Annotated in this window: 50 protein-coding genes (2 of these 50 running past the window's edge); 23 read left to right on the top strand and 27 right to left on the bottom strand. The window is 72.1% G+C overall.

Annotation, left to right across the window (positions count from 1 at the left end):
- Window positions 1-548, bottom strand: the 5' portion of a protein-coding gene (locus ACZ4D5_RS25885) for an ArsR/SmtB family transcription factor (RefSeq protein ID WP_467774771.1). The gene continues 163 nt to the left of window position 1, outside the view; only the first 548 of its 711 coding nucleotides appear in the window; it begins with the start codon at window positions 546-548; the stop codon falls past the left edge of the window.
- A gap of 81 nt (window positions 549-629) precedes the next feature.
- The gene (locus ACZ4D5_RS25880; protein ID WP_467774770.1) at window positions 630-1,277 is read right to left on the bottom strand and encodes a TetR/AcrR family transcriptional regulator; all 648 of its coding nucleotides are present in this window, start codon (window positions 1,275-1,277) and stop codon (window positions 630-632) included.
- A gap of 72 nt (window positions 1,278-1,349) precedes the next feature.
- On the opposite strand from ACZ4D5_RS25880, the gene ACZ4D5_RS25875 reads away from it, so the two are divergent.
- From ACZ4D5_RS25875 to ACZ4D5_RS25865, 3 genes are all read left to right on the top strand, one after another.
- Window positions 1,350-2,501, top strand: a complete 1,152-nt coding sequence (locus ACZ4D5_RS25875) for an acyl-CoA dehydrogenase family protein (RefSeq protein WP_467774769.1) — start codon at window positions 1,350-1,352, stop codon at window positions 2,499-2,501.
- Between the two features lie 60 nt (window positions 2,502-2,561).
- Window positions 2,562-2,849 carry a YiaA/YiaB family inner membrane protein gene (locus ACZ4D5_RS25870; protein ID WP_467774768.1) on the top strand — a complete coding sequence of 96 codons (288 nt, stop codon included), beginning with the start codon at window positions 2,562-2,564 and terminating at the stop codon, window positions 2,847-2,849.
- An 89-nt stretch (window positions 2,850-2,938) separates the two neighbouring features.
- Window positions 2,939-3,562: a TetR/AcrR family transcriptional regulator gene (locus ACZ4D5_RS25865; RefSeq protein ID WP_467774767.1), complete on the top strand. Its 624-nt coding sequence runs from the start codon at window positions 2,939-2,941 to the stop codon at window positions 3,560-3,562.
- On the opposite strand, the gene ACZ4D5_RS25860 is transcribed toward ACZ4D5_RS25865, so the two are convergent.
- Complete coding sequence (locus tag ACZ4D5_RS25860) at window positions 3,553-4,017, bottom strand: MaoC family dehydratase (protein WP_467774766.1); 465 nt, start codon at window positions 4,015-4,017, stop codon at window positions 3,553-3,555. The genes ACZ4D5_RS25865 and ACZ4D5_RS25860 overlap by 10 nt on opposite strands.
- A gap of 138 nt (window positions 4,018-4,155) precedes the next feature.
- Here ACZ4D5_RS25860 and soxR point away from each other — a divergent pair, with 138 nt between their 5' ends.
- Both soxR and ACZ4D5_RS25850 read left to right on the top strand, forming a co-directional pair.
- A complete protein-coding gene (gene soxR / locus ACZ4D5_RS25855; RefSeq protein ID WP_467774765.1) occupies window positions 4,156-4,629 on the top strand; it encodes a redox-sensitive transcriptional activator SoxR in 474 nt (157 codons plus the stop codon).
- Between the two features lie 192 nt (window positions 4,630-4,821).
- Window positions 4,822-5,340: a hypothetical protein gene (locus tag ACZ4D5_RS25850; RefSeq protein WP_467774764.1), complete on the top strand. Its 519-nt coding sequence runs from the start codon at window positions 4,822-4,824 to the stop codon at window positions 5,338-5,340.
- Window positions 5,341-5,352: 12 nt separating this feature from the next.
- Here the strand turns inward: ACZ4D5_RS25850 and ACZ4D5_RS25845 are convergent, their stop codons facing one another.
- Complete coding sequence (locus ACZ4D5_RS25845; RefSeq protein WP_467774763.1) at window positions 5,353-5,961, bottom strand: hypothetical protein; 609 nt, start codon at window positions 5,959-5,961, stop codon at window positions 5,353-5,355.
- A 306-nt stretch (window positions 5,962-6,267) separates the two neighbouring features.
- On the opposite strand from ACZ4D5_RS25845, the gene ACZ4D5_RS25840 reads away from it, so the two are divergent.
- A complete protein-coding gene (locus ACZ4D5_RS25840) occupies window positions 6,268-9,099 on the top strand; it encodes a penicillin acylase family protein (RefSeq protein WP_467774762.1) in 2,832 nt (943 codons plus the stop codon).
- 36 nt (window positions 9,100-9,135) lie between these two features.
- Here ACZ4D5_RS25840 and ACZ4D5_RS25835 read toward each other — a convergent pair whose 3' ends face one another.
- Both ACZ4D5_RS25835 and ACZ4D5_RS25830 read right to left on the bottom strand, forming a co-directional pair.
- Window positions 9,136-10,401, bottom strand: a complete 1,266-nt coding sequence (locus ACZ4D5_RS25835; protein ID WP_467774761.1) for a serine-threonine protein kinase — start codon at window positions 10,399-10,401, stop codon at window positions 9,136-9,138.
- A 113-nt stretch (window positions 10,402-10,514) separates the two neighbouring features.
- Complete coding sequence (locus tag ACZ4D5_RS25830) at window positions 10,515-11,102, bottom strand: hypothetical protein (RefSeq protein ID WP_467774760.1); 588 nt, start codon at window positions 11,100-11,102, stop codon at window positions 10,515-10,517.
- Between the two features lie 193 nt (window positions 11,103-11,295).
- Between ACZ4D5_RS25830 and ACZ4D5_RS25825 the strand changes: the two genes are divergently transcribed.
- Complete coding sequence (locus tag ACZ4D5_RS25825) at window positions 11,296-12,363, top strand: LysR family transcriptional regulator (protein WP_467774759.1); 1,068 nt, start codon at window positions 11,296-11,298, stop codon at window positions 12,361-12,363.
- 100 nt (window positions 12,364-12,463) lie between these two features.
- On the opposite strand, the gene ACZ4D5_RS25820 is transcribed toward ACZ4D5_RS25825, so the two are convergent.
- Both ACZ4D5_RS25820 and ACZ4D5_RS25815 read right to left on the bottom strand, forming a co-directional pair.
- Window positions 12,464-13,717, bottom strand: coding sequence for an MFS transporter (locus ACZ4D5_RS25820; protein WP_467774758.1), 1,254 nt, complete (start codon window positions 13,715-13,717; stop codon window positions 12,464-12,466).
- A gap of 137 nt (window positions 13,718-13,854) precedes the next feature.
- Window positions 13,855-15,183 carry an erythromycin esterase family protein gene (locus ACZ4D5_RS25815; protein WP_467774757.1) on the bottom strand — a complete coding sequence of 443 codons (1,329 nt, stop codon included), beginning with the start codon at window positions 15,181-15,183 and terminating at the stop codon, window positions 13,855-13,857.
- 136 nt (window positions 15,184-15,319) lie between these two features.
- On the opposite strand from ACZ4D5_RS25815, the gene ACZ4D5_RS25810 reads away from it, so the two are divergent.
- The gene (locus ACZ4D5_RS25810) at window positions 15,320-16,018 is read left to right on the top strand and encodes an alpha/beta fold hydrolase (protein WP_467774756.1); all 699 of its coding nucleotides are present in this window, start codon (window positions 15,320-15,322) and stop codon (window positions 16,016-16,018) included.
- Between the two features lie 87 nt (window positions 16,019-16,105).
- Here the strand turns inward: ACZ4D5_RS25810 and ACZ4D5_RS25805 are convergent, their stop codons facing one another.
- The 4 genes from ACZ4D5_RS25805 to ACZ4D5_RS25790 all read right to left on the bottom strand — a co-directional run bounded on the left by ACZ4D5_RS25805 (window position 16,106) and on the right by ACZ4D5_RS25790 (window position 23,933).
- On the bottom strand, window positions 16,106-17,092 hold the full coding sequence (locus ACZ4D5_RS25805; RefSeq protein ID WP_467774755.1) for a DUF11 domain-containing protein: 987 nt from the start codon (window positions 17,090-17,092) through the stop codon (window positions 16,106-16,108).
- A 176-nt stretch (window positions 17,093-17,268) separates the two neighbouring features.
- Window positions 17,269-19,848 carry a GEVED domain-containing protein gene (locus ACZ4D5_RS25800; RefSeq protein WP_467774754.1) on the bottom strand — a complete coding sequence of 860 codons (2,580 nt, stop codon included), beginning with the start codon at window positions 19,846-19,848 and terminating at the stop codon, window positions 17,269-17,271.
- 100 nt (window positions 19,849-19,948) lie between these two features.
- Entirely contained in the window at window positions 19,949-22,300 is a 2,352-nt protein-coding gene (locus ACZ4D5_RS25795; protein ID WP_467774753.1) for a DUF11 domain-containing protein, read from the bottom strand.
- A 391-nt stretch (window positions 22,301-22,691) separates the two neighbouring features.
- Complete coding sequence (locus ACZ4D5_RS25790; protein ID WP_467774752.1) at window positions 22,692-23,933, bottom strand: exo-beta-N-acetylmuramidase NamZ family protein; 1,242 nt, start codon at window positions 23,931-23,933, stop codon at window positions 22,692-22,694.
- Window positions 23,934-24,076: 143 nt separating this feature from the next.
- Here ACZ4D5_RS25790 and ACZ4D5_RS25785 point away from each other — a divergent pair, with 143 nt between their 5' ends.
- The 3 genes from ACZ4D5_RS25785 to ACZ4D5_RS25775 are packed head-to-tail and all read left to right on the top strand — an operon-like array spanning window position 24,077 to window position 27,150.
- Window positions 24,077-24,844 carry an SDR family oxidoreductase gene (locus ACZ4D5_RS25785; protein WP_467774897.1) on the top strand — a complete coding sequence of 256 codons (768 nt, stop codon included), beginning with the start codon at window positions 24,077-24,079 and terminating at the stop codon, window positions 24,842-24,844.
- Window positions 24,841-26,535, top strand: a complete 1,695-nt coding sequence (locus ACZ4D5_RS25780; protein WP_467774751.1) for a class I adenylate-forming enzyme family protein — start codon at window positions 24,841-24,843, stop codon at window positions 26,533-26,535. The genes ACZ4D5_RS25785 and ACZ4D5_RS25780 overlap by 4 nt, the downstream gene beginning before the upstream one ends.
- A gap of 21 nt (window positions 26,536-26,556) precedes the next feature.
- Window positions 26,557-27,150, top strand: coding sequence for a TetR/AcrR family transcriptional regulator (locus tag ACZ4D5_RS25775; protein ID WP_467774750.1), 594 nt, complete (start codon window positions 26,557-26,559; stop codon window positions 27,148-27,150).
- Here the strand turns inward: ACZ4D5_RS25775 and ACZ4D5_RS25770 are convergent.
- Window positions 27,089-28,009 (bottom strand): LysR family transcriptional regulator, encoded by a 921-nt coding sequence (locus tag ACZ4D5_RS25770; protein ID WP_467774749.1) that lies wholly within the window; start codon window positions 28,007-28,009, stop codon window positions 27,089-27,091. The two genes, ACZ4D5_RS25775 and ACZ4D5_RS25770, sit on opposite strands and share 62 nt — an antisense overlap.
- A 75-nt stretch (window positions 28,010-28,084) precedes the next feature.
- On the opposite strand from ACZ4D5_RS25770, the gene ACZ4D5_RS25765 reads away from it, so the two are divergent.
- On the top strand, window positions 28,085-28,231 hold the full coding sequence (locus ACZ4D5_RS25765; protein ID WP_467774748.1) for a hypothetical protein: 147 nt from the start codon (window positions 28,085-28,087) through the stop codon (window positions 28,229-28,231).
- Here ACZ4D5_RS25765 and ACZ4D5_RS25760 read toward each other — a convergent pair.
- The 3 genes from ACZ4D5_RS25760 to ACZ4D5_RS25750 form a co-directional block, all read right to left on the bottom strand.
- Window positions 28,228-29,454 carry an acyl-CoA dehydrogenase family protein gene (locus tag ACZ4D5_RS25760; protein ID WP_467774747.1) on the bottom strand — a complete coding sequence of 409 codons (1,227 nt, stop codon included), beginning with the start codon at window positions 29,452-29,454 and terminating at the stop codon, window positions 28,228-28,230. The genes ACZ4D5_RS25765 and ACZ4D5_RS25760 overlap by 4 nt on opposite strands.
- Window positions 29,455-29,463: 9 nt before the next feature.
- Window positions 29,464-30,492 carry a phosphotransferase family protein gene (locus ACZ4D5_RS25755; protein WP_467774746.1) on the bottom strand — a complete coding sequence of 343 codons (1,029 nt, stop codon included), beginning with the start codon at window positions 30,490-30,492 and terminating at the stop codon, window positions 29,464-29,466.
- Window positions 30,493-30,649: 157 nt separating this feature from the next.
- The gene (locus ACZ4D5_RS25750) at window positions 30,650-30,946 is read right to left on the bottom strand and encodes a hypothetical protein (protein ID WP_467774745.1); all 297 of its coding nucleotides are present in this window, start codon (window positions 30,944-30,946) and stop codon (window positions 30,650-30,652) included.
- Window positions 30,947-31,068: 122 nt separating this feature from the next.
- Between ACZ4D5_RS25750 and ACZ4D5_RS25745 the strand changes: the two genes are divergently transcribed.
- Window positions 31,069-32,004, top strand: a complete 936-nt coding sequence (locus tag ACZ4D5_RS25745) for an NADP-dependent oxidoreductase (RefSeq protein ID WP_467774896.1) — start codon at window positions 31,069-31,071, stop codon at window positions 32,002-32,004.
- Window positions 32,005-32,012: 8 nt separating this feature from the next.
- On the opposite strand, the gene ACZ4D5_RS25740 is transcribed toward ACZ4D5_RS25745, so the two are convergent.
- The 5 genes from ACZ4D5_RS25740 to ACZ4D5_RS25720 are packed head-to-tail and all read right to left on the bottom strand — an operon-like array spanning window position 32,013 to window position 34,750.
- On the bottom strand, window positions 32,013-32,348 hold the full coding sequence (locus ACZ4D5_RS25740) for a DUF202 domain-containing protein (RefSeq protein WP_467774744.1): 336 nt from the start codon (window positions 32,346-32,348) through the stop codon (window positions 32,013-32,015).
- Window positions 32,345-32,737: a YidH family protein gene (locus tag ACZ4D5_RS25735; RefSeq protein WP_467774743.1), complete on the bottom strand. Its 393-nt coding sequence runs from the start codon at window positions 32,735-32,737 to the stop codon at window positions 32,345-32,347. Before ACZ4D5_RS25735 ends, ACZ4D5_RS25740 begins: the two co-directional genes overlap by 4 nt.
- Before the next feature lie 52 nt (window positions 32,738-32,789).
- Window positions 32,790-33,317 carry an NUDIX hydrolase gene (locus ACZ4D5_RS25730; protein ID WP_467774742.1) on the bottom strand — a complete coding sequence of 176 codons (528 nt, stop codon included), beginning with the start codon at window positions 33,315-33,317 and terminating at the stop codon, window positions 32,790-32,792.
- A 15-nt stretch (window positions 33,318-33,332) separates the two neighbouring features.
- Window positions 33,333-34,103 (bottom strand): glucose 1-dehydrogenase, encoded by a 771-nt coding sequence (locus ACZ4D5_RS25725; protein ID WP_467774741.1) that lies wholly within the window; start codon window positions 34,101-34,103, stop codon window positions 33,333-33,335.
- Window positions 34,100-34,750 (bottom strand): TetR/AcrR family transcriptional regulator, encoded by a 651-nt coding sequence (locus tag ACZ4D5_RS25720; RefSeq protein ID WP_467774740.1) that lies wholly within the window; start codon window positions 34,748-34,750, stop codon window positions 34,100-34,102. Before ACZ4D5_RS25720 ends, ACZ4D5_RS25725 begins: the two co-directional genes overlap by 4 nt.
- A gap of 169 nt (window positions 34,751-34,919) precedes the next feature.
- Between ACZ4D5_RS25720 and ACZ4D5_RS25715 the strand changes: the two genes are divergently transcribed.
- The 3 genes from ACZ4D5_RS25715 (at window position 34,920) to ACZ4D5_RS25705 (ending at window position 39,387) form a co-directional block, all read left to right on the top strand.
- On the top strand, window positions 34,920-36,575 hold the full coding sequence (locus ACZ4D5_RS25715; RefSeq protein ID WP_467774739.1) for an FAD-binding dehydrogenase: 1,656 nt from the start codon (window positions 34,920-34,922) through the stop codon (window positions 36,573-36,575).
- A 170-nt stretch (window positions 36,576-36,745) separates the two neighbouring features.
- On the top strand, window positions 36,746-37,708 hold the full coding sequence (locus ACZ4D5_RS25710) for a hypothetical protein (RefSeq protein WP_467774738.1): 963 nt from the start codon (window positions 36,746-36,748) through the stop codon (window positions 37,706-37,708).
- A 44-nt stretch (window positions 37,709-37,752) separates the two neighbouring features.
- Window positions 37,753-39,387: an APC family permease gene (locus ACZ4D5_RS25705; RefSeq protein ID WP_467774737.1), complete on the top strand. Its 1,635-nt coding sequence runs from the start codon at window positions 37,753-37,755 to the stop codon at window positions 39,385-39,387.
- On the opposite strand, the gene ACZ4D5_RS25700 is transcribed toward ACZ4D5_RS25705, so the two are convergent.
- Window positions 39,380-40,777 (bottom strand): GntT/GntP/DsdX family permease, encoded by a 1,398-nt coding sequence (locus ACZ4D5_RS25700; RefSeq protein ID WP_467774736.1) that lies wholly within the window; start codon window positions 40,775-40,777, stop codon window positions 39,380-39,382. The two genes, ACZ4D5_RS25705 and ACZ4D5_RS25700, sit on opposite strands and share 8 nt — an antisense overlap.
- A gap of 97 nt (window positions 40,778-40,874) precedes the next feature.
- Window positions 40,875-41,387, bottom strand: coding sequence for a gluconokinase (locus tag ACZ4D5_RS25695; protein ID WP_467774735.1), 513 nt, complete (start codon window positions 41,385-41,387; stop codon window positions 40,875-40,877).
- Window positions 41,388-41,567: 180 nt separating this feature from the next.
- Between ACZ4D5_RS25695 and ACZ4D5_RS25690 the strand changes: the two genes are divergently transcribed.
- Together ACZ4D5_RS25690 and ACZ4D5_RS25685 are read left to right on the top strand one after the other, a co-directional pair.
- The gene (locus ACZ4D5_RS25690) at window positions 41,568-42,269 is read left to right on the top strand and encodes a FadR/GntR family transcriptional regulator (RefSeq protein WP_467774734.1); all 702 of its coding nucleotides are present in this window, start codon (window positions 41,568-41,570) and stop codon (window positions 42,267-42,269) included.
- Between the two features lie 38 nt (window positions 42,270-42,307).
- A complete protein-coding gene (locus ACZ4D5_RS25685; RefSeq protein ID WP_467774733.1) occupies window positions 42,308-42,718 on the top strand; it encodes a YchJ family protein in 411 nt (136 codons plus the stop codon).
- An 87-nt stretch (window positions 42,719-42,805) separates the two neighbouring features.
- Here the strand turns inward: ACZ4D5_RS25685 and ACZ4D5_RS25680 are convergent, their stop codons facing one another.
- A complete protein-coding gene (locus ACZ4D5_RS25680) occupies window positions 42,806-44,083 on the bottom strand; it encodes a lipase family protein (protein ID WP_467774732.1) in 1,278 nt (425 codons plus the stop codon).
- Between the two features lie 401 nt (window positions 44,084-44,484).
- Between ACZ4D5_RS25680 and ACZ4D5_RS25675 the strand changes: the two genes are divergently transcribed.
- Window positions 44,485-47,370 (top strand): peroxidase family protein, encoded by a 2,886-nt coding sequence (locus tag ACZ4D5_RS25675; RefSeq protein ID WP_467774731.1) that lies wholly within the window; start codon window positions 44,485-44,487, stop codon window positions 47,368-47,370.
- Window positions 47,357-48,808: a hypothetical protein gene (locus tag ACZ4D5_RS25670; protein WP_467774730.1), complete on the top strand. Its 1,452-nt coding sequence runs from the start codon at window positions 47,357-47,359 to the stop codon at window positions 48,806-48,808. Before ACZ4D5_RS25675 ends, ACZ4D5_RS25670 begins: the two co-directional genes overlap by 14 nt.
- Before the next feature lie 174 nt (window positions 48,809-48,982).
- Here ACZ4D5_RS25670 and ACZ4D5_RS25665 read toward each other — a convergent pair whose 3' ends face one another.
- Both ACZ4D5_RS25665 and ACZ4D5_RS25660 read right to left on the bottom strand, forming a co-directional pair.
- Entirely contained in the window at window positions 48,983-50,551 is a 1,569-nt protein-coding gene (locus ACZ4D5_RS25665; protein WP_467774729.1) for an acetolactate synthase large subunit, read from the bottom strand.
- Between the two features lie 73 nt (window positions 50,552-50,624).
- Window positions 50,625-51,692, bottom strand: coding sequence for a GlxA family transcriptional regulator (locus ACZ4D5_RS25660; RefSeq protein WP_467774728.1), 1,068 nt, complete (start codon window positions 51,690-51,692; stop codon window positions 50,625-50,627).
- A gap of 52 nt (window positions 51,693-51,744) precedes the next feature.
- Between ACZ4D5_RS25660 and ACZ4D5_RS25655 the strand changes: the two genes are divergently transcribed.
- Window positions 51,745-52,224 carry a cupin domain-containing protein gene (locus tag ACZ4D5_RS25655; RefSeq protein WP_467774727.1) on the top strand — a complete coding sequence of 160 codons (480 nt, stop codon included), beginning with the start codon at window positions 51,745-51,747 and terminating at the stop codon, window positions 52,222-52,224.
- Between the two features lie 15 nt (window positions 52,225-52,239).
- On the opposite strand, the gene kdpB is transcribed toward ACZ4D5_RS25655, so the two are convergent.
- The gene (gene kdpB, locus ACZ4D5_RS25650; RefSeq protein WP_467774726.1) at window positions 52,240-54,399 is read right to left on the bottom strand and encodes a potassium-transporting ATPase subunit KdpB; all 2,160 of its coding nucleotides are present in this window, start codon (window positions 54,397-54,399) and stop codon (window positions 52,240-52,242) included.
- 290 nt (window positions 54,400-54,689) lie between these two features.
- Here kdpB and ACZ4D5_RS25645 point away from each other — a divergent pair, with 290 nt between their 5' ends.
- Both ACZ4D5_RS25645 and ACZ4D5_RS25640 read left to right on the top strand, forming a co-directional pair.
- Entirely contained in the window at window positions 54,690-55,391 is a 702-nt protein-coding gene (locus ACZ4D5_RS25645; RefSeq protein WP_467774725.1) for a bleomycin resistance protein, read from the top strand.
- Window positions 55,392-55,569: 178 nt separating this feature from the next.
- Window positions 55,570-55,767, top strand: partial view of an ATP-binding protein gene (locus tag ACZ4D5_RS25640; RefSeq protein ID WP_467774724.1) — the start only. The gene runs 2,394 nt beyond the window's last position; the window shows 198 of its 2,592 coding nt (coding positions 1-198); its start codon is at window positions 55,570-55,572; the stop codon falls past the right edge of the window.

Here is a 55,767-nt window from a genome sequence, read left to right as displayed (position 1 = left end):
CAGTCCAGGCAGGGGCGGGCCAGGGGGCGCCGGCCGGTGCGGGTGAGGTCGATGCCCAGCTCCGCGAACCAGGCGACGCCCTGGCCGGTCAGGGCGAAGCCGGTGTCCTGGCGGAGCAGGCCACGGGCCGTCATCGCCGCGGTGATCGTGATCCCGAGGCGGCCCGCCAGGTGGTCGTAGCAGGTGCGGCCCCGTGCCATCGCCGAGCTCGCGCCCGCCTCGCGCAGCGTGCGGGGCCGCGCGGGGGTCCCGGGGGTCACGTGCGCCGCGAGATCCTCCACCAGCTGGGCCACCCGTGCGTCGGCGAGCCGTACGTAGCGGTGCCTGCCCTGCCGTTCCTCGGCGAGCAGGCCGCCCGCGACCAGCTTGCCCAGGTGCTCGCTCGCCGTCGACGCCGCGACCCCCGTGTGCCGGGCCAGCTCGCCGGCCGTCCAGGCCCGCCCGTCGAGCAGCGCGAGCAGACAGGCCGCCCGCGTCTCGTCCGCGACGAGCGAGGCGAAGGAGGCGAGGGCGGTGGCCGTGGTGCTCTTCCTGGAGGTCTGCTTCATGTCCCCAGGGTGCGGCAGGGACGCTTCGGCGGGCGCCGAAGCGTCAGATGTCCGCCGAGGCGTCAGGCGTGCGCCGAACCGTCACGCGTGCGCCGTCACCTGTTCGTACTGCAGCGCGAGCCCGTCGAGCAGGGCCCGCAGGCCCGCCTCGAAGGCCCGCTCGTCGATGACCTGCTGACGCTCGGCGAGCAGATGGGCCTGGCCCAGGTGCGGGTAGTCCGCCGGGTCGTACGCGGCCTCGTCGTCCACGAAGCCCCCGGCGAACGAGCCGAGCGCGGAGCCCATGATGAAGTACCGCATCAGCGCGCCGATCGACGTGGCCTGCGCGGCGGGCCACCCCGCGTCGACCATCGCCCCGAACACCGCGTCCGCGAGCCGCAGTCCGGCCGGGCGCCGCCCGGGGCCCTGCGCGAGCACCGGAACGATGTTCGGGTGCAGCGTGAGCGCGGCCCGGTAGGAGACCGCCCAGTCGTGCAGCGCCGTGCGCCAGTCGCGCTCGTCGGCCGCGTCGAACATCGACAGGTCGACCTGGGCGCTCACCGAGTCCGCGACCGCCTCCAGGATCTGGTCCTTGGTGCGGAAGTGGTTGTACAGGGACGGCCCGCTGACGCCGAGTTCGGCGGCGAGGCGCCGCGTGGAGACGGCCGCGAGACCCTCGGCGTCCACGAGGGCGCGCGCCGTGTCGACGATGCGTTCTCTGCTGAGGAGGGGCTTGCGCGGTCGGGCCATGCGGCACATAGTAGGGCTGCCACAAGAAACTAGCAGTGCTAATTTAAATCTCGACGTGAAGAGGTGCCCACGATGAACCTGGAGCTCAGCGAGGAGCAGACCGCCGTCCGGCAGCTGGCCAAGGACTTCGTCGCGCGCGAGATCGCCCCGCACGTCGTCGAGTGGGACCGCGCCGAGAGCGTCGACCGGGCCATCGTGAAGAAGCTCGGCGAGGTCGGCTTCCTCGGCCTCACCGTCGACGAGGAGTACGGCGGCTCGGGCGGCGACCACCTCGCCTACTGCCTGGTGACCGAGGAGCTGGGCCGCGGTGACTCCTCCGTACGCGGCATCGTCTCGGTCTCCCTCGGCCTGGTCGCCAAGACCATCGCGTCCTGGGGCGACGAGGAGCAGAAGCGGCGGTGGCTGCCGGGGCTCACCTCGGGCGAGCTCGTCGGCTGCTTCGGGCTCACCGAGCCGGGCACGGGATCCGACGCGGGCAACCTCACCACCAGGGCCGTGCGCGACGGCGACGACTACGTCATCAACGGCACCAAGATGTTCATCACGAACGGCACCTGGGCCGATGTCGTCCTCCTCTTCGCCCGTACGAACGACGCCCCCGGCCACAAGGGCGTCTCCGCCTTCCTCGTCCCGACCGGCACCCCCGGGCTGACCCGCCGCACCGTCCACGGCAAGCTCGGCCTGCGCGGCCAGGCCACCGCCGAGCTGGTCCTCGAGGACGTCCGGGTCCCGGCGGCGGCCATGATGGCGCCCGAGGGCAAGGGCTTCTCCGTGGCGATGTCGGCGCTCGCCAAGGGCCGGATGTCGGTCGCCGCGGGCTGCGTCGGCATCGCGCAGGCCGCACTGGACGCGGCCGTGAAGTACGCGGGCGAGCGCGAGCAGTTCGGCAAGAGCATCGCCCGGCACCAGCTGGTGCAGGAGCTGATCAGCGACATCGCGGTGGACGTGGACGCCGCCCGTCTGCTGACCTGGCGCGTCGCCGACCTCATCGACCGCGGGCAGCCCTTCACCACGGAGTCCTCCAAGGCCAAGCTGTTCGCCTCGGAAGCCGCCGTGCGCGCCGCCAACAACGCCCTGCAGGTCTTCGGCGGCTACGGCTACATAGACGAGTACCCCGCCGGCAAGCTGCTGCGCGACGCCCGCGTCATGACGCTCTACGAGGGCACCAGCCAGATCCAGAAGCTCGTCATCGGCCGCGCGCTGACGGGGGTCTCGGCGTTCTGAGTACGCGTCTGAGTACGCGAGCGGATGTGGTGCGGGTCACTCCTCCCCGATGCTGCGGCCATGACTGAGCCAACCGTGAAGCAGCAGACCACGACCGCCTTCTACGGCCAGGCCATCGCGTCCTTCGCCGTCGCCCTGGGTGCGGTGGCCATCGGCATCGGCTACCTCGACGCCTCCGCCTGGGTGCGGGCGTTCCTCGCCATCTCCGTGCTGTACCTGACGACTTCCGCCTTCACCCTCGCCAAGGTCATCAGGGACCGGCAGGAGGTGGAGCGGCTCGTCAGCAGGGTCGATCAGGCCCGCGTCGACAGGCTGCTCGCCGAGCACGATCCGTTCGCCAAGCCCTGACCGCCGCCCGGCCCCCGACCCCGGCGCCCTAAGCGCTTGCTCACCGTCAGGGGTATGGTGTCCCTCCCGACGGGGTGAAGGAGTGGGACATGGGATCGGCGGCGGAGATCGAGGGCGAGGAGCAGCCGTGGGGCGAGGTCAGCCCCGACGCGGCGCGGCGGCTGCTGATCGCCGCAGTCGAGGCCTTCGCCGAGCGCGGCTACCACGCGACGACGACCCGTGACATCGCGGGCCGCGCCGGTATGAGCCCCGCCGCGCTCTACATCCACTACAAGACGAAGGAAGAGCTGCTCCACCGCATCAGCAGGATCGGCCACGACAAGGCCCTGGCCATCCTGCGGACCGCGGCGGACGGCGAGGGGAGCGCCGCCGAGCGGCTCACCGCGGCCGTGCGCTCCTTCGTCGGCTGGCACGCCGCCCACCACATGACCGCGCGCGTGGTGCAGTACGAGCTCGACGCGCTCGGCGACGAGCACCGCACGGAGATCGTCGCGCTGCGCCGCAAGTCCGACGCGGCCGTGCGGGACATCATCAACGACGGTGTGCGGGCGGGGGAGTTCGACGTCCCCGACGTGCCGGGCACCACGCTCGCCGTGCTCTCGCTCTGCATCGACGTCGCCCGCTGGTTCAACGTCGCGGGGCACCGGACGCCCGACGAGGTCGGCGCGCTCTACGCCGACCTCGTGCTGCGGATGGTGGGGGCTCAGAAGTAGTAGCGGGACACCGACTCCGCGACGCAGGCCGGCTTGTCGCCGCCCTCGCGCTCGACGGTGACCTGCGCCGTCACCTGCACTCCGCCGTCCTTGGTCGGCGTGACCTCGGTGAGCACGGCGGTCGCGCGCAGCCGCGAGCCGACCGGCACGGGGGAGGGGAAACGGACCTTGTCGGTGCCGTAGTTGATGCCCATCCTCATGCCCTCGACGCGCATCGTCTGCGGCACCAGGCTCGGCAGCAGCGACAGCGTGAGATAGCCGTGCGCGATCGTCGCCCCGAAGGGGCCCTGCGCCGCCTTCTCGGGGTCCACGTGGATCCACTGGTGGTCGCCCGTGGCGTCGGCGAAGAGGTCGATCCGCTTCTGGTCGATCTCCAGCCAGTCGCTGTACCCGAGTTGCTCGCCGACTCCGGCACGCAGTTCCTCGGCCGACGTGAAGATCCTCGGCTCCGCCATGTCCCTGGTCCTCCCAGACGTGTGCGACTACGTCATCTACGTACGCGACTAAGCGCTTGCTCAGCATGCTGGGTGCGCCGACGCGTGTCAACGGACCGGCCGTGAAGGCCCGCCGGGCCGACCATTAGGGTTCGAGAGGTGCCCCAGATTCCAGAGAAGGTCCACGAACTCACGGTCGGCCAGCTGTCCGCGCGCAGCGGCGCCGCCGTCTCCGCCCTGCACTTCTACGAGTCCAAGGGCCTCATCACCAGCCGCCGCACCTCGGGCAACCAGCGCCGCTACCACCGGGACACGCTGCGCCGCGTCGCCTTCATCCGCGCCTCCCAGCGTGTCGGTATCCCGCTGGCCACGATCCGCGAGGCCCTCGACTCGCTGCCCGAGGAGCGCACGCCCAACCGCGAGGACTGGGCCCACCTCTCCGAGCACTGGCGCACGGAACTGGACGAGCGCATCAAGCAGTTGGGCCGGCTGCGCGACCACCTGACGGACTGCATCGGCTGCGGCTGTCTGTCCCTGGAGACCTGCGTGCTCTCCAACCCCGACGACGTCTTCGGCGAGCGGCTCACCGGCTCCCGGCTGCTCGCGGAGCGCAGGACCGCGCCGCCGAAGTGAGCGATGCCCTCTCGCGGTGATCCGTCATCGCCGAGCACTCCCCCCCCCCGCCGCGGAACGACGTGACCACCGGAATTTCCCCGTGCCACGTCTAGCCGCAACCGTGGGAGCCGTATCAACGTGTTCTGTACGCAAGGGAGTTCGCGAAGGAGAGCACAGCAGCGCAAGTCCACGCCTATCGGGGGAGGGGCGATGTCGGTCGCCATTTGCTCATTGCTGTGGGACGCCGCACGGCACGGAAAGCAGACGATCAAGTACGACAGCGACGGGTACCACCTGGTGCGCTTCCCGTACGGCACGGGCCAGGAGTCGTACGACGCCTGGCGCATGCACGACCCGTCGAAGGGCGGCACGAGCCCCTCGAAGTTCCCGGACGCCCGCTCGGGGCTGATATGGCCCAGCCACGACGGCTGGGGCGTGCTCTCCGCGCTGGTCTTCTGGGGGCCCGACGGTGACCCGACCGAGTACCGCTCACGCTTCGTGCGTGACCCGCTGGGCCTGACGACCGGGTACGACTCGACGGCCACGACCGACTCGGCGCCCACCAGGGGCGGGCAGTACAGGTCCTACGTCTGGCAGATGTTCGTGCACCCGGACACACCCGTCGGGCTGAAGATCTCGGCGCGCGGCGCGGGAGACGTGAGGCTCGCCACGCCGCTGGTTCACGCCCAGTTCAAGCTGGCCATCCACATGGACGTGGCCACGCCGTGACCGCGCCGCTCCTCACGCCGACACCAGGGGGCGCAGCCGCCGGGCCCGCGCCCGGGCCACCGCGTCCGCGGTGAGGACGGGGCCGGGCACGACGATGCCGCAGCCCGTGCAGACCGCTCCCGATGACGGCTCGTGCGCCAGGCCGTGCTTCCAGACGAGGGCCGTGTCCGCGCAGACGGGGCAGGTGGTGCCCGGCTCCCTCTCCAGCGCCGCGATGAGCCGGCGCAGGACTTCGGCGAGGGGTTCGTGGGGGTGGACGTCGGGATCGTCGCACCAGGCGACCCCGCACCCTCCCCAGGTGCAGCGGTGCCAGTCGTCGTCGCTGCCGGGGCGCCTGAGCCCGTCGTGCTTCTCCTTGCGGCGGCGCTCCGCGAAGTCCTCCTCGTAGGCGAGCCACACGGCCCGCGCGGCCTCCAGTTCGTCGAGCGCGGCCACCAGCCGCGCCGGATCGGGTGACCTGTCCTCGGGCCCGAAGCCGGCCCGGGCGCACAGATGGTCCCAGGTCGCCCGGTGGCCGTAGGGGGCGAACCTCTCCAGGCACTTGCGCAGCGAGTAGCGCCGCAGTGCCAGATCGCTCTGCGGATCACGCACCTGTCTCGCGAGACTCCGGAATCCGGCCATCGCCCTGCACCTCCGTCACACGTACTGCCGTACTGGTACCCCGTGTTCCGTTTCTGCCGGTGTCGAAGCCGAGCCGAGGTCCGGTCGGCTTCGAAACGACGTCGCCGAGTAGACGTATCGACAAGCGATTCGGCTCCCATATCGGGCGACAGATTTTCGCTTGCCCGTTTGAACTGCGCTGACGCCTGCCGGAGGGGGGCGCGTTGTGGTGATTCGGAGAAGGCGACGCATGTTCATCTTTCGGGTTCGCCGACCCGCCAGTAGCCTCCGCCGCATCGGTCTTCCCCAGGACCCACAGGAGCACCCATGCGACGACGCATCGTCAGGCTCGGAACTCTCACGGCGGGAGCGGCGCTCGCGCTCGGCGCCTCGCTCGTGGCCCCGCTCCCGGGCGCCGGCGCGGCCCCGGGGGAGCCGGCGCCGAAGCAGGAGGCCGCCGACTACTGCGAGGGCCAGTGCGCGGACATCCTGCCGCCCGGCACGAACGGCAGTGCGACGCTCGCCGAGATCCTCGCCCACCGCGTCCTCGGCACCCGGCCCGCGCACGCGGACGACCAGGTGGGCCCGTACGACGCGCTCTCCTCCGGCTATCCCTCGCTCACCGACGACCGCCTCACCGAGTTCTTCGACGACGCCTCCTTCGGCGTACGCGAGGGGCAGGTCGCCTCCGTCACCACGCCGCGCGACGACGTGACGATCACGCGCGACAAGAAGTACGGCATCCCGCACATCAAGGGCACCACGCGCTACGGCACCGAGTTCGGCGCGGGCTACGCGGCCGGGCAGGACCGGCTCTGGCTCATCGACCTGTTCCGGCACATCGGGCGCGGCCAGTTGACCTCGTTCGCGGGCGGCGCGCTCGCCAACCAGGGCCTGGAGCAGCAGTTCTGGCCGCAGGCCCCGTACACGGAGCAGGACCTGGAGAAGCAGGTCGAGTACATCAGGTCGACGCAGGGCGAGCGCGGCAGGCAGGCCATGGAGGACGCGCAGGCCTACGTCGACGGGCTCAACGCCTACCGCGTCAAGTCCAAGAACGGCCGCTACTTCCCCGGCGAGTACGTCCTGACCGGCAAGATCGACGCGATCACCAACATCGGTGAGATCGAGCCCTTCGAGGTCACCGACATGATCGCCCTGGCCTCCGTGGTCGGCGGCCTGTTCGGCAACGGCGGCGGCGGGGAGGTCGAGTCGGCCCTCTCCCTGCTCAAGTCCCAGGAGAGGTACGGCATCGAGAAGGGCACGAGGGTCTGGGAGTCCTTCCGCGCCCGCAACGACCCCGAGGCCGTCCAGACCGTCCACGACGGCACGAGCTTCCCGTACGCGGGCAAGCCCGAGAAGGCGCGCGGCACGGCGATGCCCGACGCGGGTTCGGTCGAGCGTGAGCAACTCGTGTACGACCGCGAGGGCGGCGCCGGGTCCGGTGTGAAGGACCCGGTGAAGGCCCCCGAGAAGCTCAAGCCGCTCCAGGGGATGTACGACAAGGGAGTCCTGCCCCCGGACCTGTTCCGCGAGGACGGCCGCAAGAAGGGCATGTCGAACGCCCTCCTCGTCTCCGGCAAGCACACCGCGAGCGGCAACCCCGTCGCCGTCTTCGGCCCGCAGACCGGCTACTTCGCCCCCCAGCTCCTGATGCAGCAGGAGCTCCAGGGCCCGGGCATCAGCGCGCACGGCGTCTCCTTCGCGGGCGTCGGCATGTACGTCCAGCTGGGCCGCGGCCAGGACTACGCCTGGTCGGCCACCTCCGCAGGGCAGGACATCACCGACACGTACGCCGTCGAACTGTGCGAGCCGGGCGGCGGCACGCCCACCAAGCAGTCGACCGGCTACCTCTACCGCGGCACCTGCACGCCCATGGAGAAGCTGGAGCGCAGGAACGCCTGGAAGCCGACCCTCGCCGACTCCACGGCGGCCGGCTCCTACCGCATGCAGGTCTTCCGCACGAAGTACGGCATCGTCACGCACCGCGCCACGGTCGGCGGCAAGCCCGTCGCCTATGTCTCGCTGCGCTCCACCTACCGCCACGAGGCCGACTCGATCATCGGCTTCCAGATGCTGAACGACCCCGCGTACGTCAAGGACGCCGCGTCGTTCAAGAAGGCCGCGCAGCACATCAGCTACGCCTTCAACTGGTTCTACGCCGACGCGCGCGACATCGCGTACTACAACAGCGGCGCCAACCCCGAGCGCGCCAAGGACGTCGACCCCGCCCTGCCGGTGCTCGGCCGACAGGCCTACGAATGGCAGGACTTCGACCCCGAGAACAACACCTCCGCACAGACACCGCCCGCCCAGCACCCGCAGTCCGTCAACCAGGACTACTACATCTCCTGGAACAACAAACAGGCCAAGGACTACAACACGGCCGGTTTCGGGGGCAGCGCCGTGCACCGCGGGGACCTGCTCGACGGGCGCGTCAAGAAGCTCACCGAGGAGGGCGGCGTCACCCGCGCCTCGCTCACCCGGGCCATGTCCGAGGCCGCCGTCACCGACCTGCGCGGCGAACAGGTACTCCCCGAGCTGCTGAAGGTGCTGCGCAGCAAGCCGGTCACCGACCCGCAACTGGCCAGGGCCGTCCAGCAGTTGGAGGCCTGGCGCAAGGCGGGCGCGCAGCGCAACCAGACGGCGGCGGGCTCCAGGACGTACGCCCACCCCGACGCCGTGCGCGTCATGGACGCCTGGTGGCCGCTGCTGGTCGAGGCCGAGTTCGAGCCGGGCCTCGGCAAGGACCTGTACGACGCCCTGACGGCCCAACTGCCCACCGACGAGGCGCCGTCGGCCGGGCACGGGCCCACCGGCGCGCACGCCGGATCGGCCTTCCAGTACGGCTGGTGGGGCTATGCCGACAAGGATCTGCGCACGGTCCTCGGGCAGCCCGTCGAGGGCGAGCTCGCCGACGCCTTCTGCGGCGGCGGCGAGCTCGACGCCTGCCGCGACAGCCTGCTCGCCACCCTCGCGCAGGCCGTCGCCAAGCCCGCCACCGAGGTCTACCCCGGTGACGACTCGTGCAAGGCGGGCGACCAGTGGTGCGCCGACGCCGTCATCCACCGCCCGCTCGGCGGCATCACGCACCGCGCGATGCAGTGGCAGAACCGTCCGACGTACCAGCAGGTCGTCGAATTCCCCCGCCACCGGCCGTAGTGCGCGACCACCCGTAGTCCGCGGTTCGCCACCGCGTCAGGCGAAGGCGATCCGCCCCGCGGCGAACACGACGCGTGCCAGCTCCTCGTGGCACACGTCGCTGTGCGCGCCGGAGGGCGGACCGCCCCGCCGCACCACCGACGCCGCGTCGATGCTGACGCACCCCTTGGTGGGCACCTTCTCGCCGAGCTTGATGCGCTTGGTGCCGTCCACGGACCGGACGCCGTTGTAGCCGATGGCGCCCCAGCGCTCCCACAGGTTCAGGAAGCTCGTGGAGTCGCCCGCCAGCTTCGACGCCAGCGGATAGAGCCGCCCCAGGGCGTCGTCGAAGCGCGAGTAACAGGAGACCAGCGGGCCGTCGACGCGGCGCTGCATGCCGTGCAGCGCGCCGCCCCGCGACGTGTCGTGCGGCAGGCGCTCGGCGAACGCGTAGTGCGAGAAGGCCCCTTGGAGCAGCGTCACCGACTTCACCGTGCGGACGTCCGCGGGCATGCCGCGCAGCGCGTACGAGACGAGCCGGGCGCCGAAGCTGTGCCCGATCAGATGGACCCTGACCGCCGGCACGTCACCGGCGAGCAGGCCGATCGCGGCCCCGAGCCCCAACTGGCCCACGGCGCCCGCCCGCCGCTTCATCGCGTAGTAGGTGCCCTGCCGCAGCAGCTCGTGCGCGCCGCCCCACAGCCGCTTGCGCAGGGAGCCGAAGAGCTCGGGGCGTCCGTTCTCGGCGAGGGCGGCGGCGAACACCTCGCACACCTGGACCGCGTCGTCGGTGAGCATGGCGGGCTCGCCCGCCCCGGTGTCCTCGCCGAAGTGCCGGGCCGGGCTCGTCTCCCGCTGCGCGACCAGTTCGCGCACGAGGCGGCCGAACTCGTAGATGCGGGTGGGCACTTCCGAGCGCTCCGCGAGCAGCTCGGCGATCCGGTCGAGCGTCGCGCGGTGGTCGGGGAAGGCGCGGTCGAGCGCCCGCCGGGTCGCCGCGTCGAGGACGGGTCCGCCCGGCGGCGCGGCGGCGGTGACGGTGGCCGAGGGGTCGAAGTCGGGGATCGGCTCGTCGGCGAAGCGGATGGCGGGCCAGAGCACCCCGACGTAGCCGAGGCGCACCCCCGCCCCCGACAGGTCCCGGCAGGGGGCGAAGAAGCGGCGGTACAACTGCCGTGCGTCCCGCTGCTCGTTGTTCCAGCCGTGCGCGAAGACCAGCAGATCCGTGACGCGTTCGCGTTCCGCGCCGGACAGCAGCTCCTCGCGCTGCGCGGTGTCGACGTCGCCGTCGGCGTCGAAGGTCAATTCCCAGTAGGGCTCCACGCCGGTATGGTCCTGCCGCCCGGGCCACCTGGCCAGATGTCGCGCAGTACGCGCCGGTGCCGGTTCCCACCCCCGCAGGCTCCGGTCCCGGCGCGTGTCCTGGTGGTGCGCCGCTAGCCGCCCGACCTGCCGTGGCGGGCCCAGCGGTTCACCGGCGGCACCCAGCACAGCACGACCGCCGCGACGGCGGTGAGCAGTGAGACGAGGCTCAGCGCGACGACGGAATCGGGTTCGTAGTCACCGAGAATGAGGAAATGCGGGAACAGGGCGAGCACGGCCGAAATGGTGAGGAGAACCCGCGACCAGACGGCGGCGCCGCGGCGCGCGACAAGGGCGAATACGAGGAGGCAGACCCCCGTGAAAACGGCGAATCCGGCGCGGGCCGAGAGCGTTCCCGCCCGGTCGCTGACCAGCTCGTCCCACATCGGCCCCGTCAGGGCCCTGATGTCGGCCGCCGTCGTCCCCGACGGCAGGCCCACGACGTCCGGGTGGTCCGCGATGACGTCGTCGATGTTCTCCTCGGCCATGTCCTCGCCGCCCGCGAAGACCAGGGCGGCGCCGGCGAAGGCGGTGACCGCGGAGGCCGTCGTGGTCCAGAACAGCGCGGCGAGGGCGCCGGGCCGCTTGGCCGCGCGCCGCGTGGGCGGTGCTCCCGCACCCGGCGGTGCGGTGTGCGCGGGGGCGGCCTGGTAATGACTCACGAGCGTGACTCTCCTTGCAGAGATGATGGAACGAGTGGGATTGGCTCGACCATTCCATGGGTACCGGGAACGCATCCAGCGTTTTCTGTAAGAAATCCCCAGATAATTAGTGCTGAACTCCGGATCAGTTTCCCTCTGTGGTTATGCTGCAATGCCGTAAAAGACGAGGGAGTCGGAGAGCGAGAACTCGCGCATGGCATTATCAGAGCCGCAGCAGGACCCCACATCCGGACCGCGGCAGTCCCCCACTTCCGGACCGCTGCAGTACCCCACGGACCTCCTTGACACCACGATGGACCAGTTGCGCACGCTGCTCGCGGTGCACGAGAGCGGCACCGCGCTCGCCGCGGCCCGCCAGCTCGGCCGCGAGCAGTCCAGCGTGCAGAAGCAACTGGACACGATGAACCGCACGTTCGGGGCGCTCTGCGGCGAGGCCCTGGTCCTCAAGCGCGGCCGCGGCAAGGACGTCCTGTTCACTCCCACCGGCGAGGCCCTGGTCGACCTCGCGCGCCGCACCCTGGACCAGTGGACGGAAGGCGTCCACGACGCCAGGCGCCGGCTCGGCAGGACCCTCTCCGTGGGCTCGACCCGCTACACCCTGGGGTTCCTCCTGGACGCCGTGGAGCGGGTCAGCGAGGCGTACGAACGACGAGGCGTCGACCTGAAGGTGACGCATGTGCGCACCGGCGACCTCTTCGCCAGACTGCAGGCCAAGGAGTTGGACCTGGTCTGCGGCTCCATCGTCGTGACCGAGGGGCAGGAGGCCGAGCTCGATCCGTACGAGATCATCGAGTGGCGCCGCAGCGGCCTCTCGCTGCTCACCAACCTGCCCGAGGAGCGGCTTCCGGGACCCTCCGTCACCGCGGGCCGGCTGACCAGCCTGCCCCTGGTGGTCTCCGCGGGCGGCCTCATCGCCCGCTTCCTCACCGCCTGGTACGGCAGCGACTACCGCCAGCACCTGTCCGTGGCCGCCGAGATAGAGGCCGCGCACTACGGCTTCGAGCTGCTGCGCTCGGGCGTGGTCAGCGGGGCGATGCTGGTCACGCAGGGCATCGGGGAGGCCGCCGAGAGCGGCAGCCTGCCCGAGGCCGGGGGGCTTCGGCGGCTCGACATCATCGGGGACGTCGGGCCGAAGACCGAGGTTCTGGTGGGGGTGTTCACACGGCGCGGCGACCGGGCGTCGTGCGGCCCGGGGCACCCGCTGAATCTCTTGTGGGAGGCGCTGTCCAAGGACAACGGACGCTGGTGGCTCAGCCGTTGAATTCGACGTCCGGCGCTCCCGGATATGTGGTCTGGACATGTGGAGAATGACGCGTCACGTGAATTCGCCCGCGGCTCACGCCGGTTCCCGCTCCCGCGGCTCAGGTCAGTTCGCGCTCCCGCGTCTCCGGCAGCGCGAGGACGCAGAGCAGCGAGACGACCGCCATGGCGCTCACGTACCAGCCCACCGACGAGGAGCCGAACGCCGACTGCAGCCGGGTGGCCACCAGCGGTGAGACCGCGCCGCCGAGCACACCGCCCAGGTTGTAGGCGAGCGAGGCGCCCGAGTAGCGCACGTGCGTGGAGAACAGCTCCGGCAGATAGGCGCCCATGGGGCCGTAGACCACCCCCATGCAGAACAGCGCGCCGCCGATCGCGAGGGCGACGAGCACCGGCTGCTCGGTGTCCAGGAGCGGGAAGAGCACCAGCCCCCACACCACCGCGAGGCCCGCGCCCGCGAGGACCAGCTTGCGCCGCCCGTCCCCGTCGGAGCGGGTCGCGGCGAGCCAGGTGCCGGCCGCGAGGAAGAGGCAGGCGACCAGGGAGAGGCCCAGCATGGTGTTGCGGGAGATGTGCAGGGTGCCGGTGGCGTAGGAGAGGCAGTAGGTCGTCGCCGTGTAGAAGAGGCCGTACGCGACGACCATCCCGCCCGCGCCGAGCAGGAGTTCGCGCGGGTGGCGGCGCAGCACGTCGAGCGCGGGGGCCTTGCTGGCCTCCTGCGCCGCCATGACCTTGGCGAAGACCGGCGTCTCGCTGATCTTGAGGCGCACGAACAGGCCGACGGCGACCAGCAGGAACGAGAGCAGGAACGGCACGCGCCAGCCCCACGAGCGGAACGCGTCGTCCGAGAGCACGGACGAAAGCAGCCAGAAGACGCCGGTCGCCGCGAAGAAGCCCACGGACGGGCCGAGTTGGGGGAAGGCCGCGTACAGTCCGCGCTTCTTCCTCGGCGCGTGCTCCACCGCGAGCAGCGCCGCCCCGCCCCACTCGCCGCCGAGCCCGATGCCCTGCAGGAAGCGGAGCAGGATCAGCAGGACCGGCGCCCAGATGCCCCACGTTCCGTAGCCGGGCAGGAGTCCGACGAGGGCGGTGGAGAGGCCCATCAGGAGCAGCGAGGCCACCAGGACCGACTTGCGGCCCACCCGGTCGCCGAAGTGTCCGAAGACCACCGAGCCGATGGGCCGGGCCGCGAACGCCACCGCGTACGTGGAGAACGACGCGAGGGTGGCGTTGACCGGATCGAGGGTCGGGAAGAACGCCTCGTTCAGGACGAGGGCGGCCGCCGTGCCGTAGATGTAGAAGTCGTAGAACTCGATGGCCGTCCCGATGAAGGAGGCCACGGCCACTCTTCGCATGCTCTCCGGGCCGGTGTCCGACGGCTGGTTCTCACCCTGGACCTGCTGTTTCGCTGTCTCTGTCGCTTCGCTCTGCACGAGCGGCACTCTTGTGGTGGATGTAGGGAGCAGTCAATAGGTGGTACGGCCGGTCTCGATCACTGAGACTGGCGATGGGCCGCCGTGACCTCGTGCAGATGGACGAGGATGTCGTGGGACGGCGCGAGACGGACCTTGTACGGGCCGTCGGGCCACCCCGATCCGATGCTGCGGGTCTCGCGCGCCTCGCTCAGCCACTTCCGGGTGTCGGCGGGCAGCTTCCGCAGATCCACGAAGTAGTCGTCGAACCGCACCTTGTCGAGGGTGTGTTCGTTCATCCCGCGCGTCGCCGGGCCCAAGGAGAAGGACTTCCACTCGCCGCCGTCCTGGCCCTGCGCCATGAACGACCCCCGGTCGAAGGTGAATCCGATGCTCGCGTACCGCTTGCCGAGCCGGTCGCGCAGGAAGGCGCCCTGCATCTTCGGGTAGCGCGGGTCGTAGGACTCGTACGCGACATGGGCGTTGTGCGCCGAGAGGAACACCTTGCCGCCGGCGTACCGCTGCCACCACGCGGTGTTGTCCGCCATCATCCGGTCCCGGTACAGCATCGCCTCCTTCTGGCCCTCCGCCGTGTCGAGCGGGAAGGCGAACGTGTCCCCGGTCTGCGCGACGGACCTGGCGTGCTGCAGGGCGAGTTCGTAGGCGCCGTCCTTCTCGGCCGGTCGGCGCTTCTTCAGCAGGTCGTACGCCGCCGTCGCCTTCTTCGCCAGCGCCTTGCGCTCGGCGAGCGGCAGTCCCATGTAGGCGTCGCCGTCCGTCAGACGCCGCAGCGGCGCGTACAGCTCGTCGATCCGGGGCAGCAGGTCCGGCTCGTGCGCGCGCACGTAGTTCCGCACCCCGTCGAACAACTCGACGCCCTGCTCCGGGTAGTTGAGGTCGTTGCCCATGAAGCGCAGCTGCCGCTCCGGGTGCCTGTCGTTGTACGCCCGCATCCAGCGCAGCAGATGGACGTACTCCTCGGTGTCCCACGGGGTCTTCGCCAGCTCGCGGTGGACCAGCTCGCGCGCGTCGCCCTTGCCGCCCCGCACATAGGCGTCGAAGCGAAGCCCGGTCGTCCAGCTCACCTCCTGCGCGAAGGTGGTGAACCCCTTCACCTCCACGAGGTGGCGGAACACCCGCTCCTTCATCGTGAAGAACTCGTGCGACCCGTGCGTCGCCTCGCCCAGGCCCACCACCGACGCGTCGCCGACCATCCGGGCGAGCGGCCGCAGGTCCTTCGTGCTCCCGCCCGGGTCGGTGGACCGCAGGGGATGGGCCGCGCGCTCGATCGCCGCGACCGGATCCGCGGGACGCGGCGCCGCCCCCGCCGCCTGCGGGGCGATCAGCGCCCCCGCACCGGCGGCCGCCACCACCAGGAGCGGAACCCCCCGACGCGTCACCCGTGTCATGCCGAACCTCCTCAACTCGCCTGAACCGACTGTGAGATCACGATCCCGCGCGCGGCGGGCGCATCGCCATGGAGCAGGCACCCACATGAGCGGTGGGGTCTGCCCCACCACGGCCCGGGCGTGTACGTTCTGCGCCATGGCGCAATTCGTACTGGTGGCAGGAGCCTGGCTCGGATCGTGGGCATGGCAGGAGGTGGCGGAGGAACTGCGGGCGGCAGGACACGGCGTCCATCCGCTGACGCTGTCCGGCCTCGCCGACAGACAGGACGTGCCCGCGGGGCAGCGGACCCACGTCCAGGACATCGTCGACGAGGTCGAACGCCTCGACCTGCGTGACGTGGTCCTGGTCGGGCACAGCTACTCGGGCATTCCGGTCGGCCAGGCCGCCGAGCTGATCGGCGACCGCCTCGCCCACGTGGTGTTCGTCGACGCCAACGTCCCCGTCGACGGCGAGTCGTTCGCCTCCGTCTGGTGGCAGGGCCAGGAGGCGTTCGAGGCCGAGCTCGCCGAGAACGACGGCTTCTGGGCGCCCCTGACCGCCACCGACTGCGACGGACAGGAGCTGGACAGCGAGCAGGTCGCCCGGCTCACGAGCGGGGCGACGCCGCACCCGGGCGCCACCCTGACCGAGCCCGCGGTCCTCGCGCGCCCGCTCGACGAACTGCCCGCGACGTACGTCAAGTGCCTGCTCGACGGGGACGAACCGATGGACGACGTCGCCGAGTTGCTCAAGAGCGAGCGCTGGCGGCTCGTCGAGATGGACACGGGCCACTGGCCGATGTTCTCCCGGCCGCGCGAACTGGCGAGGATCCTGCACGGCAGCGTGAGCGCCTAGGAGGCGGCGCGGCGGGAAGCGGACAGGGGACGGGAAGGCCGCGGCGGGTGCGGTGCCGACACCGTGCCCGCCGCGGTTCCCCGAAGGTCACGAGGAGGTCTTGGTCACCTCCAGGTCGGCCATGGGCTCGGCGACACCGCCGCCGGGCGGATCGGCGGCCTCACTCGCACCGTTGTCGGGGTTGGGGTCCGCGGTCTCGGACTTGGAGGAGGCGGTGTTCTTGAGGTCCTTGCCGTCGCCGGTGTAGCCGGGGTCGAGCTTGACCTTGAAGGTCCACGACTTCGAGGTGTTGTTCTTGACGACGTCGGCGGTGCAGGTCACGGTCTGCCCGTCCGCGGTGCAGCCGTCGGCGGAGGAGACGAAGGCGAGCGGGGCGGGCAGCTCGTCGGCGGCCACGACCTTCGTGGCGTCCGAGGGCCCGGCGTTCTTCGTGGTGATGGTGTACGAGAACTCCTCGCCCGGGGAGACCTTTTCCGAACCCACCGCGGTCTTCTCGGTGGACAGGTCGGCGGCGGCCTTGCCGATGGTTCCGCCGTCGGGCAGTTCCGCGGAAGCGGTGTTGTTCCCGGCCTGGGGGTCCTCGGTGTCCGAGACGATGTTCGCGTTGTTCTTGAGGTCCTTGCCGTCGCCGGTGTAGCCGGAGTCGACGCGGGCCAGGAACGTCCAGGTCTTGCTCTCCTCGACGCCCAGCTCGGCCACCGGGCCACAGGTGACCTTCTGGCCCTCGGCGGTACAGCCGTCCTTGGAGGAGACGAAGGTCAGACCCGCGGGGAGGGTGTCGGTGACCTTGGCGTTCTTGGCGACGGAGGGCCCGCTGTTCTTGGCGGTGAGGGTGTAGGTGACGGTGCCGCCGGGCGGAACCGGCGCGCGGCCCCGGTCGGTGGCCGAACCGTGCAGATACCGGAGGGCCGCCGTGGCCGCCATGGACAGGTCGGCGCCGCTCGCCCTGGCGGGAGCGGGGCCTGTGGCCGACTGGGCCAGGGCTGCGGGAGAGGCGCACAGGGGCACCGCACAGGCCAGCGCGGCCACCGCCGCGGCCGAGCTCATGCGCCAGGGTCTCTTCTTCGATGTCATGTCGGTTTCTGTTCTTCCTCGGTCGTGCCACGGCTGTCCGGGGGCGGGGCGGCGGGATCGCCGAGGTCGCCCTCGACGCGGTGGCATGGGGGTGGGACGGCCGCCGTGGGACGGTGGCCGCGGTCCGGTCCTGTCCGGCCGCCGGGGGAGGGCGGCCGGACAGGGGCGCGGAGGGTTCAGGAGGAGGTCTTGGTCAGGTCCAGGTCGGCCATGGCGGGCCTGACCTCGACGGGGTAGTCCTCGACCTCGCCGGCCTTGGCGTACTGGCCGGTGGGCAGGGGGGAGATCACCGAGTCCTCGTACAGGCGGATCCGCAGGAAGGCGGTGCGGTTCTGGGTGAGGGCGGAGGCGGGGACCCGCCATTCGAGCCGGGCGGTGGTGCCCCCGGCGGCGACGGCGGCGGTGACGCGTTCGTCGTCCTCGAAGGTGCCGTCGCCGTTCAGGTCGAGCCAGCCGGCCACGGTGGCGCCGCGTCCGGCGTCGCTGTTGGTGACCGGAACGGTCACGCCGTAGGCCGCCGAATCGAGGACCGGCACGGCGGCCAGGGCGTCGTCGGTGTCGCCGAGACCGTTGTAGTCGCCCACCGTGTCACCGGTGAACGGGCGGCGGGCGTCGGCCTCGACGGTCTTGCCCGCGCCCAGCGAGAAGCCTTCGACGACCTGGGAGTAGGGCCCGTCGTTGTCGAAGGTGGTGTGGAACGAGTCGGGGGCGTCGCCGAAGTCACGGGTGATCACGCAGCCGCCCGCGTCGGTGACGTCGTTCGCGGCGTCACCGGTCATCTGGGAGATGACCTGGGCGGGCTTGATCTGGTCCTTGGCGATGGGCTTGGCGGCGGTGGAGGCCGACAGGTCCACCTGGACGACCTTGCCGCCCTTGTCGATGGCGTAGAAGTTGCCGATCTCGTCGAAGAAGTTCGACCGATAGGCGTTGTCGGGGCTGGGGAAGACGTCGTACGCCAGGTCCTGGGGCATCGGGTTGCGGTCGCTCTTGGGGTCGGCGACCTTCAGGGTCCGGTTGTCGGCCAGGTAGAGCAGCCCGTCCTTGGGGTGCTGGGCCCAGTCCCACCAGTTGCCGCCGCCCGGCGGGGGCAGCTTGACCGCCTGCGGCGTCGGGGCGGTCAGGTCGATGGTGGCGCCGTTGCTGCCGGAGTTGCCCGCGATGAAGTACGTCTTGCCGTCGGCGCTGACCGTGCCTTCCTCCCAGTACCCGTTGCCGGGCAGGTCCTCGATCTTCTGGCGCTTGATGTCACCGGTGGGCGTGTTGGGGTCGATGGTGAGCAGGTCGAAGCCGTCCCGGGAGATCGCGTAGATCCGGTCGGTCAGGACGCTGTATCCCATCGCGTCGAAGCCCTTCTCCCACACGATGCCGGTGTCCTTGGCGTCGCCGGTGAGCGGGTTCATCCGGTACAGCTTCGTCGGCGCCGTCCCGACGGCGGTGTAGGTGTAGGTGTGGCACTCACCGGCGCGCCGCGGGTTCGCGGTGAAGCCCGTGGTGATCGTCGCGCGGTCGTCGGCGGGGTCGACGTCGACCACGTCGGCCGGGGCGGTGACCTCTGCGGTGTTCTCCACTTCCTGGGGAAGCGGCGGAGCGATGGCGGTGAAGAGGTAGGTGACACTGCCGTCGCGCTTGAGGTCGGCGGTGGTCTCCAGGGTGTTCCCGGTGCCCGAGGGCTGCCCGCAACTGCTGCCCGCGGAGGCGGTGCAGGTCCAGGAGGCATCGGTGAACTGGGCGGGCAGCACGTCCTTGACCCGCGCGCCGACGACGTCGTTGAGGTCGTCGTTCCGCACCGTCACGGTGTACGTGACCTTGGTGCGCGCGACCGGCTTGTCCGGGCCCTTCTTGGTCACCGACAGGTCCACCGGCAGGCCAACCCTGAGGTTGCCGATGTCGTGGTTGTTGGTGGAGCCGCCGGTGCCGGCGGAGAAGCCGATCCGGAGCTTGTCGGGCAGGGCCGGCTGACCGGAGACCTGCGAGATGTCATAGCGGTCGACGACCTGCTGCATCGGTGTGCCCGGACCCGTGTCGGAGGAGACCGACATCAGCAGCTTGCCGTCCTTGGGCACCACGCTGACGCGCGCGGTGCGGAACTGCTCGCGGTCCTTGGTCTGCACCGAGTCGCCGGGGGCCTTGACCGCGGTGGCCTGGCCGTAGCCGGTCCACTTGCCGTCCACCTCCTTCCCGCCGCCGCGCAACACGATGTGGTTCGGCTTCCTGGGGTCGGAGAAGTTGCCGTACTCGTCGAACCCGACCCCCGCGAATCCGCCGGGCAGACCGATGTAGCCGAGGTTGCCGCCGCTGCCGCCTGTTCCCTTCGGCACGGAGGCGTCGGAGAAGAACATGGCCAGGCCGTCGCCGTAGCCGTTGCAGCCGAAGAGACCGCAGTGGTTGTTGCCGCCAAAGGTGGCGTAGGTGAACTCCGCGACCACGCCGAGGTCGGTGTCGAACCCGTCGTTCATCTGCCAGGAGCCCGCCTGGTCCTTGGCGTTGCTGGTCAGGCGCAGCCAGCCGTCGTCGTACGTCGCGGATCCGCTGACCGTGCCGGACGCGTCCGTCTCCTCGAAGGTCTCCTCGAAGGGGAACGGGCCGGGGGCGGCCGCCCGTCCGGCGCTCGTGACCGGTTCCCCGGCTCCGTGCCATGGGGCGGCGACGGCGAGGGGGGCGAGGGCGAGCCCGGTGAGGACCGTGGCGGCCAGAGCCGTGGTGCGCCGTCTCAGCCGGGTGTGCCGGAGCGTGTGGGGGGTGGTCTTCTTCTGCACTGTCCTGCCTTCTTCGTTCCGGGACGAGCGGCCCGTGGGCCGTGGGCCGCCCGTGCTTGCGGGAGGGTGAACGGGCGTGCGGCCCCCGGCCCGTCCTGCGTCAGCGGATGCGGCGGCGTGCCGCGTACGTCAGGCCCACGCCGCCGGCCAGCAGCAGTCCGGTGGCCCACAGCGTCCACTCGGGCTTCTCGTCACCGGTCTCGGCCAGCACCGGCGGCTGGGGCGTGCCGTTCTCCGTGCCGGTGTCCGTGCCGGTGTCCTGACCGGTCTGCGTACCGGTGCCGGCGGCGGGCGGCGCGACAGGCAGCGGGCCGCCGTCGGGGCCCGAACTGCCGGGCGGGTTACGGTCGTTGTCCGGGTCGGGATCGGGCGTCGTGGACTGGGCGGAGGCGATGTTGTCGAGATCGTCCCCGGTGCCCCGGTAGGCCGGGGAGAGCCGTACGACGACGTCGAACTCGATGCTGCGGCCCGCCGCCAGCGTGCCGGCCGAGCAGGTGACCGTCTGGCCCTGGGCGGTGCACCCGGAGGTGGCGCGCTTGAACAGCAGGCCGTCCGGGAGCCGGTCGGTGATCTTGACGTTCTGGGCGTCGGAGGGGCCGTTGTTGGTGACCTTGATGCGGTAGGTGAAGGTGTCGCCGGGGCCGACCCGGGACTGGCCCGGCGGCAGGATCGCCGTCTTCGTGGTGGCCAGGTCCGCGCTGCCCCGCGCGGCCGTGGTGACCGAGAAGGTGTCCGTGTTGTTCTCCGGGGAGCCGTCCTCCGGGCTGGACACCGTGACCGTGCCGCCGGCGAGTGCGGTGCCCACAGGTGCGTGGGCGCCGATCCGCATGGGGAAGGCGAGCGTGGCGGACGAACCGGCGGCCTTGCGCCGCGCGGTGCGGTCGGAGCCCTTCCCGTCGAGGGCGGGCACGGCCTCCAGGCCCGCCTCGACGGTGCAGCGCAGCGCCCTGCCGCCCTCCCGGACGACGCACCCGCCGGGCAGGGCCGCGCGCCCCGTGCCGATGTGTGCGTGCAGGCCCGTGGAGCTGACGTCGATCTTCAGCGGCGGGTCCGTCCGCCCGGCATCGGCGGGCAGGGGCAAGTCCGTGTCGAGGCGGGCGGGCAGACCCGCGCGCGCCACGGTGACGTGCTCGGGCAGGGCGATGTCGACCACGGCCTTCTGACGCGTGGTGGATGGACCGCGGTTGGTCACCGTGACCTGTCCGAGCGCGACCGTGCCCGGCAGCACCTCGCCGACGACCTCGTGGGCGCGGACCTCCAGGTCGGCCTCGGCCTTGCCCGGACTGTGCCCGCCCGGACCGGGCAGCCCGCTGGCGGTGGCGGTGTTGTTGCCCGGCTTCGGGTCGGTGCTCCGCGCGCTCACCCGGGCGGTGTTGACCACGTCGGTGCCGTCGCCCGTGTACGACGGGGACAGCCGCACCGTGAGGGTGAACGTCTTCTCCTCGCCCGGCTTCAGCTCCGGCAGCTCCGGGCAGGTCACCGCGGCGCCGTAGACGCCCTTGTCCCCGGTGCAGCCGTCCTTCGACGAGACGAACGCCAGCACCTTGGGCAGGGCGTCGGTGACCTCGACGCCCTTGGCCGTCGAAGGGCCCCGGTTGGCCACCGTGATCTCGTAGTCGAATGTGGAGCCCGGTGCGACCGGCTTGTCGCCCTCGGCCACCTTCGTGACCGTCACATCGGCCGCCGCCCCGGCCGGACGGCCGCCCCCGGGCAGTCCGGAACCCCCGGTCGGGCCGGTGTTGTTGCCGTCGTCGGGATCCTTGGTGGTCGATGCGACCCGCGCCACGTTGGCGATGTCCGAGCCGTCGCCCGCGTAGTCGGGGTCCAGGCGCACGGTGAGCACCCAGGACGCCTCTTCGCCGACGGCCAGCGCCGTCCGCGGTCTGCAGGTCACCGTCTGCCCCGACGCGGTGCAGCCGTCCTTCGACGACACGAACCGCAGCGCTGCGGGCAGTTCATCGCTGACCTCGACGTCTCTGGCCACCGAGGGGCCGTGGTTGGTCACCGTGATGGTGTACTCGAACGTCTCTCCCGGGGCGACCGGCCCGTCGGCCCGCCGATGTCCGACCGCCAGGGCCGAACTCGACGCCTCCGCCGCCTTCGAGGCTCGCTCCGTCGCCTTCGAGACGCCCTCCGCCGTCCCTGCCGTGCTGCCGCCCGGGGCCTTCAGCAGTTCCCGTCCTGGCTCGCGGGCCCGGTCGGGTGGTCGGTGACCGGCGCCGCCGCCTCCACGCACCCCCGAAGCGGGCTTCTCGGCAGGAACCGCCGCCCGCGATGAAATCTGACGCTCAGTCAATCGCCCTGCGCCGTAGAGGGTTTCGTCGGGACCGGCGGCGTGGGCGCTCGGTGCGGCCAGCAGGGAGGCGGCAGCGATCGTCGAGGACGTCAGCGCGGTCAACAGATGGCGCTGCGCCCGTCGGTCCTGTCGGCGGCGTTGCGGGGAAGTGGTCACGGCGGGCCTTCGTTCCTGTCCAAGTCGACGAGTTCGCATGCCCGACGGCGCCCGAGGGGCCACTGGCCACAAGAGGGCAAGAGGGATCGCCGGGCCTGGGTCGGCCAGGACGTTCATCGATGAGAGCGGGGCGGCCCGCCCGCCGACAGCTCGCGGCGGGCGGACCACACCTGCTCACGGCGTTCGTGCGCGCCGTGGAATGCGTAAATATGATCATGGTCGTCGAGGGTGGGAAGTGGGTGAGCCACACCTGAATGTCACTCTGTCAGCGCAGCAGTTTCCGGAGGCGTCGGCCGACGGTGAGGCTTCTTCAACTTCCTGTTGAGGCAAGGCTTCTGGCGGCGGCCTTTCCCCCTCGTCGCCGCGGATCCCGACCCCCAGGCCGGGCCGTTCAGGAATAGCGCAGGTACCTGCGGCGCACCGCGCGGAAGTCGGCGAGCTCGTCCGCCCAGGCGCCCGTCACCTCGTCCGTGTCCGCGCCCGCTTCGATCATCGTGCGCACCCGCGCGGATCCGGTGAGCCTGTCGATCCAGTGGTCGGAGCGCCACGCGAAGCCGCGCCACGCCTTCCTGGCCGTCACCAGGAGCGCGATGCCGGTGCGCACGGGGTCGTACGCCTCGCGGTCGTGCACATGGAGCTGGACGCCGCCGACGGTCTTCCCCTCGAACTTGGAGAACGTGGGGGAGAAGTAGGCCTCCCTGAAGCGCACGCCGGGCAGGTCGAGCCGCTCCAGCGCGGCCGCCCACCGCCGGTCGATGCCCTCCGCGCCGAGGAGTTCGAAGGGGCGGGTCGTACCGCGCCCCTCCGAGAGGTTCGTCCCCTCGAGGAGGCAGGTGCCCGCGTAGGCGAGGGCGGTGTCGGGCGTCGGCATGTTCGGGCTCGGCGGTACCCACGGCAGCCCGGTGGCGTCGAAGAAGTCGGCGCGCCGCCAGCCCGTCATCAGCACGGTCTCCAGCTCCACGGGGCGCCCCAGGAACTCCCCGTTGAACAGCAGCGCCAGCTCCGCGACCGTCATCCCGTGCGCCTGCGCGATCGGCTCGCGCCCCACGAAGCTCGCGAACTCCTCGTGCAGGACGGGTCCGTGGGCCTCCCGTCCCGAGATCGGGTTCGGCCGGTCGAGGACCACGAGGCGCCTGCCCGCGAGCCGCGCGGCCACCATGCAGTCGTACAGCGTCCAGATGTACGTGTAGAAGCGGGCGCCCGCGTCCTGGATGTCGAAGAGGAGCGTGTCCGCGCCGGATGCGGCGAAGACGTCCGCGAGTTCCTTGCCGCTCTTGTTGTACGTGTCGTACACGGGCAGCCCCGTGGCCGCGTCGTCGTACCGCCCCTCGGACCCACCCGCCTGCGCGGTCCCGCGGAAGCCGTGCTCGGGGCCGAACACCGCGACGACGTCGACGCGTTCGTCGGCGTGCAGGACGTCCACGACGTGCCGCACGTCGCGCGTGACGCCCGTGGGGTTGGTGACGACGCCGACCCGCCGTCCTTCCAGGAGCGCGTAGCCGTCGGCGGCCAGGCGCTCGATACCGGTGCGCAGCCCACGGGGCCCGGGGGCGGGGGCGCCCGACGCCGCGGCGGACGGCACCAGGGCGGTTCCTGCGGTGGCGGCGAGCAGCCCGCGTCGCGAGAGGTTCATGGCCCCGCACGCTAGTGCCAGAGCACGGGCAGACGAACGAACCCGGCCTGGTCGGCCCTCTTTCGCCACGACATACCGACTGGTTAGTCTGCTGCCGAAGCCGAGCCGCAAGCCGAAGCCGAGCCGCAGGCCGAAGGAGACCGATCGTGGAGACCCTGCAGGACAAGGGAGTCGTCGTCACCGGGGCGGGAGGCGGGATCGGGGCCGCGCTCGCCCGCCGCTTCGCCGCCGAGGGGGCCCGCGTCGTCGTCAACGACCTGGACGGCGCCAAGGCGAAGGCCGTCGCCGACGAGGTGGGCGGCATCGCCGTGCCGGGCGACGCGTCGGGCATCGCGGCGGAGGCCACCGAGGCGCTCGGCGGCACGGTCGACGTGTACTGCGCCAACGCCGGGCTCGGCTCCGGCGGCACCGAGGCCGCGCCCGAAGAGGTCTGGGCCGCGGCCTGGGACGTCAACGTCATGGCACATGTGCGGGCGGCCCACGCGCTGCTGCCCGGCTGGCTGGAGCGCGGCGGCGGCCGCTTCGTCTCCACCGTCTCGGCGGCCGGGCTGCTCACCATGATCGGCGCCGCGCCCTACAGCGTGACCAAGCACGGCGCGTACGCCTTCGCCGAATGGCTCTCGCTCACCTACCGCCACCGCGGCGTCAAGGTCCACGCGATCTGCCCGCAGGGCGTGCGCACCGACATGCTCGCCGCCACCGGCACCGCGGGCGACCTCGTCCTCACCCCCACCGCGATCGAGCCGGAGGACGTCGCCGCCGCCCTCTTCGAGGGCATGGCCGAGGACCGCTTCCTGATCCTGCCGCACCCCGAGGTCGACGCGTACTACCGGGCCCGCGCCGCCACCCCCGACAAGTGGCTGACCGGCATGAACCACATCCAGCAGAAGTGGGAGGCGACGCAGCGGTGAGCGGCCCGCGGGAAGGCGACCACGGCCACGACCACGGTTACGCGGCGAAGCCCTGGCTCGCCCGCCTCAACGACGCCCAGCGCGCCCCCGTGCGCCCCGCACCCTCCGTCCCGCAGGCCTTCGCCGAGGCCGTCGCCCGCGCCCCCGAACGCACCGCCCTCGCCTACTTCGACGGCCGCCTGAGCTACCGCGAGACCGACGCCCTCACCGACTCCGTCGCGGGTCACCTGGCCGCCCGCGGCATCGCACGCGGCGACCGCGTCGCGATCCTCCTGCAGAACACCCCGCACTTCGTGCTCGCGCTCCTCGGCGCGTGGAAGGCGGGCGCCACGGTCGTCCCCGTCAACCCCATGTACAAGTCCGCGGAGGTCGGCCACGTCCTCGCCGACGCGGGCGTGGCCGCGCTGATCTGCTCGGACCGCGCCTGGGAGGCATACCTGCGGGAGACGGCCGAGGGCTCCGCGGTACGCGTGGTGCTCACCGCCTGCCAGCTCGACCTGCAGAGCAGGAACGACACCCGGGTCCTCGACTTCGAGCGGCTGCCGGTCCCCGACGACGCCGACGACCTCGTGGCGGTCGCGCGCCGGGGCCTGCCCGCCCCCGCCGAGCGCACCCTCGGCCCCGCCGACGTGGCGCTGATCAGCTACACCTCCGGCACGAGCGGCACCCCCAAGGGCGCCATGAACACCCACGGCAACATCGCCTACAACGCCGAGCGCCAGCGCACCGGGTCCGGGATACCCGAGGGCGCCTGTTACTACGCGATGGCGCCGCTCTTCCACATCACCGGCATGGTCGCGCAGGTCGCGGGCTGCCTCGCCAACGCGGGCACGCTCGCGCTCACCTACCGCTTCGACGCCGGGGTGGTCCTCGACGCCTTCGCCGAGCACCGGCCCGCGTTCACGGTCGGCCCCTCCACGGCGTTCATGGCGCTGGCCGCGCACCCGGCGGCGACCCGGGCGCACTTCGACTCCTTCGTGCTCGTCTCCTCCGGCGGCGCGCCGCTGCCCCCGGCCCTCGTGGAGCGGTTCCGCGCGGCCTTCGGGCCCTACCTCCACAACGGCTACGGCCTCACCGAGTGCACCGCGCCCTGCGCCTCCGTGCCGCCCGGACAGGAAGCCCCCGTGGACCCGGCCTCCGGGACCCTCGCCGTCGGCGTCCCGGGCCCCGAGACGGTCGTACGCGTCCTGGACGACCTCGGCCGCGAGGTCCCGTTCGGTGAACAGGGCGAGATCGTCGTGCGCGGACCCCAGGTGGTGCCCGGCTACTGGAACCTGCCCGACGCCACCGCCGAGACCTTCCCCGGCGGCGAACTGCGCACCGGCGACATCGGGTTCATGGACCCGGACGGCTGGCTCTACGTCGTCGACCGCAAGAAGGACATGATCAACGCCTCCGGCTTCAAGGTCTGGCCGCGCGAGGTCGAGGACGTCCTCTACACCCACGCGGCGGTGCGCGAGGCCGCCGTCGTCGGGGTGCCGGACAGCTACCGCGGGGAGACCGTCAAGGCGTACGTCAGCCTGCGTCCCGGCAGCGACACCGGCCCCGCGGAGCTCGCCGCGTACTGCGAGGAACGGCTCGCCGCGTACAAGTATCCGCGCGAGGTCGAGATCCTGACGGAGCTGCCGAAGACGACAAGTGGGAAGATCCTCCGGCGGGAACTGCGTTCCCGCGCACGGAACAGTCAGTGAGGCGAAAGGCAGGTGGCGGCAGTGGCCAGGACGACGGACGGTGACGGCACGCCCGTCCCGCGGCGGCTGCTGGCCGCCGCCACCCGGCTCTTCGCCGACCGTGGCTACGACCGCACGTCGGTGCAGGAGATCGTGGAGGCGGCCGGCGTCACCAAGGGCGCGCTGTACCACTACTTCGGGTCCAAGGACGACCTCCTGCACGAGGTCTACGCCCGGATGCTCCGCGTCCAGCAGGAGCGGCTCGACGCCATCGCGGACGCGGACGCCCCGGTGGAGCGCAGGGTCCGCGACGCCGCCGCGGACGTCGTGGTCACCACCATCGACAACCTCGACGACGCGTCGATCTTCTTCCGCTCCATGCACCACCTCAGCCCGGAGAAGAACAAGCAGGTGCGGGCCGAGCGGCGCCGTTACCACGAGCGGTTCCGGGCCCTGATCGAGGAGGGCCAGGAGTCCGGCGTCTTCTCCACGGCGACCCCGGCGGACCTGGTGGTCGACTACCACTTCGGCTCCGTCCACCACCTCTCCACCTGGTACCGCCCCGACGGACCGCTCACCCCGCAGCAGGTCGCCGACCACCTGGCGGATCTGCTGCTGAGGGCGCTGCGCCCGTGAGGTGATCGAGCAGGGCCACGGCCGCGGGGTTGCGCGGCCGCGGCGAGCGCCCGGCGAGGACCACCGTGCGTCCCGGCTCGGGCTGGCGGATCCGTACGCAGGGCAGGCCCGCCTCCTCGCCGATCGGCCGGGGCACGAACGCGACGCCGATCCCCGCGCGCACGAGGTCGACGAGCAGCCGGATCTGGGTGACGTCACAGGTGATCCTGCGCTCCAGACCGCAGTGCGCGGCCAGTCGGCGCACCGCCGTCTCCAGGCCGGTACCGGCCCGGAAGTCGACGAAGGGCTCGTCCGCCAGGTCCCGCACCAGGGTGCGGCCCGCCGCGGCCAGCGGGTGCCCCGGCGCCGTGATGAGCACCAGGTCCTCGTGCCACGTCGCGAACGCGGCGAGCCCCTCCGGCAGCCCGGCGCCGTCCGGTGCGAGATACGCGAGATCCAGCTCACCGGCGCGCAGCGCCTCCGTCAGCTCGCCGACCGTGGCGTCCCTGACGGACACCTGGACGCCGGGGAACTCCCGTTGGAACGCGGCCAGTTCGGCGGGCAGATCGACGCAGGTCAGCGTCTGGATGGTGCCGATCGACACCCGTCCGGTGGCGAGTCCGGCGACCGCGGTCACCGCGTCCTTGGCCGCCTGCGCCCCACTGAGCAGCGCCCTGGCCTGCGGCAGCAGCGCGCGGCCCGCCTCGGTGAGGACGACGCGGCGGCCCGTGCGGTCGAACAGGTCGGCGCCCAGCTCGCGTTCGAGGTTGCGCACGGAGGTGCTGAGCGCGGACTGCGCGATGAGCTCGGTGCGGGCGGCGGCGGTGAAGCCGCCCTCTTCGACGACGGCCACGAAGTGGCGCAGCTGGCGTATCTCCACCGATCGATCCTAGCGATGACACCCATCGAAACGATCTGTTGGACCGCTGGGTGGGGCGGCGCGGAAGCTGGGGGCATGGAACACGTACCCGCCCTGTGGGCCGCGGCGTACGCGCCGGGCCGCCCCCGTGCCCTCCGCTTCGCGGCCCGCCAACTCCTGCGCGTACGCCGCTTCGTACGCGCTCTGGCACTGGCGGACCACACGCCGGGCGGAGGCTACTAGAGGTACTTCTTCAGCTCCCGTCGCGCCAGCGACCGCTGGTGCACCTCGTCCGGCCCGTCCGCCAGGCGCAGCGTCCGCGCCGCGGCCCACAGTTCGGCCAGCGGGAAGTCCTGGCTGACGCCGCCCGCGCCGTGCAGCTGGACCGCCCGGTCGAGGATGTCGACCACCGCGCGCGGGGTCGCGATCTTGATGGACTGGATCTCCGTGTGCGCGCCCTTGTTGCCGACGGTGTCCATCAGCCAGGCCGTCTTCAGGACCAGGAGCCGCAGCTGCTCCACGGCGACCCGCGCGTCCGCGATCCACTCCTGCACGACGCCCTGCCGGGCCAGCGGCTTGCCGAACGCCGTGCGCGACACCGCCCGCCGGCACATCAGCTCGATGGCCCGCTCGGCCATGCCGATCAGCCGCATGCAGTGGTGGATCCGGCCGGGTCCGAGCCGCGCCTGGGCGATGGCGAAGCCGCCGCCCTCCTCGCCGATCAGGTTCGCGACGGGGACGCGTACGCGGTCGAGGACGACCTCGGCGTGGCCCCCGTGGTAGTGGTCCTCGTACCCGTACACCCGCATGGCGCGCCGGACTTCGAGCCCCGGGGTGTCGCGCGGGACGAGCACCATCGACTGCTGGCGGCGGATGTCGGCGCCGTCAGGGCCCTCGGCAGTCGCTGTCTTGCCCATCACGATGAAGATCCCGCAGTTCGGGTTCATCGCCCCGGAGATGTACCACTTGCGGCCGGTGATGACGTAATCGTCGCCGTCCCGCTCGATGCGCGTCGTGATGTTGGTGGCGTCGGAGGACGCCACCTCCGGTTCGGTCATGGCGAACGCCGACCGGATCTCCCCGGCGAGCAGCGGCTCCAGCCACCGCTTCTTCTGCTCCTCCGTGCCGAACTGCGCGAGCACCTCCATGTTGCCGGTGTCGGGCGCCGCGCAGTTCAGCGCGGTGGGCGCCAACTGCGGGGAGCGGCCGGTCATTTCGGCGAGCGGCGCGTACTGGAGGTTGGTGAGCCCGGCGCCGTGCTCCGCGTCCGGCAGGAAGAGATTCCACAGGCCCTGCCGACGGGCCTCGGCCTTCAACTCCTCGACGACGGCGGGGGTGTCCCACGGCGAGTCGAGCCGTGCCCGCTGCTCGTCGGCGACGGCCTCGGCCGGGTACACGTACGCGTCCATGAAGGCGAGCAGCTTCCCGCGCAGCTCCTCGGTGCGGGCGTCGAATGCGAAGTCCATGGCTCTGTCTCAGCCTTCCTGTCCCTGGAGCGTGGTGAGGCCGTGCTCGATGAACACGGGGACCAGTTCGCCGATCCGGTCGAAGCCCGCGCCGACCGTCTGGCCGAGCGTGTAGCGGTAGTGGATGCCCTCGAGGATCACGGCGAGCTTGAACCAGGCGAAGGCCGTGTACCAGGAGACGGCCGACACGTCGCGCCCCGAGCGCGCCGCGTACCGCTCGATCAACTCGGCGGGGTCGGGGTGGCCCGGCGCGCCCGCGGTGGTGCTGACGGGGGAGTCGGGCACCTCCAGTCGCGCGCTGTACATCACGAGCAGGCCCAGGTCGGTGAGCGGGTCGCCGAGCGTGGACATCTCCCAGTCCAGGACGGCCTTGATCCGGTCGTCGTCGCCGATCAGGACGTTGTCCAGGCGGTAGTCGCCGTGCACGACGGCCGGCGCGGGGGAGGCGGGCAGCGACCGGCCGAGCGCGGAGTGCAGCTCGTCGATGCCGGCGAGGTCGCGGCCCCGGGACGCGGCGAGCTGCTTGCCCCAGCGGCGCAGCTGGCGGTCCAGGAAGCCGTCGGGCCGCCCGAAGTCGTCGAGCCCGACCGCCGCGGGGTCCACGGCGTGCAGGTCGACGAGGGTGTCGACGAGGCCGAGGACGGCGCCGCGGGTGCGCTCGGGGCCGAGCGGGGCGAGCTCCTGCGCGGTGCGGTACGGGGTGCCCTCCACGAACTCCATCACGTAGAAGGGCGCCCCGAGAACGGAGTCGTCCTCGCACAGGAGCACCGGGGTGGGCACCGGCACCGCCGTCGGGTGCAGGGCCTCGATCACCCGGTGCTCGCGCTTCATGTCGTGCGCGGTGGCGAGGACGTGACCCAGCGGGGGCCGCCGCACGACCCAGCGCGAGGCGCCGTCCGTCACCGCGTACGTGAGGTTGGACCGGCCGCCCTCGATGAGCCGGGCGGTGAGCGGTCCGCCGACCAGGCCGGGCCGCTCGCGGTCGAGGCGGCCGCGCAGCTGGTCGAGGTCGAGGCCCGGCGGGTGGTCTGAGCTCATCTTCGCTCCTGATCGGCGTGACGGGTGGCGTGCCACCCCATGATGCCGACCAGTCGGTATGCAGTCCAGAGGTCAAAGCGCCCCGTCAGGGGCGCGGGGAACTGCGCGATCAGCCGCACTCGACCCGCGCATCACCACCGGACCTGCGGCGGAGTGCTCAGTGATCGTCCCAATGCCCATCGTGCTCTGCGTGGCGGTGCCCGTCATGCAGATAGTCCACATGATCCCCGTGCTTGACGGAGTCGTGCCCGCAGCCATCACCGTGGCGATGGTCATGGCCCTGGTGGGCCGTGTGGCCCGACGGCTCGCACTCGTCGTAGTGGTCGGTGTGCAGACGGTGCAGGTGGCCGTCGTGCGCGTAGTCGACGTGGTCGCCGTGCGGCACCTCGGGGTGGCCGCAGGCCGGGCCGTGGATGTGGTCGTGTACCGGGTGTTCGTGGTGGAGCGTGGTCATGACGCGCACCTTCTGTGACTTCCGGGGGAGGGGTGACTCTCTCAGGCTAGCCCTCGATGCCCTATTCGTGCCGTTATGGGAGCGTTGTTGATGTTTCCATGACCTCCGCGAAGGCGACCCCCATGAAGGCGATCAGCTACCGCAGCTACGGCGGCCCCGAAGTCCTCGAGTACGGCGAGGTGCGCGACCCCAAGGTCGGCCCCGACTCCGTCCTGGTGAAGGTGCGGGCGGCGGCCGTGAACCCCGTCGACTGGAAGTGCCGCGAGGGGTACCTCGACGGGATCCTCGACCCGGTCTTCCCCGTGGTCCCCGGCTGGGACGTCTCGGGCGTGGTGGTCCAACCCGGCGCCTCCGTACCGGAGTTCGGCGTCGGCGACGAGGTCATCGGCTACGTACGGGAGGACTTCCTCTCGCGCGGCACCTTCGCCGAGTACGTGGCCGCGCCCGTGCGCACCCTCGCGCGCAAGCCGCGCAACCTCACCTTCGAGGAGGCGGCGGGCCTGCCGCTGGCCGGGCTCACCGCCTACCAGGTCGTCACCGGGCCGCTCGCGGTCACCGAGGGCGACGTCGTCCTCGTGCACGCGGCGGCGGGCGGCGTCGGCTCCATCGCGGTGCAGCTCGCCCGGCACGCGGGCGCCCGCGTCATCGGCACGGCGAGCGAGCGCAACCACGGCTTTTTGCGGGAGCTCGGCGCGGAGCCGGTCACGTACGGGGAGGGGATCGTCGAGCGCGTGCGCGCGCTGGCCCCGGAGGGCGTCGACGCGGCCTTCGACACGGTCGGCGGCGACACGCTCAAGGCCTCCGCCGAACTCCTCGCGCCCGGCGGCCGCCTCGCGTCGATCGCGGACGGCGGGGTGATCGGCCTGGGCGGCCACTACTGCTTCGTGCGCCCCGACGCCGCGGACCTCGCGCACCTCGCCGACCTCGCGGAGCAGGACGTCGTGACGGTCCACGTCGACGAGACGTTCCCGCTGGAGCGGGCGGCCGAGGCGCACCGGCTGAGCGCGGAGGGCCGGACGCGGGGCAAGATCGTCGTGACGGTGGAGTGGGGGGACTGAACCCCGGCTCACACCAGCACCGTCACCGCCGCGCACACCGCGAGCGCCACCGTGCACCCCGCCGCGGTCCACGCCGCCCGGAACGTCAGGGTCCGGGGGCGGCACTCCGTCAGGGCGACCATCCTGCGGTGCGCGGCCATCAGGAAGCCGAGCCAGAGCAGCAGGCACACGGCGCACGCCAGGACGCCGAGCGCGGTGGGGCCGTGGTGCAGGACCGCGCGGGCGGCGAGGACCGCCGCGACCGTGGCCGACAGCGTCGTACGCCGCCAGGCGAGGCGGGTGCGCTCCGGCTGCAGGCCCGGGTCACGGACCTGCCCGGCCGCGGCCCGGCCCGGCTGCGTCACCCCTCCCACCCGAAGAGCACGACCACCACCATGGCGAGCGCGACCACCGCGACCGCCAGGCTCAGGACCGTCGGGAAGCGACTGGCGGGCAGGTCCTCGCCGCGCCGCATGGCCCGCTCGCAGCGCACCCAGTGGTTGACCGCGCGCAGCGAGCACAGGACGCCCGCGGCGAGCAGCGCGAGCGCGAGCCCGATCCGCCACCCCCAGCGCAGGTCCGGCAGGAACTGGTCCACGGCGAAGCCGCCGCCGATCAGCGCGAGCGCGGTGCGCAGCCAGGCCAGGAAGGTGCGTTCGTTGGCGAGCGAGAAGCGGTAGTCGGGGGTGTCGCCGTCCTCGCGGACGCGCTCGGGGGCGAACCACAGCTTCAGGTTCTGTACGAAATTGCTCACGGGCGCACCCTAGGCGGTGCCGAGCGGGCCCCGCGGCTCGGGCCGCGCCGGGTCAGGTCGCGCGGAAGGCCCGCAGCCGGTGGTGGGCGTCGAGCCCGTCCGGCACCCACTCCCACTCGTCGAGCCGCCGTTCCAGCTCGTCCTCCGACAAGAAGGCGTGCCAGGCGACCTCCTCGGCCTGCGGGTTCACCGGCAGGTCGCAGCGGACCTCGTAGAGGTACGACCACCAGGACTTCCCCGCGCCGTCGTCGTACAGGAACTTGAACAGCGGTGTGGGGCGCGGCAGTCCGCGCACCCCGAGCTCCTCCTGTGCCTCGCGCAGCGCCGCGTCGTCGTAGGACTCGCCCGCCCCGACCACACCCCCCACGAACATGTCGTACAGCGAGGGGAAGACCAGCTTGGTGGCCGTGCGGCGGTGCACGAAGACACGCCCCTCGGCGTCCCGGGCCTGGATGAAGACGCAGCGGTGGCGCAGGCCCCGCGCGTACGCCTCGCCGCGCGGGACCTCGTCGACGACGTTGTCGTCCTCGTCGACGACGGTGATGACTTCGAGTGCGGGATCAAGCGGTACGTCAGACATGCCGCCCATCCAACCTCACTGCCCCATGACGTACTTCACGGTGGGTCCCGCCGTCCAGCCGCCGTCGACGGCGAGTTCGGCGCCCGTCACGTAGGAGGCGGCGTCCGAGAGCAGGAAGACCATGGCGGCCGCGATCTCGTGCGGCTCGCCGACCCGGCCCATCGGGGTGTTGGGGTACTTGCCCTCGCCCTTCTCGATGCCGACCTGGGCGGTCATCGGGGTGTACGTCATGCCGGGGTGGACGGAGTTGACGCGGATGCGGGCCGTGCCGAGCTCCACCGCGCCGATCTTGGTGAGGCCGCGCACGCCCCACTTCGACGCGCCGTACCCGGCGGTGAGCGCGAGGCCCATCAGGCCGGCGGCGGAGGAGATGTTGACGATGGACCCGCCGCCGGACTCCTTCATCGCGGGGACGACGGTCTTCATGCCGATGAAGACGCCCGTGAGGTTGATGTCGAGGACCTTGCGGAAGTGCGCGACGGACTCCGACTCCAGGAACTGCCCGGTCGATATCCCCGCGTTGTTCACCAGGCCGTGGATGCCGCCGAACTCGGCGACCGCGAGGTCCGCGACGCGCTGCCAGTCCTCCTCGGACGTCACGTCGTGGTGCGCGAAGCGGGCGCGCTCGCCGAGCTCGGCGGCGACGGCCCTGCCCTCGTCGTCCAGGACGTCGGTGAGGACGACGTTCGCGCCTGCGGCGACGGCCTGGCGGGCGGCCTCGGCGCCCAGGCCGCGGGCGGCGCCGGTGATGACGACGGTCTTGCCGGTGAGGTCGTGCTGGGTCATGAGGTGCCTCCAAGGCGGGGTGACGGGGCGAGCAGCAGGGCGGCCGTGGTCTCGACGAGGTCGGCGAGGAAGAGCTCCTCGCCGACCAGGGGGGCGGTGCCCGCCAGGTACTGACGGGCGCGGTCGCCCATGGCGGCGCCGACGATCGTGAGCGCGAGGTCGAGCCGTTCCAGGCGGAGCGGCTCGGGCAGTTCGGGGGCGAGGCGGGCCACGTGGTCCTCCAGCCGCCCGATCAGCGTCCAGTAGACGGTGCCGTCGATGGTGGGGTGAGGGGTGCGGGTGCGCACGCCGCTCTCGTGGCTGAGCTGGGCTGAGACGCGCAGACAGCGGCGCCCGCGCTCGCTGCGCAGCTCGGTGGCCTCGGCGGACACCAGGGCGGTGAGCAGTCCGCGCAGGTCGGTGTCCTCGCCCGCGCGGGCGAGTTCGGCGGCGAGCACCTGCTCGGTGCGCTGCTGGCGCGCGGCCATCACCGCGTCGAGCAGCCCGCCCCGGGAGCCGAAGTGGTACTGCACCGCGGAGGGGTTGCTCTGCCCGGCGATCCGGACGATGTCCCGGAGCTGGGCCCCGTCCACGCCCTGCTCGGCGAAGACCTCTTCGCCGGCGCGGATCAGCTTCTCCCGGGTCTCGGGACCTGAGGTTCTGGCCATGCGGCCATTCTAATGCTGGCCATTATTAAAAAGCGAGCCGCCCGGTGCGCCGGGCCGTTTCCCGCTGTCCGTCGGTTGACGTGCGTCACCGGGCTGTCCAGGATCTGAGCTGTCGCGGAAACCGACCCGCCGGTAACCTTGCGGGCCCCTGTCGAGGAGGACGACCGCCATGGCGTACGACGCAGATGTGATCGTGATCGGGGCGGGGCTCGCCGGGCTCGCGGCGACCGCGGAGCTCGTCGACGCGGGCCGCCGGGTGATCCTCGTCGACCAGGAGCCCGAGCAGTCGCTCGGCGGCCAGGCGCACTGGTCCTTCGGCGGGCTCTTCTTCGTCGACTCCCCGGAGCAGCGGCGGATGCGGATCAGGGACTCCCACGCGCTCGCCCTGCAGGACTGGATGGGCACGGCCGCCTTCGACCGCCCCGAGGACCACTGGCCGCGCAAGTGGGCCGAGGCGTACGTCGACTTCGCGGCCGGCGAGAAGCGGTCCTGGCTGCACGGGCAGGGGGTCAGGTTCTTCCCCGTCGTCGGGTGGGCCGAGCGCGGTGGGTACGACGCGCAGGGCCACGGCAACTCCGTGCCGCGCTTCCACATCACCTGGGGGACGGGCCCGGGGCTGCTCGCGCCGTTCGTGCGGCGGGTGCGGGCCGGTGTCGCGCGCGGCCTGGTCCAGCTGAGGTTCCGGCACCGCGTCACCGGGCTCTCGCGCAGCGCGGGCAGCCTCGACACGGTCACCGGCGAGGTCCTCGAACCCTCGGCCGTCGAGCGGGGCAAGGCCAGCAGCCGCGAGGTCACCGGCAGCTTCGAGTTCCGGGCCCAGGCGGTGATCGTGACCTCGGGCGGCATCGGCGGCAACCACGACCTCGTACGCGCCAACTGGCCCGAGCGGCTCGGCACTCCGCCCCGGAAGATGGTCTCCGGTGTGCCCGCGCACGTCGACGGGAAGATGCTCGGCATCGCCGAGGCCGCGGGCGCGCACCTCATCAACCGCGACCGCATGTGGCACTACACCGAGGGCATCGAGAACTGGAACCCCATCTGGGACCGGCACGGCATCCGCATCCTGCCGGGCCCCTCGTCCCTGTGGCTGGACGCGCGCGGCGACCGCCTGCCCGTACCGCTCTTCCCCGGCTTCGACACGCTCGGCACGCTGGAGCACATCATGAGGACGGGGTACGACCACACGTGGTTCGTGCTCAACCAGCGCATCATCGGCAAGGAGTTCACCCTCAGCGGCTCCGAGCAGAACCCCGACCTGACGGGCAAGTCCGTGCGGGGCGTCATCGACAGGGCGCGCGCCGACGTGCCGGGCCCCGTCAAGGCCTTCATGGACCACGGCGTGGACTTCGTGGTGGAGAAGGAACTCGGCGCGCTGGTGCGCGGCATGAACGCCCTCACCAAGGAGCCGCTCATCGACGAGGCGGCGCTGCGCCGCACGCTGGCCGCGCGCGACCGCGAGATCGCCAACCCCTTCACCAAGGACCTCCAGGTGACGGCCATCCGCGGCGCCCGCAAGTTCCTCGGCGACCGGCTCATCAGGGCCGCGGCCCCGCACCGCGTCCTCGACCCCAAGGCCGGACCGCTGGTCGCCGTGCGCCTGAACATCCTGACCCGCAAGACCCTCGGCGGCCTGGAGACCGACCTCTCCTCGCGCGTCCTGACCGAGGGCGGCGAGCCGCTCGCGGGTGTGTACGCGGCCGGTGAGGCCGCCGGTTTCGGCGGCGGGGGAGTGCACGGCTACCGCTCGCTGGAGGGCACCTTCCTCGGCGGCTGCCTCTTCTCGGGCCGCGCGGCGGGCCGCGCCGCCGCCCGCGCGGTGAGTTGAGCACCTCTTTGCCAAGCGGGGGTTCTCCCAGGTGGCGGGCGAAGTCCGAGGATTTTGAAACGAGTTGGTGAAGGGGTGGCGAACCGCCGGGCCTTGACGTGGAGTACTGCCTACCGCTTTGCTGTGCGTGATCATCCGTACGCAAGCCGCGCCGGGGAGGGCGTCCCGCGGTGTCTCCACCCCCACCCCCATTGGGCCGTTCCCGCAGGAAGAACGCGGGACACGTCTTCGACGCCGCACTCGACGACGCCGAACTCGTCGCCGCCCGAGCGGCGTTGGCCCAAGGGCGCTGGACCGAGGTCCGCGCGCTGCTCGCCGCCACCGGCGACGACTGGGACCGCAGGGGCCACCGCTTCGACGTGCTCGGCCAGGAGAGCACCACGGCCGCGTGGGCGCGCGACTGGCGGCTCGCCGAACCCGAGAGCCACGACGCCGAGGTGCTGCTCGCCTTCGCCGCCGTGCACAAGGCGCTGCGCGGCAAGGCCCGTTCGGACGCGGTGCGCGCCCAGTGCCGCGAGGCGGCCGCCCGCGTGCCCGCCGACCCGACGCCCTGGCTCGCGCTGCTCCTCCTGGAGCGCTCGCTGGGGCACGAGGAGGACGTCGTACGCCTCTTCGACGAGGTCCGCCACCGCCACCCCGAACACCACCACGCCCACCACCTGATGGTGGCCCGGCTCGCCGAACGGCGCCCCGGCGCGGGCCAGGACCCGCTGCACGAGGTGTACGACTTCGCCTCCTGGGCCGCCGAACAGGCGCCCGCCGACTCGCCGTTGGCGGTCCTGCCCGTCGTCGCGCACGCCGAGCGCTACCGCGTCCTGGCCGCCGCGGGCCTGGAGCCCGCCGACCCCGTCGCCTCCGGGCACTGGACCGGGCGCCGCGCCCGCGGGGTCATGAAGGCCGCCTTCGACTGGTGGCTGGAGTGGGAGACCCCCGACGAGCCGGGCCACCCGCGCTGCCACGTCGACCTCAACTTCCTTGCCCACGCGAAGTCCTGCGAGGGCAGGGCGGCCGAAGCCGCCGCGCTCTTCCACCGCATCGGACGGCACGCGACGCCGGCCCCCTGGTCGTACCCGGACCGGGACCCGACCGAGGCGTTCGACGCCGCGCGGGCCGCGGCGCTCGGCTCGGCCTGACCATGCGTACCCCCGATCAGCACCTCCGAAAGGACGACCGCGCCATGGCGACGGGAAGTTCGAGCACGAGCGGCACCAGAGCCCTCGGCGACCCCACGGGTGACACCGGCATCAGCACGTACAAGGGACAGGAGCGGGCGCTGCGTGCCGGCCGGCTCGGCACGGCGGGGCTGCTGCTCTCCGTGCTCGCCGCCACCGGGCCGCTGATGGTCGTCGCCGGCGTCATGCCCACCACGTACGGCGTGATGGGCGTGGTCGGCCAGCCGCTGCTCTTCCTCGCCCTCGGCGTCGTCCTCGCGCTCTTCAGCTTCGGGTACGCCGAGATGAGCCGGCACGTCCACAACGCGGGCGCGTTCTACGCGTACATATCCCGCGGCCTCGGCGGCACCGCGGGCGCGGGCGCCTCGCTGGTCGCCCTCGTCGCCTACAGCGCCCTGCAGGCGGGCCTGTACGGCATGCTCGGCTTCGAGGTGTCCGGGCTCCTGCGGACGTACGCCGATGTCGAGGTCGCCTGGTGGATCCCGGCGCTCGTGGCGGTCGCCGTCGTCGCGGTCCTCGCCTGGCTGAAGATCGACCTGAACGCGCGCGTGCTCGGCGTCCTGCTGCTCGTCGAGGTGGCGCTCGTCGTCATCTTCGACATCGCGGCGATCGCCGACCCGGCCGAGGAAGGCCTGTCGCTGCACGCGTTCAACCCGGAGACGCTGACCGGCGCGGGCGTGGCCACCTCGCTCTGCTTCTGCATCGCCGCGTTCACCGGCTTCGAGCAGGCCCCCGTGTACGCCGAGGAGACCAGCCGTCCGCAGGTGGTGGTCGCCCGCGTGATGTTCTTCGCCGTCGGCTTCGTCGCGGTCTTCTTCGCGCTGAGCTCCTGGGCGCTCACGGTCGCGGCCGGGCCCTCCGGGATCGTCCCCGCCGCCCGGGAACAGAGCGCGGGGCTGCTGTTCGACCTCACCGAGTCACGGCTCGGCTCCACCTTCACCGACGTACTCCATGTCCTGTTCGTGACCGGCATGTTCGCGGCGATCCTCAGCTTCCACAACGTCGTCGCGCGGTACGCGTTCGCGATGGGCCGCGAGGGCCTGCTGCCCGCCGCGTTCGGCAGGACCAACACCTCCACGGGTGCCCCCGGCACGGGATCGCTGCTGCAGACCGTCGTCTCCGTGGTGGTCGTCATCGGCTTCGCCGTCGCCGACGACGGGACGGCGGGCGACCCGACCGCGCCCGTCCTGCACCTGTTCACCTGGGGCGGCAACATCGGCGCGCTCGGCGTGATCCTGCTGATGGCCACGGCGTCCGTCGCCGTCATCGTCTTCTTCGCCCGCCGCGGCGCGGCGCGCGCGCAGGCCTGGCGGATCACCGCGTCCGCGCTGGCCGCGGTCGGCCTGCTCGTCATCGCGGGCTACACCGTCAAGGACTTCGACGTCCTCGTCGGCGCGGGCGAGGGCTCGGCGCTCAGCTGGGTCCTGCCGGGCATCATCTTCGCGGCGGCGCTGATCGGCGTGGTCCACGGCGCGATCCTGCGCCACCGGAACCCGGATGCGCATGCGCGCATCGGCCTCGGCAACGAGGCGTTCCAGCTGGAGAAGGCCAGCTCGCCGGAGGGGCTGGATTTTCCAGCCCCTCCGGCGATTGAGGAGCGGGGTCCGGGGCGGAGCCCCAGGAGACGGCGCGCTAGATGACCAGCGACAAGAGCAGAACCAACGCTCCGGCCACGACGGAGATGATCGTCTCCATCACCGACCACGTCTTGATCGTCTGCCCGACGTCGAGCCCGAAGTACTCCTTCACCAGCCAGAACCCGGCGTCGTTGACGTGCGAGAAGAACAGTGAACCCGCGCCGATGGCCAGCACGAGCAGCGCCGTGTGCGAGGTCGACATGTCCGCCGCGAGCGGCGCCACCAGACCGGCCGCCGAGATCGTCGCGACCGTCGCGGAACCCGTCGCGAGCCGGATGGCCACGGCGATCAGCCAGGCGAGCAGCAGCGCGGGGATCGACCAGTCCTTGGAGAAGTCCAGGATCATCTGGCCCACGCCGACGTCGATGAGCGTCTGCTTGAAGCCGCCGCCCGCACCGACGATCATCAGGACGCCCGCGATCGGGGCGAGCGACTTCTCGACGGTGGTGGAGAGCCGGTCCTTGGTGAACCCGGCCGCGCGGCCCAGCGTGAACATCCCGACGATCACCGCGGCGAGCAGCGCGATCAGCGGTGAGCCGATGACGTCGAAGACCCGCTGCACGGTGGCCTCGGGGTCGTCGACCACGATGTCCACCAGCGCCTTGGCCAGCATCAGGACGACGGGCAGCAGCACGGTGGCCACGGTGGCGCCGAAGCCGGGGCGCTTCTCCAGGTCCTCCGAGGGGCGCTGCGGGATCATCTTCTCCGGCGCGGGTACGTCCACCCAGCGCGCGGCGACCTTCGAGAACAGCGGGCCCGCGATGATCACCGTGGGGATCGCGACGAGGACGCCGAGGGCCAGCGTGACGCCGAGGTTGGCCTTGACCGCGTCGATCGCGACGAGCGGGCCGGGGTGCGGCGGGATGAGGCCGTGCATCACGGAGAGGCCCGCCAGGGCGGGGATGCCGATCCGCATCAGCGAGTAGCCGCCGCGCTTGGCGACCATCAGGACCACCGGGATCAGCAGGACGATGCCGACCTCGAAGAAGAGCGGGAGTCCGATCACCGAGGCGATGAGCACCATCGCCCAGGGCATCGCGCGTCCGCCCGCCTTGGCGAGGATCGTGTCGACGATCTGGTCGGCGCCGCCGGAGTCGGCGAGCAGCTTGCCGAGGATCGCGCCGAGGGCGATGAGGACGCCGACGCCCGCGACGGTCGAACCGAGGCCGGCCGTGAAGCTCGTGATGGCCTTGTCGAGCGGGGCGCCCGCGAAGGCCCCGAGCGCCAGTGACCCGACGGTCAGCGCGAGGAACGCGTGCAGCTTGAACTTGGTGATGAGCAGGACGATGACGGCGATGCCCGCGAGGACGGCGATCCCCAGCTGGGCGTGGCCCGCCGAGGTGATCGGTTCGACGGGGTCCGCTGCCAACATCTCGACGCTGAGATGGGTCACGGTTGTTTCCTTGTACGAGGGTGCGGGGGCGCCCCTTTAGGGGCGCGGGGAACTGCGCGACCAGCCACATCCGGCCCGCAGACGAAGTGCTTGCTGCTCAGCGCAGTTCGAGGCCGCGAAGCGCCTCGACGGCTCGCTGGGCAATGGCCTCGGGGGAGCCGGCGACATCAACGGCAACCCCCGCCTCATCCGCCCCGAGGGGCTGAAGCGTGGCGAACTGCGAGTCCAGCAGCGCCGTAGGCATGAAGTGCCCCTGCCGATGCGACATCCGCTCCTCGATGAGGGCCCGGTCACCGGCCAGATGGACGAAGACGACACCGGGAGCGGCAGCCCGCAGCCGGTCGCGATAGGCGCGCTTGAGCGCGGAACTGCTGACCACTCCGCCCCGCCCGGCCCTGCCGTGTGCCCACGCGCCGATCGCGTCGAGCCAGGGCCATCGGTCGTCGTCGGTGAGCGGCGTACCGGAGGACATCTTCCGGATGTTCTCCGCCGGGTGGAAGTCGTCGCCTTCGGCGTAGGGAACGCCGAGCCGGTCCGCGAGCAGGGGGCCGATCGTGGTCTTGCCGGTTCCTGCCACGCCCATGACTACGACGACGTGGGGGGTGCTCATCGCTGGTGCCTCGCTGTCTTCATGTCCTCATCGACATCGGCCGCGTCGGCCGGGACCGAAGGGGGTGGTCCCGGCCAACGCGTTCACGCCACTGAAACCCATTAGGTCTGACGAATTCAAGAGCCTGTGACATAAAAGTCTGACTTATTGTTCCCGCGGCTCTCCTCGTAGGCTTTCGTCATGACCGCACAGGCCCGAGGGCTGCACTCCCGCGTACTGGAAAGCCTCGGGCCCGCCATCACGGCGGGCGAGTACCCGCCGGGCAGCGTGTTGCGCACGGACGAGCTGGCCCAGCGCTTCGAGGTGTCCCGCTCCGTGATGCGGGAGGCCGTGCGGGTCCTGGAGTCCATGCACCTGGTCGCGTCCCGGCGCCGCGTGGGCGTGACGGTGCTGCCCATCGAGGAGTGGAACGTCTTCGACCCGCAGGTCATCCGGTGGCGCCTGGCCGGCACCGACCGGCCGCGCCAGCTGCGCTCCCTGACCGTGCTGCGCTCGGCGGTCGAGCCGGTCGCGGCGGGGCTCGCGGCCCGGCACGCCACGGCGGCGCAGTGCGCGGAGCTCACCGAGTGCGCGCTCGGCATGGTCGCCCACTCGCGCGGCCACCAGCTGGAGGGGTACCTCGAGCACGACGTGGCCTTCCACCGGGTCATCCTCAACGCGTCGGGCAACGAGATGTTCGCCCGGCTGGGCGACGTCGTCGCCGAGGTCCTGACCGGCCGCACCGCGCACCAGGTGATGTTCGAGGACCCCGACCCGCCCGCCGTCACCCTGCACGTCAAGGTCGCGGAGGCGGTCAGGGAGGGCGACGCGGTCCGCGCGGAGGCGCTGACGCGGGAGATCGCGCTGGGCGCCCTGGAGGAGCTGGACATCCTCGCGCCCTGAGGCCGGGCCTTTGGGGACGGTCGGCCACAATGGGCGGCATGTCCCGACGCACCGCACGTACCGCACGCCCCACGTCCTGTCCCTGCGGCCACCCCCTCCCGTACGGGACGTGCTGCGGCAGGCTGCACCGGGGCGAAGCCTCGGCGAGCACCCCCGAGGAGCTGATGCGGTCCCGGTACAGCGCCTTCGCGGTGCGGGACGAGGGTTATCTGCTGCGCACCTGGCACCCGCGGACCCGGCCGCCCCGTGTGGAGTTCGACCCCGGGATGCGCTGGGTCGGCCTGGACATCGAGGAGACCACCGAGGGCACCGCGTTCCACTCCACGGGCACCGTGACCTTCCGGGCCCGGTACACCGACGGCGGTCGCCCGGACGCGCTGCACGAGAAGAGCCGGTTCGAGCGTGTGGACGGGGCGTGGGTGTACGTGGACGGCACGTTCATCGACTGACGGGCGAGGGCGCCCCGTAAGGGGCGCGGGGAACTGCGCGATCAGCCACAGGAGACCCGCACACGGACATCGGCCCTGCGGAGTCCCTCACAACACGTCCCCGAACTCGCTCAGCACCCCCGGCGGAGCCAGCGCGTTGACGTAGTGACCGGGCCCGTGGTCCTCGAAGGAGTACGTGAACGGGATGGTCCGCGTCAGCGCGAGCCGCGCCGCGAAGAACGCGAGGGGCGCCACCACCGCGAGCCCCGCCAGGCTGTCCATCTGCGGATAGTGCAGCCCCGGATCGCGCACCTCGGCCCAGCCGCCGTGCCGCGGCCCCCGCGTGAGCGCCGCCAGCGAACGCCCGGCCGCCCGCGCCCTGCGGCCCGCCATCTCCCGCAGCCGCCCGCGCAGCAGGTCGCCCGGGAGCGAGACCGCGTCGATCGCCGTCTCCGCCGCCAGCGACAGCGCGCCCTCGGCCGTCCCGCGCGGCCTGCGGTAGTGGAACTCCCGGCCGAAGGGCGCGTACGGGCCCACGGGCCGCGGCGGCAGGGCGGGCACGACGTCGCGGTCGAAGATGTAGCGCAGGAGGCGGTCGCGCAGCACGTGCTCGCCCCGCGGGTCGGTGGCCCGCGCGCAGGCGTCGGCGAAGTCGGGGCCGCCGAGCAGCGGCTGCCCGAAGGTGTAGACGGCCCGCAGGCGTTCGGCGATCGCGGCGTAGCGGGACTCGTGGGTCAGGACGACGCCCATCAGCGCGGCCATGGCGCCGCCGAGGCTGTGCCCGGTGATGTACAGCGCCTCCATGCCGTCACCGCGTACGCCCTTCTCCTCGGGGTCGACCGACTCGCCCCGCGCGGCCCGGTCGAGGGCCTGCATGATCAGGTGCCGGGTGGCGCGCATGTTGCGGTAGAAACCCGCGTGCACCTGGTGCCGCTCGCCCGCCAGGTCCACCGCGAGCGTCTCGGGGCGCACGTCGGCGTCGGTGAGGATGCTGATGATGTCCTCGGGCTGGGTGCCGCGGTAGCAGAGGATCACGACGCGGCGGTCCTTGTCCTGCACCAGGTACGCGGCGGACGCGATGTACATGGCGTCCACGCGCTGCTCGAAGACGCGGCAGCGGTTCTCCTCCAGGCCGAGCCGCGACATGATCATGGCCACGGTCCCGGGGTCGCCCACCCTGCCGACACCCGCGTACGCGTAGGCGGCGCAGGTCGCCATGGTGTGCGGGACGGGGCCCTCGGTCTCCGGCGGTCCCTTGTCCGCGGCCAGGAGGTCCACCAGGCCCGGGTGGACGGGGAAGACCGCCCGTCCCGGATCGCCCTCGGTGGGCGTCTTGAAGGGGCGCAGCTCGGCGAAGCTCGGTCCCCTGGCGAAGTCGTCCCGCATGGCGTCCTCCCCGACGGGCCTTCGGCGCACCGGACTTGCGAGCACACCACCGGCCGCGGCGCACCGTCAACCGGATGGTGACGCCGCGCCGGACACCCGTCGGGACCCGGCCATCCCACGGGCCCCGCGCGTGGGGCTGGTGGGGAGTGAGGATTCACACGGGGTGTGAACGGGGCACCCATCACTCGTCCTCGCGCGCGCGGGAAGGCCGCCCACGGGCACAAACGCCCTGGCCCGCCCGCCTGTTCGAGGTCCGTGGGGTGCCGCGGACATAGGCGGGAACCGTCGCTGCGGGCGACGGGAGCCACCAGTAGCGTCTGCCTGCCCCCTGTCCCGTACGCAGCCCTCACGTATCCCGTACTCAGCCCTCATGTACGCCGCGCGAAGGAAGTTGGCGCCCGATGACCGACACCGGACAGCACCAGCAGAGTCAGAGTTACGAGCGCTACATGGGCGGCAGCCCCGAAGCGGAGCGACGCCTCTTCGAGCGCCTGGCGCAGGAACTGATGAAGGTCCAGGAGAAGAACCGGCGCGCGGCCAAGGCCGCGTCCCCCGAGCGCGCCCTGCACGCCAAGGCCGCCCTCGGCGTGGAGAACGCCAGCCTCCGCTTCCACGACGACCTGCCCGACGCGCTGCGCTGCGGCTTCGCGCAGCCCGGCGCCGAGTACCCCGCGACGGTGCGGCTCTCCAACGCGAGCGGCATCCGGCAGGCCGACGGCGCGCCCGACCTGCGGGGCGCCGCCGTGCGCGTGGCCGTCTCCGCCGAGGAGAGCCACGACCTGCTCGCCACCAACCACCCCGTCTCGCACGCCCGTGACGCCCGCGAGTTCGTCGCCTTCGCCAAGGCCATGGCGGGCGCCACCAGCACGCTGCAGAAGGCCGTCGGGCTCCTCGTCAAACTCCCGCTCGCCGTCGGCTTCTCCACGGCCACCCGCATGCGCCGCAACGTCCAGGCCGCCGCCCGGCACACCGTGAACAGCCTCGCGGGCGAGACGTACTGGAGTCGCAGCGCCATCCTGTGGGGCCAGGCGGGACCCGTGCGCTATCTGCTGCGCCCGACGGGCAACACCGCCGGGCGCTCCGGCGGCGAGCACCGCGACCCGCAGTACCTGCGGCGTGAGCTGGAGACCCGCCTCGCCCGGCAGGACATCACCTTCGACCTGTGCGTCCAGCGGTACGTCGACGAGCGGCGCACCCCCGTCGAGGACGGCTCGGTGGAGTGGCTGGAGTCCGTGGCGCCCGCCGTGCCGGTGGCCACGCTCACCGTGCCGAGCCAGGACCTCGACACGGCCCAGGCGCGGGCCGCCGGGGGACGCGTCGAGGTGATCGGCTTCAACCCGTGGTTCACCACGGACGACTTCCGCCCCCTCGGCAACCTCAACCGCGCCCGCAAGGCCGCGTACGAAGCGAGTGCCGCGTACCGCCACGGCGTCCGCTTCGTCACCGAGGAGCCGCTGCGCAACAAGGTGCTCGGCGCGCCCGTCGGCGCCGCCTTCCGGCTCCTGAACCGCTATGTGCCCTGGCACAAGCTGCCGGTGGAGATCGGCCTGCTCAACCTCGTCTTCCTGCGCAAGGCCCTGCGCCGCCTCAACCTCATCGACACCGACGTCCACGAGGCGCCGCCCCGGGCCGTGCCCGTACCTCCCGCCCCGGCCGACGAACAGCTGCGCACCGCCCGCTCCTACGACGGCACGTACAACGACCTGTCCAAGCCCACGATGGGCGCCGTGGGCGCCGCCTTCGGGCGCAACCTCAAGCCGGACTACCGGCCCGACCTCTTCGACACCCCGAACCCCGTCACGGTCAGCCGCCAACTCCTGCACCGCGACACCTTCCTGCCCGCGACCTCGCTGAACGTCCTTGCCGCGGCGTGGATCCAGTTCCAGGTGCACGACTGGGTCAACCACCGCCGCCACAAGGTCGGCGGCAAGTCCGTCGAGGTGCCGCTGCCGCCCGGCAGCACCTGGACCAACACCCCCGGCGGGCCCGCCGAGCACGTGATGCGCTTCGCCGAGAACGAGGGGCTGGAGCTGCCCGGCGACCAGCCGCCCATCCTCTTCGCCAACACCGCATCGCACTGGTGGGACGGCTCCGAGGTGTACGGCGAGAACGAACACACCGCCCGGTTCCTGCGCGAGGCCGACGGGCGCGCCGAACTCCGCCTGGACGAAGGGCACCTGCCGATCGGTCAGAACGGCATCCCGCTGACCGGCTTCGCCGACAACTGGTGGCTCGGCCTCAGCGCCATGCACACCCTCTTCGCCCGCGAGCACAACGCGGTCTGCGCCGCGCTGCGGCACGCCTACCCGTCGATGAGCGAGGAGAGCGTCTACCACACGGCGCGCCTCGTCGTCTCCGCCCTCATCGCCAAGATCCACACGGTGGAGTGGACCCCGGCGATCCTGGCCACCGAGGCCATCGACATCGGACTGCACACCAACTGGGACGGCCCGCCCTCCAGTTGGCTCAACAAGCTCGGGCTGTGGCTCTTCGAGGCGCACTCGCTCAAGGGCATCCCCGAGACGCTGCCCGACCACCACGGCGCGCCCTACTCCCTGACGGAGGACTTCGTCACCGTCTACCGCATGCACCCGCTCATCCCCGACGACTTCGAGATGCGCGAGCACCACTTCGGGCAGCGCCTGGAGACGTTGACCTTCAACGACATCCAGGGCGGCGCCGCCGAGGCCGCCATCCGCAAGACGGGCCTCGCCGACACGCTCTACTCCTTCGGCATCGCCCACCCGGGGGCGATCACCCTGCACAACTTCCCGCGCGCACTGCAGCACTTCGAGCGCGAGGGCGAGATCATCGACCTGTCCGTCGTCGACCTGGTGCGCACCCGCAGGCGCGGCGTGCCGCGGTACAACGACTTCCGCGAGGGCCTGCACAAGCAGCGCATCCGGCGGTTCGAGGACCTCTCGCAGGACCCCGAGACCGTCGCGCGCCTCAAGGACGTCTACCGCTCGGTCGACGAGATCGACACCGTGGTCGGCCTGTTCGCCGAGAACCCGCCGCACGGCTTCGGCTTCAGCGACACGGCCTTCCGCATCTTCATCCTGATGGCCACCCGGCGGCTGCAGAGCGACCGCTTCCTGACCGTCGACTTCCGCCCCGAGATCTACACCCCGCTCGGCATCGACTGGGTCCAGAAGGGCGGCATGAAGTCCGTGCTGCTGCGCCACTGCCCGGAGCTCGCGGGCCTGCTGCCGCGTGACGCCAGCGCGTTCGCGCCGTGGCGTCAGGTGCAGTCGATGAACGAGGGGACCGGACGTGCCGGCGGCTGAGGGCGGCCACGGCCACGAGGGCATGGGCGGGCGCGAAGGCATGGCGGGCCACGAGGGCGCGGCGGGCCACGACGGGGCGGCAGGACACGAAGGGCTTGCCGACCTGTTCGGCCGGCCCCTCCTGGAGACGGTCTGGCGCCGCCGCACCCACCGGGTGAGCCGCGGCGCCGCCGTCCCCGCGGGCTCGATGAGCTACCGCTCGCCCCACGAGGCGCGCCCGCTCACCGAGTTGGAGGAGGCGGTGCTGATCGCGCTGACCGGCTGCACCGGCCTGACCATGCCGGACCGTCCCTTCGACGATCCGCGCGACGGCAAGCCGATCATGGCCAAGCCCAACATGACCATGGCGGGCCGCACCGCGGGCAGCCCGGACAACGCGCAGGGCACGCACTTCTTCCTGATCAACGACACGGGTACGTACTTCCTGCGCAGGCTGCCTCCCGCGCCCTCCACGCCCCTGGACGCCGCCGCTCTGGTGGAGCGGGCGCGGCAGGCGAAGGTGCGCGTCCTCGACCACCGCCTGGACGTCGCCGACGGACTGCGCGACTTCCCCGCCTACCTGGACTCCAACCGCTTCCTGTCCAACCTCCCGGGAACGACCGTCCTGTTCCCGGTGGTCGACCTCTCCCACCAGTACGTCAACGCCCTGATGTACCTGCTGACCCAGCCGGACGACGTCCGCCCCACGCTGGTCGACGACCGCAACTTCTACCGCCCGGCAGGCGTGAAGAAGTGGGTGCGCAACGGCTTCCTCAACGGGGACATCAAGCTGCCGCTGGGCGCGCTCGGCCCGCTGCGCACCCAGATCGAGGCGGACCTGCTCCTGCAGAACCTCATGCTGACCGCCGAGGCGATGGGCCTCGGCGCGTGGATCCACGCCTCCATCAACCCCCAGATCGCCCTGGGGGACCCGAAGTTCTCCCGGACCTACGGCAGGATGCTCGGCTTCACCTTCGTCACCCCGCGCTGGCGCCTGCCCGACCTGTGGCGCTGGCACGTCCCGCTGCCCAAGTACGCGGCGGTGCGCTCCCACCCGGTGGGGCTCACCTCACCCGAGGGCGAGCCCCTGATCGAGGCGGCGTGCCCGCCCGCGCACCGCACGATGAAGGAGGCGGTGGACGCGGTGATCCGCGCCAAGTTCGGCCCCGGTGGCGTCTACGGCGACAAGGACGTCTTCGCCCGCATCTACAAGGAGGAGTACGGCCAGCGGTACCTGGCGGAGGCGAGCGAGTACGAGGACCGGGTCATCGCCTGCGCGCGGGACATCTGCGAGTACATCCTGACGACGCACCGCCGTTTCCCCGCGCACACGGACGCGATCCACGTCCCGGGGGTGTGGCTCCAGGTCCACCACGTCGAGACCGAGTACTACGAGAAGTACTTCGCGGACGGCCTGACGGCCGCGCATCGTTGCCACGAGGGCTTGTGGGACGGCTGATCCCCCCGCCACGGGGCTCCGCCCCGGACCCCGCTCCTCAAACGCCGGAGAGGCTGACTTGTCAGCCTCTCCGGCGTTTGAGGACGGACTCGGCGGAGCCGGTGACCGACCGAGCCCCGGCCGGCGGAGCCGGAAGATTCGGGAAGGGGCGGGATCGGGGAGAAGGAACCGCCGTCACACCAGCGAAGGCACCGCACAGTCGATCAAGAAGGGGCCGGGCTCCGCGAGCCCCCGTTTCAGCAGCGCCGCGAACTCCTCCGCCGTGGCGGCCCGTTCCGCCGCCACCCCCATGCCCCGCGCCAGCGCGACGAAGTCGAGCGGTGGGGCGGAGAGGTCGAGGAGGCGGCGCGAGCGTGCGCCGCCGGAGACCGCCCCCACCGCCCCCAGCTCCAGGTTCAGGATCGCGTACGAGCGGTTGGCGAAGACGACCGTCGTGACGTCGAGGCCCTCCCGCGCCTGCGTCCACAGGGCCTGCGGCGTGTACATCGAGGCCCCGTCACCGACCAGCGCGAGCACGGGCCTGTCCGGGCAGGCCACCGCGGCCCCGACGGACAGCGGAAGGCCCTGCCCCATCGAACCGCCGGTCAGCGTCAGCCAGTCGTGCGGCGGCGCCCCCGCGGTCGCCCCCGGCAGCCAGATCCCGGAGGTGTTCGCCTCGTCGACGACGACGGCACCCTCCGGCAGCAGCGCCCCGATCACGGCGGCGGCCGACTCGGCGGTGAGGTCACCGGAGGGCAGCGCGGGCCTGACCGCCCCCACGTGTACGGGGCTCGCGCCCGGGCCGACCACCTCGGCGAGCCCTTCGAGCGCCGCCGTCACGTCCTCCGTGCCCGCCGCGAGCACATGCACCCCGCACCCCTCGGGAACGAGGCCGCCGCTCTGCCCCGGATAGGCGAAGAAGGCGACCGGCGACGCGGCCCCGGCCAGCACCAGGTGTCGTACGCCCGCGAGTTGGCGCTGCGCGCCGGACGCGAGGTAGGCGAGCCGCTCGACGCCGGGGCGCCCCGCGCCCCGCTCAAGGCGCGCGGGGAAGGTCTCGCACAGCAGCTTCGCCCCGGTGGCCGCGGCGACCCGCGCCGCGGCCGCGAGCCCGGCGCCGCGCGCCGCGTCCCCGCCGAGCAGCAGGGCCACGCCCTCGCCCGCACCGGACCGCAGCGCGGCGGCGGCGCCCGTCACCGCGTCCACCGACACGAGCCCGCGCCGCGCCGCGGGCGGCGGCGCGGCGGCCCTCGGCTCGCCCGCCTGCGACCAGGACACGTCGGCGGGCACGATCAGCGTCGCGATGGCACCGGGCGGCCCGGTCGCCGCCGCGACGGCAGCGGCCACGTCACCGGCCAGTTCGGTGGCGTAATACGTACGTCGCGTCCAGGCCGACACGGTGCGGGCGAGCGCCCCGATGTCGGACTCCAGGGGCGCGTCGAGCCGTTTGTGGTGCAGGGCGTGGTCGCCGACGACGTTGACGACGGGCGTCGCGGCCCGCCGCGCGTTGTGCAGGTTGGGCAGGCCGCCCGCGAGGCCGGGGCCCAGGTGGAGCAGCGTGCACGCGGGCTGCCCCGTCATCCGCCCGTACCCGTCGGCCGCGCCCGTGGCCACGCCCTCGAAGAGGCAGAGCACGGGCCGCAGCTCCGGCACCTCGTCGAGCGCGGCGACGAAGTGCATCTCGGAGGTGCCGGGGTTGGCGAAGCACGCGCGGACGCCCCCGTCCACGAGGCCCTTGATCAGGATCTGCGCTCCGTTCGGCATGGCAATCCGCCTCTGCTCGGTGCCGAGGGCGCGCGATGGCCGGCTGCGCCCGGTGCGTGGGGGAGGCCAGTCTTCACGGGGTGCGGCCCGGGACGGCAGCCGGGATCCGGCCAGCCGCCGGGGGAGTGCCGGGGCCGAACCTGCGGCGGTAGTCGGACGGGCTGAGCCCCGTCTCGCGGCGCAGCCTGGCGCGCAGATTGGCGGCGGTGCCGAGCCCGCTGCGGCGCGCGACCACGTCCAGGCGCTCCTCGCCGCGCTCGATGAGTCGGCAGGCCAGGGCCACGCGCTCGCCGGTGAGCCAGGCCAGCGGGGTGGTGCCGAGCTGGGCGCGGAAGCGGCGGTGCAGGGTCGCGGGGCTGACCCCGGCGCGGGCCGCGAGGCCGGCCACGGTGAGCGGTCCCGCGCCCGCCCGCCCCGGCTGCGCGCCGTCGCCGAGCCGCTCCTGGGCCCAGGCGAGGAGGGGCGCGAGCGAGGCGTCGGGCACGTCGGGCACGGGGCGCTCCACGAACTGCCGCTGTCCGCCGTCCCGGTGGGCGGCGAACACGAGGCGCCTGCTCACGGAGTTGGCGACCTCCGCGCCGTGGTCGCGGCGCACGATGTGCAGGCCCAGGTCGAGGGCGGCCGAACTGCCCGCGGCGGTGAGGATGTCGCCGTCGTCGACGAAGAGCACGTCCGGTTCGAGCCGGACGGCCGGAAACCGCTCGCGGAAGGCGTCCGCCCACTGCCAGTGCGCGGTGGCCCTGCGCCCGTCGAGCACTCCGGCCTCGGCGAGCGTGAAGGCGCCGCTGCAGAAGCCGACCAGACGCGCCCCGCGCGCGTGCGCCCGCCGGACGGCGTCCAGGACGGCGGGCCGCCGGGGCACCTCGGTGTCCGGCCTGTTGGGCACGATCACCGTGTCCGCTCCGTCCGCCGCGTCGAGCCCGGCGACCCCGGTGAGCGTGAAGAACCCGTCCCGCATCAGGGTGCCGGGCTCGGGCGAGCAGAGCGTGAAGTCGTAGAGCTCACGGCCCAGTTCCGGCCTGCGCAGTCCGAACACCTCGGTCGCGCAGCCGAGTTCGAAGGGGTTGGAGTTCTCGTCGACGATGACGACGACGCGGTGGAGCGGTGTCCGGACCGCGGACTGAGAGGATTCTTGCGCCATGTGCGATTTCTAGCACTCACGGAGGGGGCGCGTCACCGCCGAGGATCGGCCCATGAACAGCGAACCCGCCGCCATGGCCGTCGAACCCGCCACCAAGAACGACGGATCCACCGCCAAGAACAGCGAACCCGCCGCCGAGAACAGCGAACCCGTCTCCCTCGACCGGGCCCTCGCGTCCTTCGACGCCCTGTGGAGCCCCCGCATCGTCACCTCCGTCAACGACTACGACGTACGCGTCGCCAAGGTCGAGGGCGAACACGTCTGGCACGTCCACGACGAGACCGACGAGTTCTTCCTCGTCCTCGGCGGTGAACTCCACATCGATCTGCGCGAACCGTCGGGGGAGCGCCGGGTCACGCTGCCCACGGGATCGGTCTTCACGGTCCCGCGCGGCACGTATCACAAGCCGTCCGCCCCCGAAGGCGCTCGCATCCTCGTCATCGAGCCCACCGGGACCTCGACGGTCGGCGACCGCCACGAGGAGGTCCCGGACCACGTGGACGTGACGACGGGACACGCGCTCACCGTCTGATCCGCAGGACGGGCTCTAGCCGAGCCCGGGGACCGTCGAGATCAGCAGGTCGATCAGCTTGATCCCGACGAACGGCGCGACGAGCCCGCCCAGGCCGTACAGCGCGAGATTGCGGCGCAGCAGGTCGTGCGCGGAGGCCGGGACGTAACGGACCCCGCGCAGGGCCAGCGGGATCAGCGCGACGATGATCAGCGCGTTGAAGATGATCGCCGACGTGATCGCCGAGGTCGGGCTGTGCAGGCCCATGATGTTCAGCGCCTCGAGGCCCGGATACGTGCCCGCGAACATGGCGGGGATGATCGCGAAGTACTTCGCGACGTCGTTCGTGATCGAGAAGGTCGTCAGGGCGCCCCGGGTGATGAGGAGTTGCTTGCCGATCTCGACGATCTCGATGAGCTTGGTCGGGTTGGAGTCCAGGTCCACCATGTTCCCGGCCTCCTTGGCGGCCGAGGTGCCGGTGTTCATGGCCACGCCGACGTCGGCCTGGGCGAGCGCGGGGGCGTCGTTGGTGCCGTCGCCCGTCATCGCGACCAGCTTGCCGCCCTCCTGCTCCTGCCTGATGAGGGCGAGCTTGTCCTCGGGCCGCGCCTCGGCCAAGTAGTCGTCCACGCCCGCCTCCTGGGCGATGGCGCGGGCGGTGAGCGGGTTGTCACCGGTGATCATGACGGTGCGGATGCCCATCCGGCGCAGCTCGGCGAAGCGCTCCCTGATGCCGTCCTTGACGACGTCCTTGAGGTGGACCGCGCCCATCACCCGCGGTCCGTCCCAGTCGTGCACCGCGACGAGCAGCGGCGTGCCGCCCGACTGCGCGATGGCGTCGGTGTACGCCCGTGCCTCGTCGGGGACGTGGCCGCCGTACATCTGGACCCATGCGATCACCTGCGCCGCCGCGCCCTTGCGGATGGCGCAGCTCGCCCCGTTCTCCCAGCGCAGGTCGACGCCGCTCATCCGGGTCCGCGCGCTGAACGCGACGAACCGCGCCTGGCTCAACTCGCCGTCCGCGGGCTCCCGCAGCCCGTACGCGTTCTTCGCGAGGACGACGACGGAGCGGCCCTCGGGCGTCTCGTCGGCGAGTGAGGAGAGCTGGGCGGCGTCGGCCAGGGCGAGTTCGTCGACGCCGGGCATCGGCACGAACGCCGCAGCCTCGCGGTTGCCGAGCGTGATGGTGCCCGTCTTGTCGAGCAGCAGCGTGTTGACGTCGCCCGCCGCCTCGACCGCGCGCCCGCTCATCGCGAGGACGTTGCGCTGCACGAGCCGGTCCATGCCGGCGATGCCGATCGCCGAGAGGAGCGCGCCGATCGTGGTGGGGATGAGGGTGACGAGCAGGGCGACCAGGACCGTGGTGGACTGGGCGGCCCCCGCGTACGAGGCCATCGGCTGGAGCGAGACGACGACCAGGACGAAGGCGACGGTCAGCGCGGCGAGCAGGATGTTGAGCGCTATCTCGTTGGGCGTCTTCTGCCGGGACGCCCCCTCGACCAGGGAGATCATCCGGTCCAGGAACGAGTTGCCGGGCCGCGAGGTGACCCGTACGACGATCCGGTCCGAGAGGACCGTCGTGCCGCCCGTGACACCGCTGCGGTCGCCGCCCGACTCGCGGACGACGGGCGCGGACTCGCCGGTGACCGCGGACTCGTCGACCGCGGCGACGCCCTCGACGACCTCGCCGTCGGCCGGGATCACCTCGCCCGCCCCGACCAGGACGAAGTCGAAGGGCTGCAGCTCGGCGGCCGCCACGGCCTCCGTCGTCGCGTGGTCGACGTCGGTGCCGACCCGCCAGTTGTCGCGCAGGCGCAGCGCCACCGTGTCCGTGCGGGCCTTGCGCAGCGAGGCGGCCTGGGCGCGGCCGCGGCCCTCGGCGACCGCCTCCGCGAGGTTGGCGAAGATCACCGTCAGCCAGAGCCAGGCGCTGATGACCCAGGTGAACACGGCGGGGTGCAGCACCGCGGAGAGCGTGGTCAGCACGGCGCCGACGGCGACGACGAAGAGCACCGGGGTGCGGACGAGCGCCCGCGGATGCAGTTTGCGCACGGCCTCGGGGAAGGAGGCGATCAGCTGGCGGGGTTCGAAGAGCCCGGCGGGACGGCGGCGTCGCGCGGCGCGCGGGGGGCCGGCGGGGGAGGGCGGGGCGTCGGGGGCGGCCGGTGCCGCGGGCGCGGGGGCGGGGGGAAGCATGCCGAGGAATCTAAGGCTCCAGGTGTCGTGAAAGCCCCGCTGACGAGGGGTATTTGCGCCTCCCATACGGATGTCGCGCACCCCGCGTCAAGCCTCCGTCAAGGGCGCCGCGAACGGCGTCAGGGCGGCGTCAACGAAGAGCGAACCGGTGTTCGGGGCACCGCAGACTGATCACCACGGGGGACGCCGACCGCCCGGCCGCGGTGACGAGGGGGATGCGGCCGGGCGGTCGTCCTGTCCGTGGGGGTTGCCCACAGACGCCGCTACTCAAATTTGACTAGGGTGGAGGCATGGCCGAGAAAACCATCCCTCTCCTCCCGTGCCGGACGATCCAGCCGGTGGTCGACTTCTACACCGCGCTGGGCTTCGAGACGACCTTCGTCCAGAAGAGTCCCTATCCGTACGCGGTCGTCGAACTCGGCACCGTAGAGCTGCAGTTCTTCGGCATGAAGGCGTACGACCCCAAGGAGTCCTACTCCGGGGCCTACGTCCTCACCGACGACGTCGAAGCGCTGCACACCGCCTTCCGTGCCGGGCTCAAGGCCGCGTACGGGAGGATCCCCAGCCGCGGCCTGCCCCGCATCGGCCCGCTGAAGGACATGTCCTACGGCGTGCGGCAGTTCCTGATGACCGACCCCGGCGGCAACAGCATCCGCGTCGGGCAGCCGATCGGCGAGGACCAGTCGATGCGGCCCGCCCCCAAGGAGACCTTCGCGCGGGCCCTGCACATGGCCGACCTGTTCGCCGACTCCAAGGAGGACCTGCCGGGCGCCGCGAAGATCATCGACCGGGCCCTCGGGCTCACCGACGAACGGCCCACCGCCGAACAGGAGTTGCGCCTGCTGGTCCTGCGCGGCGACGTCGCGCGGCGGCTCGGCGACGACGAGCTGTCCGAGCGGATGCTGGCGCGGGCGGAGGCGGTCGCGCTGGGCGACACGGAGCGGGAGTCCGCGCGCGACGCCCTGGCCCGCCTCGCCGAGCTGCGGGCGTAGCCGCTCGCGTCAGGGTGCCGTCAAGGTCCGGGGCCCGGGCGCCAGAGCCACGTCAAGGGCCGTGCCCCCGGCGGCCGTCGGGGGCACGGGTGAGGCACTCTCCCCAAGGGCGCCCGCCCGGGAGAGAGCCTCGCGGGCCGAGGATGTGGAGCGCCGGAGCGATGAGTGACGTACGACGATGAGTGACGTACGACCCGGAAAGCTGAAGGTCTACCTCGGGTCCGCCCCCGGCGTCGGCAAGACCTACCGCATGCTCGACGAGGCCCGCCGCAGGGCGGCCCGGGGCACCGACGTGGTCGTGGCGCTGGCCGTCACCCACGGCCGCCCGCACACGGAGGCGATGCTGGAGGGCCTGGAGCTGCTGGGGTCTGCGGGG

Source organism: Streptomyces sp. NPDC025651 (genome assembly GCF_055558735.1).
Note: the sequence above shows the minus strand (reverse complement) of the source record. Positions and strands in the feature narration are given on the sequence as shown.

Bases quoted from the DNA above. Each gene is read 5' to 3' on its own strand.
- ACZ4D5_RS25755 (WP_467774746.1), bottom strand. From the start codon at position 30,492: ATGAGCTCAGACCACCCGCCGGGCCTCGACCTCGACCAGCTGCGCGGC.
- ACZ4D5_RS25825 (WP_467774759.1), top strand. From the start codon at position 11,296: ATGGCATTATCAGAGCCGCAGCAGGACCCCACATCCGGACCGCGGCAG.
- ACZ4D5_RS25750 (WP_467774745.1), bottom strand. From the start codon at position 30,946: ATGACCACGCTCCACCACGAACACCCGGTACACGACCACATCCACGGC.
- ACZ4D5_RS25645 (WP_467774725.1), top strand. From the start codon at position 54,690: ATGGCCGAGAAAACCATCCCTCTCCTCCCGTGCCGGACGATCCAGCCG.
- ACZ4D5_RS25660 (WP_467774728.1), bottom strand. From the start codon at position 51,692: ATGGCGCAAGAATCCTCTCAGTCCGCGGTCCGGACACCGCTCCACCGC.
- ACZ4D5_RS25715 (WP_467774739.1), top strand. From the start codon at position 34,920: ATGGCGTACGACGCAGATGTGATCGTGATCGGGGCGGGGCTCGCCGGG.
- ACZ4D5_RS25675 (WP_467774731.1), top strand. From the start codon at position 44,485: ATGACCGACACCGGACAGCACCAGCAGAGTCAGAGTTACGAGCGCTAC.
- ACZ4D5_RS25840 (WP_467774762.1), top strand. From the start codon at position 6,268: ATGCGACGACGCATCGTCAGGCTCGGAACTCTCACGGCGGGAGCGGCG.
- ACZ4D5_RS25730 (WP_467774742.1), bottom strand. From the start codon at position 33,317: ATGTCTGACGTACCGCTTGATCCCGCACTCGAAGTCATCACCGTCGTC.
- ACZ4D5_RS25805 (WP_467774755.1), bottom strand. From the start codon at position 17,092: ATGACATCGAAGAAGAGACCCTGGCGCATGAGCTCGGCCGCGGCGGTG.
- ACZ4D5_RS25810 (WP_467774756.1), top strand. From the start codon at position 15,320: ATGGCGCAATTCGTACTGGTGGCAGGAGCCTGGCTCGGATCGTGGGCA.
- ACZ4D5_RS25680 (WP_467774732.1), bottom strand. From the start codon at position 44,083: ATGCGGGACGACTTCGCCAGGGGACCGAGCTTCGCCGAGCTGCGCCCC.
- ACZ4D5_RS25695 (WP_467774735.1), bottom strand. From the start codon at position 41,387: ATGAGCACCCCCCACGTCGTCGTAGTCATGGGCGTGGCAGGAACCGGC.
- ACZ4D5_RS25850 (WP_467774764.1), top strand. From the start codon at position 4,822: ATGTCGGTCGCCATTTGCTCATTGCTGTGGGACGCCGCACGGCACGGA.
- ACZ4D5_RS25745 (WP_467774896.1), top strand. From the start codon at position 31,069: ATGAAGGCGATCAGCTACCGCAGCTACGGCGGCCCCGAAGTCCTCGAG.
- ACZ4D5_RS25720 (WP_467774740.1), bottom strand. From the start codon at position 34,750: ATGGCCAGAACCTCAGGTCCCGAGACCCGGGAGAAGCTGATCCGCGCC.
- ACZ4D5_RS25690 (WP_467774734.1), top strand. From the start codon at position 41,568: ATGACCGCACAGGCCCGAGGGCTGCACTCCCGCGTACTGGAAAGCCTC.
- ACZ4D5_RS25870 (WP_467774768.1), top strand. From the start codon at position 2,562: ATGACTGAGCCAACCGTGAAGCAGCAGACCACGACCGCCTTCTACGGC.
- ACZ4D5_RS25725 (WP_467774741.1), bottom strand. From the start codon at position 34,103: ATGACCCAGCACGACCTCACCGGCAAGACCGTCGTCATCACCGGCGCC.
- ACZ4D5_RS25860 (WP_467774766.1), bottom strand. From the start codon at position 4,017: ATGGCGGAGCCGAGGATCTTCACGTCGGCCGAGGAACTGCGTGCCGGA.
- ACZ4D5_RS25705 (WP_467774737.1), top strand. From the start codon at position 37,753: ATGGCGACGGGAAGTTCGAGCACGAGCGGCACCAGAGCCCTCGGCGAC.
- ACZ4D5_RS25865 (WP_467774767.1), top strand. From the start codon at position 2,939: ATGGGATCGGCGGCGGAGATCGAGGGCGAGGAGCAGCCGTGGGGCGAG.
- ACZ4D5_RS25685 (WP_467774733.1), top strand. From the start codon at position 42,308: ATGTCCCGACGCACCGCACGTACCGCACGCCCCACGTCCTGTCCCTGC.
- ACZ4D5_RS25820 (WP_467774758.1), bottom strand. From the start codon at position 13,717: ATGCGAAGAGTGGCCGTGGCCTCCTTCATCGGGACGGCCATCGAGTTC.
- ACZ4D5_RS25790 (WP_467774752.1), bottom strand. From the start codon at position 23,933: ATGAACCTCTCGCGACGCGGGCTGCTCGCCGCCACCGCAGGAACCGCC.
- ACZ4D5_RS25880 (WP_467774770.1), bottom strand. From the start codon at position 1,277: ATGGCCCGACCGCGCAAGCCCCTCCTCAGCAGAGAACGCATCGTCGAC.
- ACZ4D5_RS25665 (WP_467774729.1), bottom strand. From the start codon at position 50,551: ATGCCGAACGGAGCGCAGATCCTGATCAAGGGCCTCGTGGACGGGGGC.
- ACZ4D5_RS25655 (WP_467774727.1), top strand. From the start codon at position 51,745: ATGAACAGCGAACCCGCCGCCATGGCCGTCGAACCCGCCACCAAGAAC.
- ACZ4D5_RS25760 (WP_467774747.1), bottom strand. From the start codon at position 29,454: ATGGACTTCGCATTCGACGCCCGCACCGAGGAGCTGCGCGGGAAGCTG.
- kdpB (WP_467774726.1), bottom strand. From the start codon at position 54,399: ATGCTTCCCCCCGCCCCCGCGCCCGCGGCACCGGCCGCCCCCGACGCC.
- ACZ4D5_RS25845 (WP_467774763.1), bottom strand. From the start codon at position 5,961: ATGGCCGGATTCCGGAGTCTCGCGAGACAGGTGCGTGATCCGCAGAGC.
- ACZ4D5_RS25815 (WP_467774757.1), bottom strand. From the start codon at position 15,183: ATGACACGGGTGACGCGTCGGGGGGTTCCGCTCCTGGTGGTGGCGGCC.
- ACZ4D5_RS25765 (WP_467774748.1), top strand. From the start codon at position 28,085: ATGGAACACGTACCCGCCCTGTGGGCCGCGGCGTACGCGCCGGGCCGC.
- ACZ4D5_RS25875 (WP_467774769.1), top strand. From the start codon at position 1,350: ATGAACCTGGAGCTCAGCGAGGAGCAGACCGCCGTCCGGCAGCTGGCC.